This window comes from Methylobacterium haplocladii, from assembly GCF_007992175.1.
Classification (GTDB): Bacteria; Pseudomonadota; Alphaproteobacteria; order Rhizobiales; family Beijerinckiaceae; genus Methylobacterium; species Methylobacterium haplocladii.
Map to the genome: position 1 here is coordinate 113,461 of NZ_BJZT01000014.1, position 55,580 is coordinate 169,040.

Below are 55,580 nucleotides of genomic sequence, written 5' to 3' on the forward strand. Positions count from 1 at the left end.
TCGAACCGGCCCGCCTCGGAGGGCGCGCCGATGCGATGTTCGAGGCTATTCCGCCGCGTCGACGTAGAGTTTGCCGCCCTCGTCCAGAAACTCCTGCGACTTCGCGGCCATCCCGGCCTTGCGCTCGGCGTCGCTCATGGGCTGCGCCTGACCGATGACGATGCCGGCCTCCTCCATGGCGAGGACGTCGGCGCGCAGGTCCTGCGTGATCTTCATCGAGCAGAATTTGGGGCCGCACATCGAGCAGAAATGGGCGACCTTGTGGGCGTCCTTCGGCAGGGTCTCGTCGTGGTAGCTGCGGGCCGTGTCGGGATCGAGCGACAGGTTGAACTGGTCGTCCCAGCGGAAGTCGAAGCGGGCCTTCGAGAGGGCGTCGTCGCGCAGCTGCGCGGCCGGGTGGCCCTTGGCGAGGTCGGCGGCGTGGGCAGCGATCTTGTAGGTGATCACGCCGGTCTTCACGTCGTCGCGGTTCGGCAGGCCGAGATGCTCCTTCGGCGTGACGTAGCAGAGCATCGCCGTGCCGAACCAGCCGATCATCGCCGCGCCGATGCCCGACGTGATGTGGTCGTAGCCCGGCGCGATGTCGGTCGTCAGCGGGCCGAGGGTATAGAACGGCGCTTCGCCGCATTCGGCGAGCTGCTTCTCCATGTTGATCTTGATCTTGTGCATCGGCACGTGGCCGGGGCCCTCGATCATGACCTGGCAGCCCTTGTCCCAGGCGATCTTTGTCAACTCGCCCAGCGTCTCCAGCTCGGCGAACTGCGCCGCGTCGTTGGCGTCGGCGATCGAACCGGGGCGCAGGCCGTCGCCGAGCGAGAACGAGACGTCGTAGGCCCGCATGATGTCGCAGATCTCGTCGAAGCGCTCGTAGAGGAAGCTCTCGCGGTGCCCGGCGAGGCACCAGCGCGCCATGATCGAGCCGCCGCGCGAGACGATGCCGGTGGTGCGCCGCGCCGTCAGCGGCACGTGTGCCAGCCGCACGCCGGCATGGATCGTGAAGTAGTCGATACCCTGCTCGGCCTGCTCGATGAGCGTGTCCTTGAAGACCTCCCAGTCGAGCTTCAGCGGATCACCGCCGACCTTCTCCAGCGCCTGATAGATCGGCACGGTGCCGATCGGGACCGGCGAGTTGCGCACGATCCACGAGCGGATGTTGTGGATGTTGCGGCCGGTCGAGAGGTCCATGACCGTGTCCGCGCCCCAGCGGATCGACCAGACCAGCTTTTCGACCTCGTCCGCCGCGGAGGACGTGACGGCCGAGTTGCCGATATTCGCGTTGATCTTCACCAGGAAGTTGCGGCCGATCGCCATCGGCTCGAGTTCGAGATGGTTGATGTTGGCCGGGATGATCGCGCGGCCGCGGGCGATCTCTTCGCGCACGAATTCCGGCGTGATGTACGGGGGGACCGAGGCGCCGAAGCTCTCGCCGTCGGCGAGCGCAGCCTCGGCGCGGTCCAGCATCTGCTCGCGACACGCGTTCTCGCGATGCGAGACGTAGATCATTTCCTCGGTGACGATGCCCGCTCGGGCGAACTCGTACTGCGTGACGCGCTGGCCGGCCTCGGCCCGGCGGATCACCCGCTCGGCGGGGCAGGGGGCGACGAGCTTGTCCTCGGAAGCGAAGCCGTTGTCCTCGGGCTTCACGGCGCGCGGTGTCACGGTGGCGTAGCCGCGCTTCGCGATCCAGGCGTCGCGCACCGGCGGCAGGCCGGCTTCGAGGTCGATGCGGATGTCGGTCTCGGTGTAGGGGCCGGACGGATCGTAGACCCGCACCGAGGGCTCGTTCGGATCGCTCAGCACGATCTCGCGGAACGGCACCTGGATGTCGTCGCGGCCGGGAACGGCGGCGTAGACCTTCCGCGAACCCTGGATCGGGCCGGTGGTGACGCTGGCGGGCGTGCCGCTCGGAAGGTCTTTGGGACGGACGGGTGCGTTCATCGTGTGTCGCTCCTGGCGTTGGAGGCGACCCGCTTTACGGCGACGATACGGCAAGAGGGGCAGCGCGCTCTCCGCGCCGGCCGTCCGTTCCCGTCCCTCCGCCGGTACGAGCCGGATCAGGTTCAAGGGTCAGGGCGACGCGCCCAATCTCAGCCCCCATGCGGGGCCCCCCTCGGAACGGTTCCAGATTCGGGCGGCGGGCCAGGTTTGTCAATGCAGTGGAGGCGATCGGCCTACCAGAGCCGCATCAGCCGATAACCGGCCACCACGTCCTGCGGCGCGAAGCCGAAATTGGCCGTGATGGTCAGGCCGGCCCCGAAGATTGCGCGGGTGAAGGCCCCCGAGAGCAGGAACAGGCCGGTGATGACGAGGCCGGAATAGCGGCCGATCTGGTCGCCGGCCGCGCGGGCGCCGTCCGGGATCCACGGCCGAATGATGCCGTAGCCGTCGAGGCCGGGGATCGGCAGCAGGTTCAGGACGATGGCGGTGGCCTGATAGAGCGCCGAGACGGCGAGCACCGCGCGGATCGTGTCGGCATCCGCGCTCGCGAGCCGGTAGAGCAGCACGAGGAACACCAGAAAGACGAGGTTCATGGCCGGCCCGGCGAGCGAGACCGCCGACTGCCAGCCGGACGACCGCAGCAGGTCCCGGTTCACGAACACGGCGCCGCCAGGAAAGCCGATGCCGCCGAGGATCGTGAACAGCACCGGCAGCACGATCGAGGTCAGCGGATCGATGTAGAGGCGCGGATCGAGGGTGAGGTAGCCGGTGCCGGCGATCGCGTGGTCGCCGCCCTTCCAGGCCATGAAGGCATGGCCGAACTCGTGCAGGCAGAGCGAGAGCACCCAACCGGCCAGCACGAAGACGAAGGCGAGGCCCTTTTGTCCGCCGATGCCGAACTGGATCGCCAACCCCGCGCCCGCGAAGGTCAGCAGGATCATCAGAAAGTTGAAGCTCGGGATGGCGGCGTCGCTCGCCCCGCCGGATCGCGGCATCTGCACTACAGTCACCCGGCTCATGGCGGAAACGATGGGCGAGGGTTTGCCCGATCCGATACATCGTTGGAAAGGGCCATGACGCCTCCCCGCGGCTCCCGCCCCGGTGTAAGCACGCGCCGGTCGGCGAACTGACGGGGCCATGCGCATCATCGGATACGGTCTGCTCGCGATCCTCTGCCTCTACGGGGCTGCGGCCGGCGTCCTGGCCTTCTACCAGCGCCGCCTGATCTATCCGGGCGCCTTCGAGGCGATCCCGCATGACGACACCGTGCCGGCGGGAGCCGAAACCGTCGTCGTGACGACCTCCGACGGCGAGCGGCTGCACGGATTGTGGACGGCGCCGAGGCCCGGCTGCGGCGTGGTGCTCAGCTTCCACGGCAACGCCTCGTTTCCCGAACCCTACGCCGCGCGCTTCGGCGGCTCACCGTGGCGGGAGGCGGGCTGGGGCGTGCTCTCGATCGCCTATCGCGGCTATCCCGGCTCGACCGGATCGCCCAGCGAGGCCGGGCTGATCGAGGACGCGTCTTCCGCCTATCGCTTCGTCTCGGAGAAAGCGCCCGGCGCGCCGGTCCTGCTCCACGGCCACTCGCTGGGGGCTGCCATCGCCGTGGCTTTGGGCGCGCGCGAGCCGAATCTCGGCCTCTATCTCGAAGCCCCGTTCGATTCCATGAGCCACGTGGTCCGGGTGCATTTCCCTTACGTGCCCTCGGGCCTCTTTCTGCTCGATACCTACCGCTCGGACCTGCGCGTGGCGCGCGGCACGGCGCCGGTGCTGATCGTCCACGGCGACGACGACGACGTCGTCCCGGCCGAGCTCGCCCGCGAACTGGCCTCCGCTGCCGGGACGCGAGCGCGGATCGAGGTGATCCCCGGCGACCACGTGTCGATCCTCGGCAGTCGCGACGCCGAGGCCGAAGTCTTGTTCCGGGAGACGATGCCGGCGCCTTGCGTCGCTGGCCGATAGCCCGCCATTCCCCGGACTACCCGTCAGAGCGTCCAGGGTGTCCGGGGCCGGGGAGGGCCTGACGCCGTCGCCTGCATCGTCCGCGGCCGCGCTCGTCGGGACCGGTTCCCCAGTCCTGCCATGCTCCGCATCGCCGGCAGATCCAGATCGCCTGATAAGAATTCGGAATCGCCGAAGTGGAGCGCCGTCACGATCAGCCGGTAGAGCACGAGCGCGTTGAGCAGGTGCCAGAGGAAATGGGTGCCGCTGGCGAGAACGGCGCAGACGCTGCGGTCGATCGTGCGGAAGGTCAGCGAGAGCAGAAAGAGCGCGGCGATGCCGAGCAGCGACAGCCCGGCCCTCCGGCGCGCAGGCGTTGTCGAGCGCGTCAGCACGCCGCCGACTCCGAGCAGCGCCAGCACCGCCGGCACGTAATCGATCGAGCCGTTGGTGAGCGCCGCGCTCGATTGCCCGAGGACCCTATCCGCCATCGCCGCGAAGCCGAGGTTGAGTCCGGCAAACGCCAGCGTGATCGCCACTGCCGGAAAACTCGGCAGGCCGAGGAATCGGCGCATGGCGAGGAGCACGTAGGCGTAGATGAACAGCCCGATCGGGATCACGTCGGCGAGCATCGACCAGCGGTTGGCCAGGGTGTGGAACAGGAACGAGCCGATCCCGACCACGGCGACCAGCGCGGCCAACACCAGGGCCGCTGGATCGCGATGGTGAGCCCGACGCTCGCGCAGCACCGCCGCGCCGGCAGCCGCGATAAAAGCGCCGTTCGAGACCGCGTTCAGCGGCTCGGCCCAGAAGCCGCCGTCGAGGCGTTCGCAATAGGCCATCACCGGCGCGAACCAGGATGCATCCATCGTCCCAAGCCCTTCGCTGTGGCCGCCTTGCCAGCGCGGCGCGAAGGCCCGATGACGGTCGCCTCAACCGAAGTGGCTGGCACCGGACCCGATGCGGATCACCACCTGGAACGTCAACTCGATCAAGCAGCGGCTCGGCCACCTCCTCGCCTTCCTCGGCGAGGCGAAGCCCGACGTGGTCTGCCTGCAGGAGCTGAAATGCCAGGATGCCGGCTTTCCACGCGAGGAGATCGAGGCGGCGGGCTATGCCGTCGAGACCCTCGGGCAGAAAGCCTATAACGGCGTCGCGATGCTGGTGCGCCAGCCTCTCCGGATGACCCAGGTGCTGCGCGGGCTTCCGGGAGACCCGGAGGACGAGCAGGCCCGTTACCTCGAAGCGCTGGTGGTCGGCGAGGATGCGCTGCCGGTGCGCGTCGCCACGATCTACCTGCCGAACGGCAATCCGGCCCCGGGTCCGAAGTACGAGTACAAGCTCGCCTTCATGGAGCGACTGCGGCGACACGCGCGCCGGCTGATGGAGACCGAGGAGGCGCTGGTGCTCGCCGGTGACTACAACGTCATCCCGATGCCGGAGGACGCCTCCAACCCCGAGGCCTGGACCGAGGACGCGTTGTTCCTGCCGGCGACCCGCCGCGCCTTCCGCGCGCTGCTCGCCGAAGGCTTCACCGAGGCGGTGAGGGCCTGCGACCCGCGAGCCGAGCTCTACACGTTCTGGGATTATCAGGCCGGCTGCTGGCAGCGGAATGCCGGCATCCGCATCGACCACGTGCTGCTCTCGCCCCAGGCGGCCGACCGGCTGGTCTCGGCCTCGGTGCAGAAGCACCTGCGCGGCCTCGAAAAGCCCTCGGACCACGTGCCGGTGACGGTCGAGCTGACCGCGGCCGCTTGAAAGCGCGGCGCCGGGTACCAAGACTCACCGCAACGATCCCGAAGGACACGGATTTTCACGCCATGACGACGACGTTCCTGCGCGCGGCGCTCGCTCTCACCGCCCTCGCGGCCTCCGCCGGTTGTGCCCAGGCGCAAACCGCCGTGAAGATGGAAGGGCGCTGCGAGAAGCTGGTCATCGCCGGCCTCGACGTCACGCAGAACTGCAAGGAGAGCCTGACCAACATGGTCGTCGGCAACCGCACCAGCTTCGATTTCTCGGCCTGGGACGGTCAGACCTTGAGCTTCTCCGGCACCGGCTCCGTGCAGGAGGCGACCGAACTCACCGAGCAGCTTCAGCCGGTCAACCTCGTCACGCCCGGCCAGTCGAGCAAGGAGGGCATCGCCCGCTCCCCGGCGCCGGCCGTCGGGGCGTGCCGGTTCTCGACGCCCGCGCCCAACAAGTCGGCGATCACCTGTGAGGCGACATCCCAGGGGAAGACCTACGCCGGCACCTTCGTCACCGATGCGAAATCGGCCGACGGCGCGGCGAAGGACGCGCCGAAGCCCTGAGCCGCAGCGCACGCCAGGAGCGCGGACCGGCAGGCTGGTCAGACGCGCGTCCAACCCCATCTATCCGCTCGTAAACCCGACACCGTGCGTTCCGATACAGAGGGCTCCATGCTCACCGACATTCCCGCAACCGGCGCCAAGGCCGGAGCATCAGGCGGGGTGGTCAAGGACACGACGACGGCAGGCTTCCGGCAGGACGTCATCACCGAGTCGATGAACCAGCCCGTCCTCGTCGATTTCTGGTCCCCGCGCTCACCCGCGTGCAAGGCCCTGTCCGCTGTTCTCGAACGCATCGTCGCGGGTGCCGGCGGAAAGGTGAAGCTCGTCCGGCTCAACGTCGACGAGCATCCGGCCGTGTTCAGCCAGATCGGCCAGCAACTCGGGCTCGAAGGCGTGCCGGCGGTGATCGCGCTCGACCGTGGGCGTCCCGTCGACATGTTCAGCGGCGCGGTGCCGGAGGCGGAGGTGAAGGCCTTCGTGATGCGCCTGATCGGTCCGTCCGAGATCGACCAGCTGCTCCAAGAGGCCGACCGTCTCGCGGGCGAGGGCGACCACGCCCAGGCCTCCGAGATCTTCACGCACGTCATCCGCGAGGAGCCGGACAACGTCCGCGCCTATGCCGGCCTCGCCAAGGGTCAGCTCGATCTCGGCCAGCCGGCCAATGCCCGGCAGGTGCTCGAGATGGTGCCGGCCGAGAAGACCGCCGATCCGGCCCTGGCCGGCGTGCGTGCCGCCCTCGAACTCGCCGAGCAGGCCGAGAGCCTCGGAGACCTCACCGCGCTCCAGCAGAAGGTCGAAGCGAACGGCGACGACTATCAGGCGCGTTTCGATCTGGCCCTCGGCCTCAATGCCAACGGCCGGCGTGACGAGGCCGTCGACCAGCTCGTCGCCATCGCCCGACGCGACCGTACCTGGAACGAGGAGGCCGCGCGCAAGCAGCTGCTGCAGTTCTTCGAGGCCTGGGGCCTGATGGATCCGGCCGCGATCCGCGGGCGTCGCCAGCTCTCGACCCTGATCTTTTCGTGAGCCCCGTCGGGCGCACGTCCAATCGTCGCCTCCGGGAGGCGAATTCATGAGCCTGCATTCGGGCTACAAGTCTCCGGGCGATTGTCCGGCCATCATCCCCGTGTTTCCGCTGCCGGGGGCGCTTCTCCTCCCGCGCGGGCAGATGCCGCTCAACATCTTCGAGCCGCGCTACCTGACGATGGTCGACGATGCGCTGCGCACCGATCGGATCATCGGCATGATCCAGCCGGAGGCCGACGGCGGCGGACCGCCAATGGCACCGCGGCTCTACCGGGTCGGTTGTGCCGGCCGCATCACGCAATATGCCGAGACCGGCGACGGCCGCTGCCTGATCTCGCTGACCGGCGTCGCCCGCTTCCGCGTCGAGAGCGAGATCGCCGCTACCGGCTATCGCCGCTGCCAGGTTTCCTACGACGACTTTTTCTCGGATTTCGAGCCGCGGGCCGGCGAGGAGGCCGTCGATCGCGAGGCCGTGCTGAAAGCGCTCCGCGAATTCGTCGAGGCCAACGATCTGAAGGTCGACTGGGCCGGTATCGAGGAGGCGCCGAACGAGGCCCTCGTCAACGCGCTCTGCATGATGAGCCCCTTCGGCGTCCGCGAAAAGCAGGCGATGCTGGAAGCGCCCGATCTCAAGACCCGCGCCGAGGTGCTTGTCGCTGTGACCGAGATGGAACTGGTGCGCGGCGACGGGTCCGAGCCGACGCTGCAGTGATTTTCAGGATCCCGCGCGGCTGCCCGTCAGGGTATACGCGCCGGGCAGCCCCAACAACGAGACCCGTTCCATGGCCGACGACACCGACCCGACCGTCGAAGCGACCCGCGTCGATCCCAAGCTCCTCGAATTGCTGGTCTGTCCGCTGACCAAAGAATCGCTCGACTACGATGCCACGCGCCAGGAGCTGATCAGCCGATCCGCCAAGCTCGCCTATCCGATCCGCGACGGCATCCCGATCATGCTGCCGGAAGAGGCGCGTGCGCTGACGGATTGATCGGAGCGCGCCATCGTCACTGCAGGCGAAGCGACGGTGGCGATAACTCACGCCGCCGCGTTCTGGTCCGTTTCCGGAAGCGCAGTCCTCCCGATGTACCGCCGTCCGAAGATCGACCGTGCGAAGTCGTCGAGCGGCAGCATGATCGGCAAAACATATTCCTTGAAGGTCGGCTCGAAGATGGGCTGCCCGACGAAGCACAGGCCGATCCCGAGGAGGAAGCGCACGATGGCCGGTAGCGGCAGCGTCTCGAACGCACCCTCCGCCGCGAGGCGGCGCTGCTCCTCGGTGTAAAACGGCCGACAGGGGATGTGGTCCGGTTCGGGCAGCGTCGAGCGCAGGCAGGGTTTTGAGGCGGTGCGGCCCTTCCGGCCGAGGATCGCCAGGACGATGTCGGTGTCCAGGCGCAGGTCGGTCTCGGTCAGGCTGAATCCGATCCAGTGGGTGATGCCGCCTCGGCGGGAGGCCTCGTAGGCCGCCTTGTAGAGCTTGCCGATGGCCGGCGAGCCCCGGTGCGCTTTCAGGATCGCGGCTCGGCCGAGCTCCGCCACATGAGCGCGGGGCGGCATGTCGTCGATCCGGCATTGCAGCTCGAGGGGCAGGCCGAGCGGCAGCTTCTGAACGCGGGCGACGGCCGGGTTCGGCCGCAGCAGCCTGATCGTGCCGATGGCTTCGTCGCCCTTGTAGCAGACGAAGTTGTCGGTGGTGTCGAGCACGTCGAAACCGTTGATCTCGCGGAGCGCCGGCAGCAGGCCGGGCTCCAACTGCATGGCCTCCGAAAACACCTGCCAGCGCACCTGGGCGGCAGCGTCGAGTTCGGTCACCGTGCATGCCTTGACGACGCGGTAACCGGTGATGGGGTCGCTCGTCGACATCGCCCGGGTGCCTCGTGATCGGTGCTGGAGGTGGTGGCGGTTCGATCAGGTCGGGAACGCCGGTCCCCGCGCGCGGGGAGGGGTCGGAGGGTGGGGGCGGCTCAGGATCGGGCGTCGCGGTGCCGTCTGCCCACCCCCACCGACAGCTCCTCCCGGCAAGGAGGAGAGGAGCGACAGCTCCGACCGTCTCCTCGTCCGGGAGGCCGTGGCTAATGCGCCGTCGAGCGCGTTCGTGCGACCTCGTCGAGCATGCCGAGATAGGCGCCGCGGGTGGCCGCCGCCGTCATGACGATGGCGTCGCACTCGGTGGCGTCTTCGAGGCCGGCGAGGATGCGCTCGAGGTCGTCGACATGGCCGATATCCGCTTCGGCGTGCAGGTCGAGGAAGGTGACGGCGTCCGCGATCTTCGGAATGCTGCTCGTCGCCACCAGCGCTTTCGCCACCTTGCCGGCGCGTTCCACCGCGAGCCCTTCGAGGATGTAGGCGCTCCCGAGGAAGGCCGCCGGATGACGTCCGTTCGTCGCCGCCGTGATCCAGCTGTTGTAGGCGGTAATCCACTCGCCCGGCGGGTGCGCCGCGAGCGTCGCCTCGGGGTCCAGGCCCAGCGCGCGCAGGTCGTCGTCGACGAGGATATCGTGGCCGGCCTCCTCGTCGGCCTTCTGGAAGAACAGTTCGGCCAGCTCGGGATGCTCGCCGAGCTCCTTGAGACGACGACCGGCCGCTTCGAGGCAGGGCGCCGTCAGCGCGACGTAGTGCCGGGTCTGGACGAGGAAATCGACGTAGAGGGCCTTGTCGGCCGAACCGTCCTTGAAGGCCTTGATCGCCGGTTCCTGATCGAGGCCGGCGACGAGCCTGTCGAGCTCGTTGCGCAGGTCGGCGACGACCCCGCGCGGTGACAGATCGCCTGCAGCTTCACCCATTCCAACTCTCCTGGTTCTTGCGTCGGACAGAGCCTCCGAGGGGCAGGGCGCCCCTGCCGCTGCCGGCGCATCCGAACGAACCCGAGGCTAGGATGCGCACGGTGCGTGCGTCCAGGAAAATCTACCTGAGATGCGTGTATTTCTGCCTTTCAGTCGAATAAATGTAACCTAGAGTTATTTATGCCATGCCATTCCGGCAGCTCGACGCACACGAAAAAGGGCGCCGGTCTGCCCGGCGCCCTCCGATCGATTCGTACGTCCGAAAGCTGCGCTCAGCGGCCCTGCTGGATCGCGGACAGCTGCCAGGCCCCGCCGCGCTCGCGGGCGAAGGTCCAGAACTCCTTGGCCTCGGACGGACCGTTCTCGACGACACGCTGCGAGTTCCGTTCGATGGTGACGTCCTTCAGGGCGAACCGCATGGCAACGGTGGCGTACTCTACGTTGCCCTCGCGCCAAGCCTCCGACAGGTCCCCCTGCAGGAGCTTCACGTCGGAGATCCGGTTCACGACGCCGCGCTGGGCGTTGGCCCGCAGCTCCTCTTCGAAATAACCGACCATCTCCGGCGTCGCGACCCGGCGCAGGGCGCCGAGATCCTCGCGGCCATAGGCGGTCTGGACCTCGCCGAGGTTGCGCTCGAAGGCCTCGTAGTCTGCCGGCTGCACGGTGACCGGCTGCGCCGCCTGCGGAGGGGCGGAGCCGCCACCGCCATAGGGAGCCGCACCACCCACGCCCGCGCCATTGAGGTGCGAGCGGGCGTAGGGCGCGTTACCGGCCATGGCCGGCTGGCCGCCGCCCTGGCGGCGACGGAACAATCGCACCGCCAGCATCACCAGACCGACCAGCAAACCGACCTGCAGGAGCAGGCCGAGGAACGAGGCGATGCCGCCGAGGCCCCCGAAGAAGCCGCCGCCGACGAGCGCGCCGAGAAGCCCCGCGCCCAACAGACCCGCGAAGAAGCCGCCGCCGAAGCGACGGCCGGGGGCTGCCTGCATGCCGGGATTGGTCATGCCCGGGCTCGGCGCCGTCTGCGAGCGCTGGATCGGCGCCGTGGCGCCGGGAGACGTATTGGTGCTCGGCGGCGGGCTGTAGGTGCGCGAGCCGCGCGAACCAAAGCTGCCGCCACCGCCGCCGGGACGGGCCTCGACGACCGGCGCGGCGGTGACCGCCAGTGCTGCGGCAAGGGCGAGCATGGTCGCCATGCGCCTGCGACCGGTGGTGGGGGTTGCCATGGAGATCCTCTGAAAAAGTTCGAGTCGGGCGGAATTCGCCCACTCTTGATATGGAGACGTTCTCAATCGAGTTTTAGTCCCGACTGATTTCATGCCGACCGCCGATCGCGACCGGATCGGTCGATTCTAAGGAGCAGCGGGGAAGATCAGGCGAACGGTGGTTCCCTCGCCCTGCCGACTGTCCAGGGAGATCGTGCCGTTCTGGCGCTTCATCAAGCCGTGAACGATCGCGAGCCCGACGCCGCGGCCGGCCTCGCGGCTGGTGGCGAAGGGCGCCAGCGCACGGGTCAGCATCTCCGGCGACATGCCGTGTCCGCGATCCGAGATCGCGATGCCGACGGCACCGTCGGAGGGGCGCTGGAGGGTGCGGTCGCCGGGGGCGACGGCAAAGGTCGCGACGGTGATCGTGCCCGAATCCGTTATCGCCTCGGCGGAATTCGCCAGTATGTGCCGGAGCGCGAGTTCCACCTGCGTCGGATTGCACAGGGCGGGCGCCAGATCCTGCGTCGTACTGATCGTCAGGTCGATCCGTGGCGGCAGCGACGTGCGTAGCGACGCGCCAATCGATCCGATGAAGGCATCGAGGTCGACGGCGCGCACGTCCGGCGCGATCCGGCGCGAATGGGTCAGGAGATGGCGGGTCAGGATGGCGGCACGCTCCGCGGCCTCGGTCGAGCGGGTCACGGCGCGCTGAATGAAGGGCTCCTGCCGGTCGGCGAGGCGGCGCTTCAACCCGTCGACATAGCCGATCAGGATCTGCAGGAAGTTGTTGAACTCGTGCGCCACGCTGTTGGTGAGCAGCCCCAGCGCCTCGCGCTGCTGCGACAGGAAGAGCGCGCCCTCGGCGTCGACGCGCCGAGTGATGTCGACGACCTGGCCGAGCAGCGTCGCGGTGCCCGCGAGCGGCACCACCTGGATCGTCGCCCAGAACGAGGAACCGTTCTTGCGCAGGCAGAGCAGGTCGCCGGCGCCCCCCCGGCCGGCCGCCACCGCTTCCCGCAGGGCGCCCCAAGCGGCCGTATCGCCCTGCTTGCTCTGGAAAAGCTCGAGGCCGCCGGCGAGGAGTTCGGCATCGGCATGACCGGTAAGCGTGGCGAGCGCCGGATTCGCTGCGGTCAGAACGCCGTCGGCGATGACGAAGGCCGGGACCGGCGATGCGGCCAGAAGCGCGAGCGCATCCGGCGACAGAATGGCGGAGTGGTTGTCCGATGTGCCGTGCTCGTCGGGCGAAGGCATGGCCGTTGTTCCTGACTGCATCCCGTCACGCGTGCACGCCCGGAGCCGGCTCGCATCGCCGCGATCGATACCTGCATTCGCCGCAATGCCCAAGGCTGGGTTGCAAGCGCGGGTCGGCAGCCTACTGGCGCACCCACATCACCCGGACCATCCAAGCGATCTCGGCCACCGGCACGTTGCGGTCCTCGTGCTCGGGGTTGAGCGAGCCCAGTTCCACCGTACGTGCGGTGCGCCGACGCAGCTCCTTGGCCAGTACTTCGCCCGATGACAGCCGCACCACGACGCGGTCGCCCTTGCGCACGCTGGCGGTGGGCGAGACGATCAGCACGTCGCCGTCGCGATAGAGCGGCGCCATCGAATCGCCCTGCACCTCCAGGGCAAAGGCGCGATCCCCGCCGAGGTCGGGAAACTCGATCTCCTCCCAGCCCGGACCACCCGTGGGCATGCCCTCGTCGGTGAAGAGCCGGCCGGCGCCGGCCTGCGTCATGCCGATCAGCGGCACCATGGTGCAGAGCGGTCCGTCGCGCGAGACGATGAGGCGCAGGAAATCGTCGAGGCCGGCGCCAGTGGCCGCCAGGACCTTCGAGACCGACTCGGTCGACGGCCAGCGCTTGCGCCCATCCGGCCCGATCCGCTTGGAGCGGTTGAAGCTGGTGGCGTCGAGCCCGGCCCGCCGCGCCAGCCCCGAGGCCGAGTAGCCATAGCGCTCGGCCAGACGGTCGATCGCCATCCAAATCTGGTCGTGCGACAGCATGTGAGCTCGTGAGGTCGGGCCGACTAAGACCGCCGGCCTAGAGCTAGGAAAGTAGAACTACCCTGGATCGAAAGCAATGTGAATGCTGCTCGAACCGGGACCGATTCTCGCATGCGTTGCCGCGCTGCAAAAGATGCTCTTTTGGGCGATGGCACGCTTCGGTTGCGAGAGCCGGCCGTGAGGCTTAATCGCTCGAACGCTTGCGCTGCACGCGAGAGAGGCCCGAATGCTCGTCTACAAGATCTGCCCGCGTGCCCTGTGGCGCGAGGCGGAGGCCGCCGGCCGCTTCGACGGGGCGCCGATCGACCATGCCGACGGCTTCATTCACTTCTCGACCGCCGCGCAGGCCGTGGAGACGGCGGCGCGCCATTTTGCCGGCATCGACGATCTCCTGCTCGTCGCGATCGAGACCGAGGCGTTGGGGGACGCGTTGCGCTTCGAGCCCTCGCGCGGTGGCGACCTGTTCCCGCATCTCTACGGCGCGCTACCGCTGAGCGCGGTGCGGACCGTCCACGATCTGCCTCTGGGGGCCGACGGCCGGCACGTCTTCCCGGCGACCCTGACGGAAGGCCTCGGCGCATGATCGGCGCCCTGTTTCCCCTGGCGAAGCCCCTCCTGCACGGACTCGATGCCGAGACCGCGCACGACCTGACACTCCGCGCCCTGGCCTTGCTGCCGCCGCGCACGCCCCCGGCCTCCGATCCGCGTCTGGCGGTCCGGGTCTTCGGAAAGACCTTCCCCAATCCGGTCGGCCTCGCGGCCGGCTTCGATAAGGGCGCGCGGGTGCCCGACGCCGTGCTCGGCCTCGGCTTCGGCTTCGTGGAAGTCGGCGGCGTGGTGCCGAAACCCCAGCCCGGCAATCCGAAGCCCCGCGTGTTTCGCCTTACGGGCGACCGTGCCGTCATCAACCGCTTCGGCCTCAACAGCGAAGGCCTCGATGCCGTCGCCGACCGGCTGCGCGCCCGGCGGGGCAGGGGAGGCGTCGTCGGCGTCAACATCGGCGCAAACAAGGAAGCGCCCGACCGGCTCGCCGACTACGTCGCCTGCACACGGGCGCTGGCGCCGCTCGTCGACTTCATCACCGTCAACGTCTCCTCGCCCAACACGCCGGGCCTGCGCGACCTCCAGGGCGAGGCCTTCCTCGACGATCTCCTGGCCCGTGTGGTCGCCGCCCGCGACGAGGCCTCGGCCGGCACGGCGATCCTCCTGAAGATCGCCCCCGACATCACCCTCGACGCCCTCGACGCGATGGCGGCGACGGCCCTGCGGCGCGGCGTGCAGGCCCTCGTGGTCTCCAACACCACCATCGCCCGGCCCGCCACCCTCACCGAACGGCGCCTCGCGACCGAGACCGGAGGCCTCTCCGGCCGTCCGCTCTTCGCGCCCTCGACCCGGCTCCTGGCCGAGACCTTTTTACGCGTCGGCGGCCGGATACCGCTGATCGGCGTCGGCGGCATCGACTCGGCCGAGGCCGCCTGGACCAAGATCCGGGCCGGCGCGAGCCTGATCCAACTCTATTCGGCACTGGTCTACGAGGGGCCTGGGCTGGTCGAATCGATCAAGAGCGGGTTGGCGGCCCGGTTGCGGGCAGACAAACTGTCGGTGCTCGATACGGTCGTCGGGCGCGATGCGGCGGAACTGGCCAAGCTGGCCGGGTAGGCCGCCTCGGCTCGGTTCCGATCCGGACAGCGCCCTGACGTTCGCACGATCCTATCGGAGGTTTTGGATGCCTTTGCCCGACTGGATGACGCGCCTTCTCGATGTGGGCCCCGAAACCGAGCCTCCGGACGACCGGGACTTCGAGCGGGATCAGGCGGCGGTCGATGCGAAGCTCGCGCCCTATCGCGGCATCCGCTACCCGGCGATGCCGCCGGATCCGCGGGTCATCGACACCAGCCGGGTCCTCGCCCTCCGCAACCGGCTCCTCGACCCGTATGCCTATCGTTGGCGTCACGTGGAGGCGATCGACGAGATCATGGACGCCCTGTTCGAGCCGCTGATCCAGTCGCAGGGTGAGCGTTACGCTCTGGGCACGAATACGATCTTCCTGAACGCCCGAGGCGAGAGCCCCTCTCCGCGAAACAGAATGCCCTCCAACGACTTCAAGAAGTTCCACTACATCACCGTCCGCAGCCTGCGGCTCGGCGACTTCCTGACGTCCTACGAAGACGCCATGCGGCTCCTGAACAACGTCCTGCCGGATTGGGGCTTCACCGCTCGCGTCATGACCGGCGGAACCGAAATCCGCCTCGAACGCGGCGAGACGCATCGCGCCTGGATCGGCGGCGCCGGCATCGCCACGCTGATCGTTGCGGCGATGCTGGATCTGCTGGCGCAGTCTCCGCAAGAGGCGAAGCCTTGGAGAAGCGTCTAGCGATCGTGTTGCCGAGGAGCCCCGCATGGGCGGCCGGCACCGTGCTGGGGTCGGATGTCGGACGTGCTGCAAGCCGATCGCGCCAAGACCCGGTTCGGAACACGTTTTCACCTGCACTTGAAACCAACGATCGGGGGGTAATCGCTGCCGCTCGATCTCCCTTTCCGAGCCGTCATTCCCCGCTTCCTGCCGCCGTCCGCCACCGCTACAACATCCGCCCAGGGCCGAGCTTGGGCGGGGGACGGCAATGGCGGGAACGGGTCACACCGGCGGGGCGGCGGGGACCGGCCAGGGGCTCGAGCGCAGTCTCGAGAACCGTCACATCCAGATGATGGCGCTCGGCGGCGCCATCGGTACCGGGCTGTTCATGGGTTCGGGCAAGACCATCTCGGTCGCCGGACCCTCGATCCTGCTGGTCTACCTGATCATCGGCCTGATGCTGTTCTTCGTGATGCGGGCGCTCGGCGAGCTGCTGCTCTCGAATCTGGCCTACAAATCCTTTACGGATTTCGCCGACGATCTGCTCGGGCCGTGGGCCGGGTTCTTCACGGGCTGGACCTACTGGTTCTGCTGGATCGTCACGGCCATCGCCGAGGTCGTGGCCATCGCGGCCTACGCGAAATTCTTCTTTCCCGATCTGCCGAGCTGGATCCCGGCGCTGCTCTGCGTCGGGCTGCTGCTCGGACTCAACCTCATCAACGTGCGGGCCTTCGGCGAGCTCGAATTCTGGTTCGCGATGATCAAGATCGTCGCGATCATGGCGCTGATCTTCGTCGGCATCGCGCTCGTCGCCACCGGCTTCACCGCGCCCTCGGGTGCGAAGGCGGACCTCGCCAACATCACTCGGGACGGGCTGTTTCCGACGGGGCTGACGGGGTTCTTCGCTGGGTTCCAGATCGCGGTCTTCGCCTTCGTCGGGATCGAGCTCGTCGGCACCACGGCGGCCGAGACGCGCGACCCCGAGACGACCCTGCCGCGCGCCATCAACGCGATTCCAATCCGCATCCTGCTGTTCTATCTCGGCGCGCTCGCCGTGATCATGGCGGTGACGCCCTGGAAGACGCTGAGCGCCGACAAGAGCCCCTTCGTCGAGCTGTTCGTGCTGGCCGGGCTTCCGGCGGCGGCCGCCTTCGTCAACCTCGTGGTGATGTCCTCGGCGGCCTCCTCCGCCAACAGCGGCATCTTCTCGACGAGCCGGATGCTCTACGGCCTCGCGGGCAAGAACGACGCGCCGGCCGCCTTCGGCAAGCTGTCGTCGCAGCGCGTGCCCTCGAACGGGCTCTACTTCACCGGCCTCTGCCTGCTCGGCGGCGTCCTGCTGGTCTATCTCGTGCCCGATCTCGGCACCGCCTTCACGCTGGTCACCACGCTCTCGGCCGTGCTGTTCATGTTCGTGTGGGCGATCATCCTGTGCGCCTATCTCGCCTACCGCAGGAACCGACCCGAACTGCACGCCCGCTCGGCCTACCGGATGCCCGCCGGGATCGTCATGTCGTATGCCTGCCTCGCCTTCTTCGCCTTCATCCTCGTTCTGCTGACGCTGGAGGCCGATACGCGGATGGCGCTGATGGTCTCGCCGGTCTGGTTCGCGATCCTCGGCGGGGCCTGGGCGATCCAGCGCGGGCGCCGTCCGGTGGCGGCCTGAGCGCTTTCGGGCGGGAAATCGGCGTAATTCGACCACGCTGCCCGACGAATCTCCTCGATCGACGACGCAACCCGGCATAAGGCCGCGGGCGATCGACGGAGGAATGACGATGCGGGGCAAGGCGGCGCGGTTCGGCGGTCGGGTGCTGGCATCCGTCCTGTTGGCGGGATGCAGCATGGCCGCCCGATCCGAGACCGTCGACGACCGCGTCGAGGCGCTGCTCGCCAAGATGACGCTCGAGGAGAAGGCGGGACAGCTCAACCTCGTCTCGCTCGAGCCCGGATTCGACCCGGAGAGTGTCCGTCGCGGCGAGGTTGGCGCCGTCATCAACTTCTCCAACCAGAACCTCGCCTCCAACATCGACGGCTACGCCCGGACCTCGCGGCTCGGCATCCCGCTGCTGATCTCGCTGGACATCGTTCACGGCTACCGCACGGTGTTCCCGCTGCCGATCGGCATGGCGGCGAGCTTCGATCCCGATCTCGTGCGGCGTGCATCCGCTGCGGCTGCCCGCGAGACCCTGGCCGCGGGCATCAACTGGTCGTTCTCTCCGATGGCCGACGTGGCGCGCGACCTGCGCTGGGGCCGCGTCGTCGAGGGGCTCGGCGAGGATACCTGGCTCACCGGCCAGCTCGCCGCGGCCCAGGTCGAGGGGTTTCGCGACGGCGGCGTCGCCTCCACGCTCAAGCACTTCGCCGGCTACAGCGCCGTCTATGGCGGGCGCGACTACGACGTGACCTGGGTGTCGCCGACCGAACTCTACGATACGCACCTGCCGCCGTTCCGCGCCGGCATCCGCGCCGGGGCCGACTCGGTGATGACCGCGCTGACCGCGCTCAACGCCGTGCCGACCACCGCCGACGGTCATCTCATGACGCAGATCCTGCGCCGCGAGATGGGCTTCAAGGGCGTCGTCATCGCCGATTGGGAGGCCGTGGCCAGCCTGATCAAGCACGGGGTCGCCCGGGATGGCGCCGAGGCGACGCGCAAGGCCGTCGCCGCCGGCGTCGACATGGACATGACGAGCGGATTGTTCGTGAAGCATTTGCCGGAGGAGGTGCGCGCCGGCCGCATCTCGCAGGCCTCGGTCGACGAGTCCGTGCGCCGGGTCCTGCGCCTGAAATTCGGCCTCGGCCTGTTCGACCGGCCGGTGCTCGACCCCGCGACGGCGGAAGGGCGCCTGCTCACGCCGGAGACCCGTGCCGTCGCTCGGGAGACCGCCCGGGCCAGCTTCGTGCTGCTGAAGAACGACAGAAATCTGCTGCCGATCGACCCGAGAACCGTAAAACGCATCGCGCTGGTCGGCCCCTTCGCCGATGCGAAGTGGGATCAGGTCGGCCCGCACGAGGGCAACGGACAGGTCGACGACGTGATCTCGATCCGCACCGGGCTGACCGAGCGCGCGGCCAAGGCCGGGATCGCCCTCGACTACGCCGCCGGCTGCGACCGCATCTGTTCGGAGCGCGCCGATTTCCCGAAGGCGATCGAAGCGGCGAAGGCCGCCGACCTCGTGGTCGCGGTCATCGGTGAGGGCCGCGACCAGTCCGGCGAAGGTTCGTCGCGCGCCTATCTCGGCATGCGCGGGCTGCAGCAGGATCTCGTCCAGGAACTCGCCGCAACGGGCAAGCCGCTGCTGCTCCTCGTCTTCGGCGGCCGCCCGGTCGAGCTGCATGAGGCGATCGACCGGGCGCAGGCCGCGATGATGATCTGGATCCCCGGCACCGAGGGCGGCCCGGCGGTGGCCGAGACGCTGTTCGGCGATTTCGACCCGTCCGGCAAGATGCCGCTCAGCTGGCCGCGCACGGTCGGCCAGATGCCGCTCACCTACGACCGCCGCGCCGGAGGCCGCCCGCATATCGACGGCGCACGCTGGACGCTCGGCTACAACGACGAGACCATCTCGCCGCGCTTCCCCTTCGGCTATGGCCTCACCTACACGAGCTTCGCCTACGGCGACCCGGAGGTGGTGACGCCGAAGGTCGGCGTCGGCGACCGCTACGAGGCCGTACTGGAGGTGAGGACCTCCGTGACCAATACCGGCACGCGGCCCGGCCGCACGGTGGCACAGCTCTACCTCAACCAACCCGTCGCCAGCCGCAGCCGGCCGCTGCGCCTGCTCAAGGGCGCCGTGCCGATGGTGCTGGCGCCCGGCGAGACGGCCGTCGCGACCTTCCGCGTCCCCTCGCGCGATCTCGGCTTCCACGACACCGACGGCACGCTGGTGGTGGAGGCCGGCGATTACCGCGTCTTCGTCGGCGAGGATTCCGATGCGCCGAAGAGCGCCGGTTTTTCGGTCGAGACCGGCTGGCGCAGCGCGCCGGGCAACGTCGAGGCGAGCAGCCGTTAGGTCGCGGCCCGCGGGCAATGGAGAAGCCCATGAGCGCCTCCATACCTCTCCTATGACCGGTGTCGCCGACCCGAAGACCGACGCCAGCGCCGAGGGCGCCCGTGCTCGTGCCCACGGTCGCCCGAAGGATTCCTGTCGCTATGCCGCCGGCTCACCCGAGCGTCGTTCCTGGCTCGAAGGCTATGACGGTCTTCCCGCCGATCGCGCGCCGGATCAGCCGCCCGAAAACGGGTGAGCCTGCATCGGGCGGTCGCTCAACCCGGATCAGATCCGAGCCTGCAGCTCCTGCCGTTCCTCGCGCTGCTTGCTCAGGCGAAGGTCGGCCACGGCTTCCTGCCCCGCGGCCTCGGCCTCGCTGCGTTTGGAGAACATGGCCGTCGATCGCATCAGCGGCTGCTCGGCCCCGTACCGGTAGACCGACCAGCTCCAGGGCGAGGCGTCGTGGCCCGTCGGGTCGACCGAGATGCGGAAGCGCGTCGAAGTTACTGTCATGTCACGAATCTGCCGTGCCGTCTGGACTGGACCAAGGCCGGGCCATGCCGAAGGGTTCCACCGCCGGGCTCGCGGTAGCGGGTCGGTTTGAAATTCCCAAAAACGCTCCGTTCTGGGGGGCCTAACGATTGCGCCACACCCCAAGGAAGCTCGCAGGATCGCTTCCCCAAATTCAAACTGACCCACGACCGCTCCCACGCTTGTGGACAGCCTGTGGATATCCGTGTGCGTAATTCCGCTTCGACCACGCTTGACGCGGCCGATTCGCCAACGATAAAAAGAACAAATAGCGAACATATGGATCGGAGAACGGTCATGCGTGAAGAGCGACTGAGGACTATCGCGAGCCTGCGCGGGACACCGGCCCTGACCCTGAGCGCGTGGCGCGGCCGCTCGGGACGGCGCTACGTCGTCGGCATTCACGATCTGGTCGAGCCGGATCTGATGGAGATGGGCGATGCGGTGGTGATCGCAGTGCGCCGCGACGGCGCCGGGATCGCGCAGCCGGTGTCGGTGACCACCTCCGGCGACAGCCCGCGCGAGCGGCTGATGCAGGGCTGGCTGGCCCATGTCGCCCGGCGCGGCGCCACCGAGATGCACGTCCATCGTCTGGCAGACGGGGAGGACGAGCGCCGTGCCGTCGTCGCGGATCTCGACCTCCATCCGCTCACGCAGAACTGATCGGGCGGCGGCGCGGCCGGCCGCCGGCTCGGGCGTCCGCCCTTGCGCCGGCGGGATCCTGTCGCCAAAGACGGCCCGCCCGCGACGTCCGGGGCGGAGCCGAGGATTCATCGATGGCGCAGGGATCGGAGCCGAATACCGGACCGACGCCGGCGGCGGCAAAGCGCCGTTCGCGGGTCGGGCTGTTCCTGCCCTACATCCTGCTCCTGGCCTTGGCGCTGATCTGGTCGGCCGGCTGGTTCTGGGTCCGCGGCAAGGCCGCCTCGGAAATGGACGCTTGGCTCGCCCGCGAGGCGGCCGCCGGACGCAACTGGACCTGCGCCGACCGCTCGATCACAGGCTATCCGTTCCGCATCGAACTGCGCTGCGCCTCCCTGAAATTCGCGCGCTCGGACGGCGGCTTCAGCCTCGGGCCATTCACGGTGCTGGTGCAGGTCTACCAGCCGCGCCACGCCATCCTGCAGGCGACCGGCCCGTTCCATGTCGAGCAGGGCGATCTCACCGGCGACGTGACCTGGACCGCGCTGGAAGGCAGCTTCCACGGCGCCTCAGACGGCTTCGTGCGGGCCTCGCTGGTGGTCGACGGGCCGAAGGGCAGCGTGCGCGGGGGTGAGCCCGGCTCGATCGACTTCGCCGCGAAGCATCTCGAACTGCATGCACGGCCGACGCCCGGCCGCTTCGAGTCCGACGGCGCGGTCGACCTCAACCTGCGCCTGACCGACGGCCTCGTCCCGCAGCTCGATCCGCTGCTCGGCAACGCCGATCCGCTGGAGGCGTCCCTCGACGCGACGCTCGAACGGGCCACCGTGCTCCGCACCCGCGCCCTTGAGAAGGAGCTCGAAGCCTGGCGGCTGGCCGAGGGCCAGCTCGACATCACGGCGCTGTCGCTGGTGAAGGGCAACCGCCGGCTTCAGGCCAAGGGCGAGGTCGGGCTCGACGAGGCCCACCGGCCGGAGGGGCAGTTCGACGTCCGCGCCGCCGGGCTGGGCGACCTGATCGGCCAAGTCATGGGCAAGCGTTTCGGCAACGACAAGGGCGCACTGATCGGCAATCTCGTCGGCCAGTTCCTCGGCGGCATGAAGCGCCGCGAACCGGAGGCGGAGGCCGGCCCGGGTCAGGGCGACCCGTCGCTGCAGCCGATCCCGACCGTGAAGCTCGTCGGCGGCCGGCTGATGCTCGGCCCGTTCCCGATCCCGAACGTCGCCCTGCCGCCGCTTTACTGACTGCAACCAGGGTTGGCGATGTCTGCGCTCCGGCGTAGACAGAGCCCAGTCCACGGATCTCCGAACACAATCTCATGAGCCGAGAAGACCAGGCCGTCGCCGCCAGCAGCCGGCGCTCGCCAGAGCCGCCCATCCACGGCCCGGAGGGTTTCGAGGGAATGCGCCGCGCCGGCCGTCTGACGGCGGAGGCGCTCGACATCCTCGTGGAAGCGACGCAACCCGGCGTGACCACGGAATATCTCGACCGGCTCGCCTACACCTTCGCCATGGATCACAACGCCTATCCGGCGTCGTTGCTCTATCGCGGCTACCCGAAGTCGATCTGCACCTCGATCAACCACGTCGTCTGCCACGGCATTCCCAACGACAAGCCGCTGCGCGAGGGCGACATCGTCAATCTCGACATCTGCCTGATCCTCGACGGTTGGCACGGCGATTCCAGCCGGATGGCCTATGTCGGCGAGGTGGCGCGCAAGGCCCAGCGCCTGTGCGAGATCACCTACGAGTCGCTGATGCGCGGCATCCGGGCGATCCGGCCGGGCGGCTCGACCAACGACATCGGCCACGCCATCCAGTCCTACGCGGAAGCCGAGCGCTGCTCGGTGGTGCGCGATTTCTGCGGCCACGGGCTTGGCCGCGTCTATCATGACGCACCGACCATCCTGCACTACGTCGAGGCGAGCTACGACGTGCCGCTCAAGCCCGGCCAGTTCTTCACTGTCGAGCCGATGATCAATCTCGGTCGCCCCGCGGTGAAGGTGCTCTCCGACGGCTGGACCGCGGTGACCCGCGACCGCTCGCTCTCGGCCCAGTTCGAGCACACCGTCGCGGTGACCGAGACCGGTTTCGAGATCTTTACGCTGTCGCCGAAGGGGCTCGACCAGCCAGCCCCGCAGGGCTGATCCTTTCCGATGACGCGCCGGCTGCCGCCGCCCGATCTGCTGACTCCGGTGACGGCCGACGAGCCGCATTATCACGGCCATCGCGACCGCCTGCGCGCCCGCTTCCTGAACGCCGGCGCCGAGGCGCTCGCCGATTACGAACTCCTCGAACTCGTCCTGTTTCGCGCGATCCCACGGCGGGACGTGAAGCCGCTCGCCAAGACGCTGATCGAGCGCTTCGGATCGTTCGCCGAGGTGCTTTCGGCCGAAACCGACCAGCTCACCGCCATCGAGGGAATGACCTCCGGGGTCGTCGCCGACTTGAAACTCGTGGCCGTCGCCGGACAGCGCATCGCGCGCGGTGCGCTGAAGGACCGGCCACTGCTGTCGTCCTGGGCGGCGGTCTACGCGTATCTGCGGGCGGCGATGGCCCTCGCGGCGCGGGAGGAATTCCGCATCCTGTTCCTCGACAAGCGCAACCACCTCGTCCGCGACGAAGTTCTGGGCCGCGGCACCGTCGATCACACGCCGGTCTACATTCGCGAGATCGCACACCGCGCCCTCGAGCTCGGCGCCACCGCGATCATCCTCGCCCACAACCACCCGTCCGGCGACCCGACGCCCTCGGGCGCCGACATCCGGATGACCCGCGAGATCGTCGCCGTCCTCGACCCCCTCGGCATCGTCGTCCACGACCACGTCATCCTCGGCCGCGAGGGCCATGCCAGCTTCAAGGGCCTCAAGCTGATCTGACCGAAGGCCGAGCTCGGCCCTTCCCCTGGCCTGCCTCTTGCCTAGGTGAACGGCAGGACAGGGGAGAATTTGATGGCGCTGGCGAAAGCCTTCGACGAGATGACCGGGCCGGGCGATGCGCTCGCTGGGGCCGCCGTGCGCGACGCCTACGACGCCCTCAAGTCCTGGCTCGACACCACGCCGCCGGAGCATTTCAACACGCGCCGCAGCCAAGCCGAGATGCTGTTCCGGCGCATCGGCATCACCTTCGCCGTCTACGGCTCGAACGATTCCACCGAGCGGCTGATCCCCTTCGACATCATTCCACGGGTGCTCACGAAGCCCGAATGGAGCTTCCTGGAGCGCGGGCTGAAGCAGCGCGTCACGGCGCTCAACATGTTCCTGAACGACATCTACGGGGCGGAGGAGTGCATCAAGGCCGGCGTGATCCCGGCCGATCTCGTCTACCGCAACCAGCACTACCAGATGGAGATGCGCTCCTTCCGAGTGCCGCACGACCTCTACGTCCACATCGCCGGCATCGACATCGTCCGCACCGGCGAGAACGACTTCTTCGTGCTGGAGGACAACGCGCGCACGCCGTCGGGCGTCTCCTACATGCTGGAGAATCGTGAAGTCATGCTCCGGCTGTTCCCGGAGCTGTTCTCCCGCCACCGCGTCGCGCCGGTCGAGAACTATCCCGACGCGTTGCTGGCCACGCTCCGCAGCCTCGCCCCGCAATCAGCGACACGTGATCCGACCGTCGTGCTGCTCACCCCCGGCCGCTACAATTCGGCCTTCTACGAGCACTCGTTTTTGGCCGACAAGCTCGGCGTCGAGCTGGTGGAGGCGACGGACCTCTTCACCAAGGACGACGTCGTCTACATGCGCACCACCGAAGGGCCGCGCCGGGTCGACGTGATCTACCGCCGGCTCGACGACGCCTTCATCGATCCGCTGGTTTTCCGGCCCGACAGCGTGCTCGGCGTGCCCGGGCTGATGAACGCCTACGAGCGCGGCAACGTCACGTTGTCGAACGCGGTCGGCACCGGCATCGCCGACGACAAGGCCGTCTACAGCTACATGCCGGAGATCGTGAAGTTCTTCACCGGCGAGGAGCCGATCCTGCACAACGTGCCGACCTATCGCTGCCGCGAGAAGGAGGCGTTCTCCTACGTGATGGACAACCTCAAGGATCTCGTCGTGAAGGAGGTCAACGGCTCGGGCGGCTACGGCATGCTCGTCGGCCCGCATGCGACCCGGCGCGAGATCGAGGAATTCGGCAAGCGGCTGCGCCACGCACCCGACGGCTTCATCGCCCAGCCGACGCTCTCGCTCTCGACCTGCCCGACCTTCGTCGCCTCCGGCGTGGCGCCCCGCCATGTCGACCTGCGGCCCTTCGTGCTGGCCGGCGCCGACGAGATTCGCATCGTGCCCGGTGGCTTGACGCGGGTCGCCCTCAAGGAGGGCTCTCTCGTCGTCAATTCCAGCCAGGGCGGCGGGACCAAGGACACCTGGGTGCTCGACGCTTGAGCACTCCGTGTCCTTTCCAGGCATTCGCTCAGGACGCGTACGCCGTTCCTGAGCAAATTGCCGGCGACTGCACGTTTTGCGAGCAGAGGCCCGTGACAGAGGTGGCGGTCGCTGCCGTCCCTTGCGATGACCTCGCGCTCTTCCCCTTCGACACCGGCCCTGGCGGCCGAAACCGGCCGTGATCTGAGCCATGCTGTCTCGTACTGCCGACAACCTCTACTGGCTCTCGCGCTATGCGGAGCGTGCCGATTTCGTCGCGCGCATCCTCGACGCCGCGCATCGCCTCGCGGCGCTGCCGTCGAGCTACGGCGGGCGCGAGAGCAACGAGTGGGCCTCGGCGCTCGCCTCCACCGGGGACGCCGACGAGTTCAAGAAGCACTACGACGCGGTCAACGAGCACACGGTCTGCGACTTCCTCGCCTTCTCGCGGCACAATCCGTCCTCGATCCGCTCCTGCATCGAGACGGCCCGCGAGAATGCCCGCTCGATCCGCACCGCGCTCACCACCGAGATGTGGGACGCGATCAACGGCGCCTGGCTGGAGCTTCGCAACTACGAGGGCCGCGACCTCACCCGGGACGAGTTTTCGCATTTCCTCGACTGGGTGAAGCAGGTCTCGTTGGCCTTCGACGGCTCGGCCTACCGGACCATGCTGCGCAACGACGGCTACTGGTTCACCCGCCTCGGCACCGCGATCGAGCGGGCGGACAACACCGCCCGCATCCTCGACGTGAAGTACCAGATCCTGCTGCCGGCCTCCGAGCGGATCGGCGGCAGCCTCGACTACTTCCAGTGGACCACGATCCTGCGCGAGGTCTCGGCCTTCAACGCCTATCACTGGGTCTATCGCGAGAGCATCAAGCCGCTGCTCGTCGCGGATCTGCTCATCCTGAACCGGCAAATGCCCCGCTCGCTCACCAATTGCCTCGGCATGCTGGTGGAGCATCTCGACCTGATCGCCGATTCCTACGGCCGCCGCGGAGAGAGCCAGCGGCTCGCGAGCAACCTGCGCGCGCATCTGCTCGGGGCCGACATCGACCGGATCTTCGCCTCCGGCCTGCACGAGTTCATCGAGCACTTCATCGGCGAGAACAACAAGCTCGGGGCGGCGATCAGCGAGCAGTATCTGGTGTAGGCTCGGCGGCGATCCGACTCTCGCTCTTTCCTTCGACGCATCCGGGACCAAGGCATGCGCATCCGCGTCCTCCACGACACGATCTACACCTACGAGCAGCCCGCCCGCGGCCTGATCCAGGTCCTTCGGCTGACCCCGCGCGACCATGACGGCCAGCACGTGCGCGAGTGGCGCATCGAGCCCTCGGTCGACGGCCGGCTCACCGCCCGCGAGGACGGGTTCGGCAACATCGTCCATTGGTTCACCGCCGACGACGCGGCCGGCGCGCTGACCGTGCGCGTCACCGGCGAGGTCGAGACCTTCGACACCAGCGGCATCGTGCGCGGCGGCGTCGAGCGCCTGCCCGAACCGTTCTACCTGCGTGACACGCCGCTGACCGATCCGAGCGCCGAGATCCAGGCTTTCGCGGCCAAGGCGACGTCCGGCGGCGACCAGTCGCGGCTGTCGATCCTGCACCGGCTGCTCGAAGCGGTGCACGACCGCGTCGTGTTCGAACCGGGCCCGACCAGCGCCAGCACGACGGCAGCGGAATCCTTCGAGGCCGGCAAGGGCGTCTGTCAGGACCTGTCGCACATCTTCATCGCCGCCGCCCGCCATCTGGAGATCCCGACCCGCTACGTCTCCGGCTATTTCCGCCGCGACGACGGTGTCGAGGACCAGAGCGCCGGCCATGCCTGGGCCGAGGCGCTCCTGCCCGATCTCGGCTGGATCGGCTTCGACGCGGCCAACGGCATTTCGGCGACCGAGGCGCATGTGCGCGTCGCGATCGGCCTCGACTATCTCGGCGCGGCTCCGATCCGCGGCAGCCGCGTCGGCGGCGGCACCGAGAGGCTGGAGGTGCGGCTGAAGGTCGACGAGCCCCAGCGGGGACAGAGCCAGACCCAGAGTCAGGGCTCGCAGCGGCAATCGCAGGGCTGAGCGGCCGGGCCGGGTCGGTCCGCCACACCGTCTGAAACCGCCCATCCCGAAAGATCACCTTGCATGGCGGTGGCACGACATGTCATCGGGGCGCCCGCTTTCCCCGTGACGAGGCCGCTCTCGCGATGACCTACTGCGTCGGAGTCCTGGTCGAGGACGGCCTCCTCATGATCGCCGATACCCGCACCAATGCAGGCCTCGACGACATCTCGACCTATCGCAAGCTGCACCTGTTCAACGTGCCCGGCGAGCGCGTGATCATGCTGGCCTCGGCCGGCAACCTCTCGGTGACGCAGACCGTGGTCAGCATGCTCCGCGAGGGCGTTGACGACATCGAAGGTCAGCCGCCGGAAAAGCTGTCCGACGCGCCGACCATGTTCAAGGCGGCCCAGCTCGTCGGCCGCGCGATCCGGCAGGTGCGCAAGATCGAGCATGACGGCTTCGAGCAGGCCAAGATCCGCTTCGAAGTGTCCTTCCTGCTCGGCGGCCAGATCGGCACCGAGGAGATGCGGTTGTTCATGGTCTACTCGGCCGGCAACTTCATCGAATGCGGGCACGATTCGCCGTTCCTGCAGATCGGCGAGCACAAATACGGCAAGCCGATCCTCGACAGGGCCGTGACCTCGAAGCTCGACCTCTACGATGCGCTCAAGGTGGCGCTGGTCTCGATGGATTCGACGATGCGCTCGAATCTCGGCGTCGGCCTGCCGATCGACATCGCCGTCCTGCGCCGCGACGCGCTGACGCTCGAAGTCGATCACCGGATCGAGGCGGGCGAGCCCTATTTCCACGACCTGCGCGAGCGGTGGTCCGCGGCTTTGCGGGCCGCGCACCGTGCGATCCCGCGCCCGCCCTATGGGCCGCCTGCGGCCAAGTAGGCCGGCCGTCCACCCGGCCTTTGATCTCCGGCGGCTCCGGGAGCATACCGGTCGAAACGGGTGCAGCCGAACCGGGAGGACAGGGCGGATGGTGACACGGGGCTTTTCCGGGCGTCCGCCCGCGGCCGAGATCGCCGAGCGCCTGCCGCCTGGCCAGTACCTCACCGACGACTTTCCGGTGCTCCAGCTCGGCCCGACCCCGCGGGTCACCGAGGAAACCTGGAGCTTCACGCTTCGCGACGGCCCGCGACCTCTCAAGACCTGGACCTGGACCGAATTCGCCAAACTGCCGCGGACGCGCTGGAAGGGCGACATCCACTGCGTCACCAAGTGGTCGAAGTTCGACACGGCCTGGGAGGGCGTGAGTTTCGACGACATCCTGCAGGATGCCGGCGTCGAGGCCAGCACGGCCTTCACCCTGTTCGAGGGCTTCGACGATTACACCACCAACGTGCCGGTGGCCGATCTCACCGGCGGCAAGGCGATGGTCGCGACATCCTACGAGGGCAAGCCAATCCCGCCCGACCATGGCGGCCCGGCGCGCCTCCTCGTGCCGCATCTCTACTTCTGGAAGAGCCCGAAATGGGTGAAGGGCCTGCGCTTCACGCAGAAGGACGAAGGCGGCTTCTGGGAGCTGCGCGGCTACCACATGTACGGCGACCCCTGGCGCGAGCAGCGCTTCACCGGAGACTGAGCGCTTGGCCGCCGATAAGATTCCCTGGCAAACGGCCAGGATCGGCGCGATCGCATCGGTCACGCCACGGGTAAAAAGCTTCCGCTTCGAAGGGTTGGCTGGCCGGCATCGCGCCGGCCAACACGTCGAGGTGCGGCTCACCGCGCCGGACGGTTACAGCGCCCAGCGCAGCTACTCGATCGCCTCCGCCCCCGGCGACGCCGCCGGTCTCGAACTCATGATCGAGGGGCTCGAGCAGGGTGAGGTGTCGAGCTACTTCGCCGGGGTGGCGGAGGTCGGCGACGAAGTCGAGCTGCGCGGGCCGATCGGCGGATCGTTCGTCTGGTCGCCGGAGGACGAGGGCCCGGTGCTGCTTGTCGGCGGCGGCTCCGGCGTGGTGCCGCTGCTCGCGATGATCCGGGCGCGTTTCGCGGCACGCAGCGAGACGCCGATGCTGCTGATCTATTCGGTGCGCAACCTCGCCGAAGCCATCGCCCTCGACGAATTGCAGGTGCGCGCCCGCGACGCGCCCGGCTTCGACCTGACCCTCCTCACCACCCGAGAAGGCGCCACCGCCGGCCGCCGCATCGACCGCGTGATGATCGAGACGGCCCTCGACCATGTCGGCAAGCCACGCCACGTCTTCGTGTGCGGCAGCAACGGGTTCGTGGGATCGGTGTCGGATCTGCTGGTGGATGCAGCGGTGAAACCGGGGATCATCCGGACGGAGCGGTTCGGGGGGTGATATCGCACTGCCGTCTCCTCAATCCTCCTCCTTCTTTGCGAGCCGAAGGCGAAGCAATCCAGGGCCAACGCTCTGACGTTGCGGGTTCGGCCCTGGATTGCTTCGCTGCGCTCGCAAAGACGGAAGCGGACACAAGCGGTTCGTCCGAAGCCGTATCGGTCGGCTTCACGTGAGCAGCCTTTCGGCCGCATCCTCCGCCAGCGACAATGCCGAGGTCAGCCCGGGGCTCTCGATCCCGAACAGCTGGACCAGCCCCGGCAACCCATGCTCGGCCGGCCCGTCGATCATGAAATCCGCGGCCGGCTCGCCGGGGCCGGTGAGCTTGGGCCGGATGCCGGCATAGTCCGGCGTCAGACGCCCGTCGGGCAGGGCCGGCCAGTAGCGCCGGATCGCGGCTTCGAACTCGGCGGCCATCTCGGGCTCGACCGAATAATCCGCCGTCTCGACCCAGGCGACGTCGGGGCCGAAGCGCATGCGGCCGGCGAGGTCCAGCGTGAGGTGGATGCCGAGCCCGCCCTCGACCGGGGCCGGATAGATCAGCCGGGTGAAGGCCGGCTTGCCGGTGCAGCCGAAATAGCGGCCCTTGGCGAGCACCTGCCGCGGCACGCGCTCCGGCGGATAGCCGTCGATGGCGCGAGCCAGGGATTGCGCGCCGAGCCCGGCCGCATTGACGATCGCATCGACGTCGAGGGTGCCGCGGCCGTCGCCGCCGTAGCGGACCCGCCAGCGGCCGTTCTCGCGCCGAGCCGATTCGATCGGCGTGCGCAACGCCAGCGCGCCGCCGGCATCCTCGATCGTGCCGACCAGCGCCAGCATCAGCGCATGGCTGTCGACGATCCCGGTGGCCGGCGAATCCAGCGCCGCGACGCAGGCGAGGTTCGGCTCCAGCCGCCGCGCTTCGTCACCCTCCAGCAGCCGAAGGCCCTCGACGCCGTTGGCGAGGCCCTTGGCGTGGATCGCTTCGAGTCCGGTGCGCTCGCTCTCGGACGTCGCGACGATGAGCTTGCCGCAGGCCCGGTGCGGGACGCCGTGGCGCGCGCAGAAGGCGTAGAGGAGCCGGCGTCCCGCGACGCAATGGCGGGCGCGCAACGAGCCGGCCGGATAGTACATCCCGCCATGGATCACCTCCGAGCCGCGCGACGACACGCCGGTGCCGAAGGCGCTCTCGGCCTCGGCTACGATCACGTCGTGCCCGCGCAGGGCTAGCGCCCGCCCGATGGCGAGACCGACGACGCCGGCACCGACGACGAGCGTGTCCATGGAGTCAGGCTCGCATCATTGTGGTCCGCAAACCGCAGGAAACTTTGCCGAACGATGCGGGCTCAAGGTGAGAAGATCAGCGTCAGGTAGACGAAGAACAGCACCAGATGCACGGCGCCCTCCAGCACCGTGGTGCGGGTGCCGGAGAACGTCAGCGTGTTGAGGATCAGCGTCACCGCGAGCAGCGTCATCTCGGTGGGGGCGAGGCCCAGGATGACGGTCTGGTTCGTCAGCAGCCCCACGGCGAGGATCGCCGGCACGGTGAGCCCCACCGTCGAGGTGGCGGCACCGAGGCACAGGTTGATCGCGCGCTGCAATTCGTTGCGCGAGACGGCCTTCAGCGCGCTGATGCCTTCCGGCGTGAACACGATGCCGGCGATCAGCACGCCGCCCAATGCCTGGGGTGCGCCGAGCGCTGCGATGCCGTGGTCGAGCACGGTGGCGAGGCTCTTCGAGAGCAGCACGATCGGCAGGATGTTGGCGAGCAGCAGGCCGATATGGATGAGCAGGGCCTTGGCAGAGGCGTCGCCCGTGCCGGATTCGGTCTGGGCATCGCCCTCTTCGACCCCGGCTTCCAGGAAGAAGCTCTGGTGCCGGTTGGTCTGGATCAGCAGGAATACGCCGTAGAGCGCGATCGTGAAGACCGAGAACGAGATCGCCTGGAACGGCGTCAGCGTGCCGTTGGTGGTCGAGGTGGTGAAGTTCGGGATGATCAGCGCGATCACGGTCAGCGGGATGATCACCGAGAGGAAGGCGGCGGCGCCCTTCAGGTTGTAGCGCTGCTGGTGGTGCCGGAGGCCGCCAATGAGCAGGCCGAGGCCGACGACGCCGTTCAGCACGATCATCAGCACGGCGAACATCGTGTCGCGGCCGAGCGTCGGCGCGTCCTTGGCCGAGAGCATCACCGCGGAGACCAGCACGACCTCGATCACGACGATCGACAGCGTCAGGATCAGGGTGCCGAGCGGCTCCCCGAGGCGATGGGCCAGGTCCTCCGCCTCATGCACCACGCCGAAGGCCGACCACATGATGACGAGGAAGAGCCACAGGAACAGCCCGATCGCCCAGAGCGGCGATGACAGGTCCCCGAGCCAGCCAGCGCCGAACACGGCGAACGCCGCGACGCTCGCCCAGGCGATCACCAAGCGCACCACCGATCCCATCCGCTCCGTTCCTTAAAGACCCGTGGTCTCGTGCCATGCAGGTTCCGGCGGGACAAGCCGATGACGCGCCGAGCGATTTTCGAGCGGCGACCGTCCACGGCGGCAGGTGCCGCACCGCACGAGCGCCATGCGTTGCAGGGCGTGGCCTTTGCGAGCGCTTAAGGGTACGAACCCCTCTTGCTTCTCGTTCGAGACCGGCTCGCGGCCGGAGGAACGCCGACGCGATCAGCGCCGTGTTCCCCCACGATCCCGCCCCCCGCTCTCCAAGGTCGATTGCCCGTGCCGTTTCCGACGCTTCCAGCCCCGCTCGCGCGGACGCTTGCCGCACGTGGCTACGAAGAGCCGACGCCCGTCCAGGAGGCCGTGCTCGATGCGGCGTCCCAGGGCCGCGACCTCCTCGTCTCCGCCCAGACCGGCTCGGGCAAGACCGTCGCCTTCGGCATCGCGGTCGCCGAGCGCCTGCTCACCGAGGAGGGCACGCTGCCCCCGCCCGGCGCCCCGCTCGCGCTGGTGATCGCGCCGACGCGCGAGCTGGCGCTGCAGGTCGAGCGCGAGATCACCTGGCTATACGCCGAGACCGGCGCTCGCGTCGTCTCCTGCGTCGGCGGCATGGATCCGCGCCGCGAGGCCCGTGCGCTGGATGCCGGCGTCCACATCGTCGTCGGCACGCCGGGGCGTCTGCGCGACCATATCGAGCGCGGCCGCCTCAAGACCGAGACGCTCGAAGCCGTCGTGCTCGACGAGGCCGACGAGATGCTCGATCTCGGCTTTCGCGACGACCTCGAGTTCATCCTGTCCTCGGCGCCGACCACGCGGCGCACGCTGCTGTTCTCGGCTACCCTGCCGAAGCTGATCACGGCGCTCGCCGAGCGCTACCAGCGGAATGCCCTGCGCCTCGCGGTCGCCGGCGCCTCGCGCGGCCATGCCGACATCTCGTATCGCGCCGTGCGCGTTCTCCCGCGCGAGATCGAGCATGCCGTCGTCAACGTGCTGCGCTACGTCGATGCCCCCACGGCCATCGTCTTCTGCAACACCCGCGAGGGCGTGCGGCACTTGCAGGCCTCGCTGATCGAGCGCGGCTTCACCGCCGTGGCGCTCTCCGGCGAACTCGGCCAGGGCGAGCGCAACGCCGCGCTCCAGGCCCTGCGCGATGGCCGGGCTCGCACCTGCGTCGCCACCGATGTCGCCGCCCGCGGCATCGACCTGCCGGGGCTCGACCTCGTCATCCACGCCGACCTGCCGCACGATGCCGAGGTGATGCAGCATCGCAGCGGCCGCACCGGCCGCGCAGGCCGCAAGGGCACCAGCGTGCTCCTGGTCCCGGCCTCGCGCCGCCGCCGCGCCGAACAAATGCTGCAGCTTGCCGGCGTGAACTTCGAGTGGAGCGGCCCGCCCACCGCCGAGGAGGTTCGCGCCCTCGACCGCGACCGCATGCTCGACGACCCCTCCTTCGCCGAAGAACCGAACGAGGAGGATCGCGAATGGGCGGACGCCCTGCTCGCCAAGCTCCCACCGGAAAAGCTGGCTGCCGCCCTGGCCCGTGCCTACCGCGCCCGCATTCCGGCCCCCGAGGACGTCAGCGACCCGAACTTCTCGACCGATTCCCGGCAGAGCCAGCGCAAGACCGGCGCAGGCGAGCGCGGTCCGGCGCCGGTCGGTGCGCCCCGCGTCGGCGACGACGGCCCCTCGGTCTGGTTCCGGCTCAACATCGGCCGGCGCGATTCCGCCGATCCGCGCCGCCTCCTGCCGATGCTCTCGCGTCGCGGCGGCATCGGGCGCGGCGATATCGGGGCCATCCGGATCTTCGATCGCGAGACCAAGTTCGAGATCCGCGCCGCCGCAGCCGCCGACTTCGCAGCCGCCTTCGCCGAGCGCGGGCCGCCGGACGTCGCCATCGAAATGCTGCAGGGGGAGGGCGCCGCACCGCCCAAGCAGCATAGCCCTCGCGCCGCCAAACACCGCCGCGAAGTCGGCAAGCCGCCGAAGCGCCAGCGCGGCTGAGCGCCTCTCCTCGTCACTGCGAGCGCAACCAACCGACCCAGGTCCATCCACCCAATCGCGGATGTGACCCTGGCTTGCTTCGTGGTGCGGCAGTGAACGGAGGCAGGACCGCGACGTCCGACGAGATCCCGGCTCAGTCGCTTTTACTCGTCAGCGCCGAAGAGCCCGCCGATCGCCTTGACGCCGGCGCGGAACTGGCGTGCGCCGGGAATTTCGGACTCGTCCGAGGCTGCGGCTGTGGGTGCCCGCGCGGCAGCCGGTTCGGCGTCGGCGACCGTCTTGGTCGGAGGGGCCTTTCGCGCAGCCGTCTTCTGCACCGGCGGCTTGGCGGCGACGGGCTTGCGCGGCGGTTGAGCCGAGGCCGTCGCGGTGGCGGTCGGCTCCGCCACCGGCTCGCGGGCTGGGCTCGGCGCAACGGACGCGACGGCATTCGCCTGGACCGGCTTGGCCTTCACGGTCTCGGCGCGGGCCGGGGCGATGGTCGCGACGGTGCGGGTCGGCGGGGCGACGGTCGGCGCCGTGCGCGTTTCCGGCAACGTCGCCGCATTCTGGATCGGCGGCGGCGTCGGGCCGGTGCGCAGAGCCGGTGCCTGGGCCTCGCCGACGGCCGCCTGTGCGGCAGGTGCGGGCTCGGCGATCGGCGTCGGGACGGCGGCCTGCTCGACAGGGAGCGGCTGCGGCTCGGCCACGATGGGCCGGGGAAGATTGAGGGTGGCGGCCTTCGTCGCGGCGGCAGCGGGCTCGCCGTTGACGAGGGCCGGCATTCCGTCCTTCAGGTCGGGCATGGAGGCCGCGGCCTGCATCGGCCGCGGGGTGCGGGCGCGGGGATCGGCCAGCGTCGAGAAGAACGAGAAGGCGCCGACGGAGAAGGCGAGAAGCCCCGCTCCGCCGAGACCGCCGATCAGCACGGCGCGGGTCGGCAGCCGGAGGCGAGGCCTCGCGCTCGGCTGCGAGGGGGAGGTCGCGTTGCGGACCTCGGACGGATCGATGTTTACCGCCATCGGGTCGGACTCTCGAACGTTGTACGATGGCAACGACACGACCCCGACATTGCGGCCACAAGATGTCTGCAAAGCCCAGCGCAGTCGTCGCGCACAAGCATTCGCAGAGAAACTGATTTAGATCAGCGCGATTAACGAAGGGTCACCGGCCAGCACTTGGGTGATCCCGCGATGAAGCGCGGCGAGACTCGTCTCGGCCACCTCCGGGCGAACGCTCGACTCCGCATCGCTCCGGCCGCCCGTCGATCCGAGCGGCCTGCATGCCGGCGAGCCGGTCATCCTTAAGAGAATCATCAGTGCATCCCGTGGGCGCGCCACATGGACATCGCCGCGGTGATCGGCGAGTTTGCAGCGCGAGCCGAAACAGCAAAGATTCAAGTGCGTTATCCGATGGTCCCTTGCCGAAATATCCCGAGCCGGGGGCCGGCGCAGACAGACGCGGCGGCGACCTGAGCGGCGCGCCGATGACCATGATGCCGAAGGCTACGCAGTTCGATGCGCCGTCCGCCGCGCGGGTCGGGACGCCCGGCCGCGCCTCGATCTGGGCGACGCTGCCGACGCGCACGCGGCTGATCCTGGTGGTGCTCGCCATCGACCTGATCGCGGCTTTCGTCTCCTGCGGCGTGATGGTTCTGAACGCGCGCTCGGCGGTGAAGGTCGAGATGAACGCGACCCGCGCCACCGTGGAGCCGCTCGTCGCCGATACCATCCGCATGGCCCGCAGCCCGACGCCCGACAGCCTGCTCCACACCCTCGACCTGCGCTTCCAGACCCTGCGGCACGTGCGGGTCGCGGTCTTCGATGCGAAGGGCGAGCGCACCGGCTTCGTGCTGCCGGACAAGCGCCGGGATCGGCACGTGGCGCCGTCGTGGTTCGTCGCGCTGATCGCGCCGCCGCCGGAGCAGCACGACCTGCCGATCGTCGTGAACGGGGAGCGCATCGGCAAGGCGGTCGTCACCGAGGAGCCCCTCGACGAGATCGACGAGGTCTGGGGCTATGCGGCCTCGCTGTCGCTGGCGAGCCTGCTCCTCAACCTCGCAGTGCTCGCCGCCCTCACCATCGCCTTCGGCCGGGTGCTGCGCCCCCTCGAGGGCCTGGCCGAGGGCCTGACCCAGCTCGAGCGCCACGACTATACCGCCCATCTCGATCCGCCGGCCTCCCGCGAACTCGCGGCGATCGCCGAGCGCTTCAACAGCGTCGCCGGCGCGCTGCGCGAGGCCCGGGACGCCAACGGCCGGCTGAACCGCCAACTCCTTACGGCGCAGGACGACGAGGGCCGGCGCATCGCGCTGGAGTTGCACGACGAGTTCGGACCCTGCCTGTTCGCGCTCGAGGCCAACGCCGCCTCGGTCGCACGCATCGCGGAAGGGGAGAGCGTGCCGGACCGCGGCAAGCTCGCGGCGCGGGCGGCGGAGATCGGCAGCATCGTCGGGCAGGTCCAGGCCCGCAACCGCGAGCTCCTGAACCGGTTGCGTCCGCACGCGCTCGGCCAGGTGCCGCTCGCCGAATGCCTCAACCTGCTGCTCGCCGATTTCGGGCGACGTCACCCCGGCACGCTGTTCACGGGCAGCTTCGAGGAACTGGCGCGGGATTACGGCGACCTCGTCGACCTCACCGTGTTTCGCTGCATCCAGGAAAGCATGACCAACGCCGTCCGGCACGGCGCGGCCAAGCATGTCCGCGCCGAGGCGCGCGAGAGCTCCGGTCCCGGCCCCGCAATCCTGCATGTCGTCGTGCGCGACGACGGGGCGGGAATCGCGCCGGATCACGGCACCGGCCTCGGCCTCTCAGGCATGCGGGAGCGGGTCGAAGCACTCGACGGCAGCTTCGCGCTTGACAACGCCTCTTCGGGAGCGGTTGTGCGGATCGCGATCCCCATCGTCCCCGAGAGAGGCGCGGAGGCACAGTCCGCCGACCCGCCATCCCCGCCCTCGTCCTGAACGCGCGCACGCCATGAACGCCCTGACCCGCCCCGACCCGAGCCGAAGCCGCGCCGTCCTGCCGGTTCTCGTCATCGACGACCATCCGATCGTGCTGCAGGGATGCCGGCGCGTGCTGGAGGATGCCGGCATCGAGACCGTCGCCGAGGCGACGGGCGTCGTCGCCGGCTACCGCGCCTTCTTCCGGCTGCGGCCGCCGGTGGTGATCTGCGATCTCACGTTCCAGGGCAGCGGCCTCGCCGGCCTCGGCCTGATCCGGCGCATGCGCGCCGTCGAGCCGGCGACGCGCATCCTGGTCTTCTCGATGCACAACGACCCCGTCATCGTCTCACGGGCGCTGGAGGCCGGCGCGCTCGGCTACGTGCTGAAGGACCACGGCTCGAACGAGCTGTTCCAGGCTTTCGAGCAGGTCCGCAAAGGCGACGTCTACCTCGACCGCCGGCTCGCCACCGAGGTCGCCATGCTGCGCGCCGACCCGCGCCGCACGCCCGAGACGCAGCTGACGCCGCGCGAGCAGCAGATCCTGGCCCGGCTGGCCCAGGGCAAGTCCTACGGGACCATCGCCTCGGAACTGTCGGTCAGCTACAAGACCGTGACCAATGCCTGCTCTCAGATGCGGCAGAAGCTCGGCGTGCGCACCCTGGCCGAGTTGATCCATGTCGCCGTGACGCAGGCCCAGCGTCAGGGCTGAGCCCTTCCGTACGACGCTACGCCGGTGTTGCGGAGCGGCCCGTTCGAACCCGGACACGGGAAACTGATTTCAGGATCAAATCGTCGGCTTAGCAATGGTTTAAGCCCGGGTGCCTACTCTTGCCCCATCGGCGTCGCTGTGCCGGACGGTGCGAGAGGAGAGAGCGCCCGATGAGACGCAGACTCATCGCCGCCGGCCGAAGCCGGATGCGTCGCCTCAAGCGGCGTGCGAGCCTCCGGCGCATACGCAGCATGGCCGTTTCGCTGCGGGCGAAGTTCTTCACCGCCTGCCTGCTCATGGCGTTCACCACCGGTCTCCTCGGCGCTTACGCCCAGTGGACGCAGCGTGGCATCGGCGCCTTCGCGACCCGTACCTACGACCAGACCTTCATCGCCATGGGCAATCTGCGCTCGGCGCAGAACGGCCTGCTCAAGCTTCGCGCGTCTCTGGAGCGGGAAGAGGTTCGCATGCGGGATCGCCCTGCGGCGATGCGGTCTCCCAACGAATCGCTGGTCCTCGCAGCGGCACTGCCCAGCATGCTGGCGCATCTCTCGGTTGCGCATGAGCGCGGCGTCAGCGCAGCGGCGCGGGCGTCGGCAGACCGGCTCCGCGACCGGCTTCTCACCCTGCGCGATATCCTGCGGCAGCGCGGAACGCCGGCGATGTTCCAGGCGCTCGATACGCTCGAGAGCGACTTCGACGGTGCGGTGGAGATCCACGCTGCCGACGCCTCCCGGGATCGGCGTGAGATCGAGCGTCTGACGGAAGCCTCCAACCGGCAGACCCTGATCGCCGTCGGGCTGTCGGCATTCGCGGCGATCCTGATCTCGTATCTGCTGGCTCGCGCGGTGCTCCCGCCGATCCGCACCGCCGTGTCCGCCGCCCGCGCCATCTCCTCGGGGCGGCTCGACACCGAGATCCAGACCCGCGGTCGCGACGAGGTCGCCGTACTGTTGCGGGCGCTGGCGCGGATGCAGGCGAGCCTCGTGGAGAAGATCGGGCATATCAACCGCCTCGCCGCCGCGGCTACGGGGCAGGCGGAGCTGCTGCGGCTTCAGAACGGCCGGTTCGAGGGCGCCCTCGACAACATGATCCAGGGCCTGAGCATGTTCGACGCGAACGGCCGGCTCGCGGTCTACAATCGCCGCTTCGAGGAGATGTTCGGTCCGCCGGTCGACGGCGCGCGGCCGGGATCGCTCGTCGTCTCCGGCGTGCCGGCCGTCCATGTCGTGCCCGGCACGCACAATCTGGAGATGCCGGACGGCCGCGTCATCGCGCTCTCCCATCAGCCCATGGCCGATGGCGGCTGGGTCGACACCTTCGAGGACGTCACCGAGCGACTGCACGCGGAGGCGAGCCTGGAGCGCATGGCCCGCTACGACGGCCTGACCAAGCTGCCGAACCGCACGTTCTTCCGCGAACGCCTGGAGGAGGCGCTGGACAAGGCGCGCGAGCGCGGTCCGGTGGTGCTGTGCCTCGATCTCGACGGCTTCAAGGCGGTCAACGACACCCTCGGCCACATGATCGGCGACGACCTCCTGCGCGTGGTCGCGCAACGCCTCCTCGATTGCGTGCGCGCCACCGACGTCGTCGGACGTCTCGGCGGAGACGAGTTCGCGATCATCCAGGCCGAGGCGGGCGGCGCGGCCGAATCCGAGGGGCTCGCTAAGCGGATCATCGAAGCGCTGAGCACCGTCTTCGAGATCGAGCACTTCCAGGTTGCGATCAGCGTCAGCATCGGCATCGCCCGCGAGGACGGCGCGCCCGGCGAGACGCTGGCCGAGCGCGCCACCGCGCTCCTCAAGAACGCCGACGTGGCGCTGTATCGGGCCAAGGTCGAGGGACGCTCCACCTTCCGCTTCTTCGCGGCCGAGATGGATCGCAAGCTCCAGATCCGGCGCCTGCTCGAACTCGACCTGCGCACCGCGCTGGAGAAGGGCCAGTTCGAGCTGGTCTTCCAGCCGCTCGTCGATGCCGGCCGGGGCGGCGTCTGCTGCTTCGAGGCGCTTCTGCGCTGGAATCACCCGGTGCGGGGCGTCGTCTCACCGGACGAATTCATCCCCCTCGCCGAGGAGACCGGGCTGATCAAGGCGATCGGGCGATGGGTGCTGCAGAGCGCCTGCACCGAGGCGGCGGCTTGGCCCGACGCCGTCAGCGTCGCCGTGAACCTCTCGCCGGTCCAGTTCAACAATCCGTTCCTCGCGGCGGAGGTGGTGCGTGCGCTCGACGTCTCCGGCCTCGATCCGCGCCGGCTCGAACTCGAGATCACCGAATCCGTGCTGATCATGGAGGACGCTTTGGTGCTGACCACGCTCCACCAGATCCGCGATCTCGGCGTGCGCATCGCGCTCGACGATTTCGGCACGGGCTACTCGTCGCTGAGCTACCTGCGCCGCTTCCCCTTCGACAAGATCAAGATCGACCGCTCCTTCGTCAGCGACCTCGCTGCGGAGGACAACATCGCGATCGTGCGGGCGATCATGGGCCTCGGTCAGGCGCTCAAGATGTCCGTGGTGGCCGAGGGTGTCGAGACGGTGGAGCAGCAGGCCGTCCTCGTCGGCGAGGGCTGCACGGAGCTGCAGGGCTACTACTTCAGCGCGCCATGCGCAGCCGGCCACGTCCACGGCCTGATCGACAGGCTGCGCACCGTGCTGCCGCGCTGCGCCTAAGTCTCTCCTTCGCGGTCCGTCAGTTCCACCACCACGATCTCCGGCGTCACCCCGATGCGGATCGGCGCGATGCTCATGCCGAGGCCGCCCGAGACCACGAGATCGCCCTGCTCGCGGACATGGCCGTAGCCGAAGCGGTCGCCGTAGCGCGAAGGTACCACAGGCGCCCAGCCGAACAGGCGGATCTGGCCGCCATGGGTATGGCCGCTGAGCGTCAGCGTGATGCGGGCCGGAACGTCCGGAAAGATGTCCGGCTCGTGGGCGAGGAGGATGGCAGGCGCGTTCTTGGGGATCTTCGCCAACGTCGCGGACAAGTCGTCGACGCCGATCCTGGGATGCCCGTAGCGCTTTCCCCGCGGCACGAAGGCGATCTGGTCGCCGAGGCCAGCGAGCCAGACCGGGTGCCCGCCGACATCGAGGGGCAGGGCGTCGTTCTCCAGCACGCGGATGCCGGCGCGCGTCAGGGCCTCGCCGGCGACGGTCGGCCCGTGGCCGCGCACCAGCGCTGCCTCGTCCTCCCACCAATCGTGGTTGCCGAGGATGGCGTAGGTCCCGAGCGGCGCCGTGAGCCGGCCCAGCACCGGCGCCCATTCCGCCGCATCGACGTAGCGCGTGACCGTCCTCATGCCGGCAACGTAGTCGCCAAGCAGCACGATGACATCGCCCTTCAGCGCGTTCGCGGCCGCGACGATCCCCCCGATGCGGGCGACCGACATCCAGGGTTCGCAAGCATGGATGTCGGAGAGTGCGACGATGCGAAGGGAGGTCCCGCTCGGCCATGGTCCGCGCGGGCGGATGCGGTAGGTCGTGACGGCGAGCCGCATCGCTTCGACGCCGACGGCATAGGCCGCCGTGGCGCCACCGGTCAGGGCCGTCGCGCCGAGCCCGACGAGGATGCTGCGCCGGGTGACGCCGAGGAGGGATCCGCGCGCGGCGCGTGGCGGTACTCCGGCGTCGCCCATACGTGTCTCCAGCAGCGGTGACGCGGTGCGTATTGCCTCGCATCGGAGCTGTCGAGACCGAGGTTCGGTCCCATCGTGCTCGAACGCACGCGACGCGGACGTTCGCGATCGCGCGCCACCCGCTGGCGGCCCGAACCGGTTGCCTGCGCCAGCGGGGGCGATGACGGATCGATCGAAGACCGGTTCAGTCCTCTTCGTTCCCCGCGAACAATCCGAACTGCGTGCTCGGATCGCGCCTCGGCTCGGCCAACCCGAGATGCCGGAAGGCGTGAGCGGTGAGGACGCGCCCGCGTGGCGTCCGCTGCACGAAGCCTTTCTGGATCAGGTAGGGCTCGATGATGTCCTCAATGGCGTCGCGCGGCTCGGACAGGGCGGCTGCGATGGTCTCGATCCCCACGGGGCCGCCGCCGAACGAGGCCGCGATCATCGTCAGGTACTTGCGGTCCATCACGTCGAGCCCGGCCGGATCGACGTCGAGGAGTTTCAGCGCCCGGTCGGCGACGGCACGGCTGACGCTGCCGGATTCGGCGACGACCGCGAAGTCGCGGACCCGGCGCAGCAGTCGGCCGGCGATGCGGGGCGTGCCGCGCGCCCGCTTGGCGATCTCGTTGGCGCCCTCCGCCGACATCGGCAGGCCGAGCACCCGGGCGCCGCGGGCGACGATCAGCTCCAGTTCGTCGATGTCGTAGAATTCCAGCCGGATCGGGATGCCGAAGCGGTCGCGCAGGGGCGTGGTCAGCAGGCCCGCTCGGGTCGTCGCACCGACGAGGGTGAATTTCGGCAATTCGATCTTCACCGAGCGGGCGGCCGGCCCTTCGCCGATGATCAGGTCGAGCTGGTAATCCTCCATCGCCGGGTAGAGGATTTCCTCCACCGCCGGGTTGAGCCGGTGGATCTCGTCGATGAAGAGGACGTCGTTCTCTTCCAGGTTGGTGAGCTGCGCCGCGAGGTCACCGGCCTTCGCGATCACCGGGCCGGAGGTCGAGCGGAAGTTCACGCCGAGTTCGCGCGCCACGATCTGCGCCAGGGTCGTCTTGCCCAGCCCCGGCGGCCCGACGAACAGCACGTGGTCGAGGGCGTCCTTGCGTGCCTTGGCCGAGTCGATCGCGAGCTTGAGCTGCGCCCGGCCTGCCCGCTGGCCGATGAACTCGGTCAGGCTCAGAGGCCGGATCGACTGGTCGGCGTCGTCCGGCCGCTTCTCGGGCGTCAGGAGCGGGTTCGGCGTCGGATCGATCTGGATCTCCTCCAGCGGAGGCCCGGATGCCCGGCGTGGAGGGGACCTGCGCTTGCTCAACGGGACTCGCTCGGCGGATTTTTTGGGTACTGCGAAGTTCGAGAAGACGCGCAGTACGATGACGGCGTCGCCGGATGTCGCATACCGATCCCGATGGCGCTACCGTTCGCATGGCTGCTTGTCGCCGGCAACGAGGCTCGGTGTCGGCCAGCTAGTTCCAAGAGTTCGACGATCTCGCCCTTGACGACTTCGAGGGCGTGTCGCCCGATAAGTCTCTTAGCGAACGCTGGAAACTGATCGCCGGCAGGCTCGCGCGGATGCGAATGGGCGCACGGTGGGAACATGCCCAGATCGGATGAATTATCGCGGGTCTTCTAGAGACTGGTTTCCCGGCGCGTGGCTCTTCCTGCTCGACGTTCAGGGAGACGTTCGTCTTGAAAAGCCATCGGTTTCATTCGGCCATGCTGCCGGATGCGATGGTCGCCTTCGCCGATCTCGAACCCAATCAGGCGTGACCTCGGCCGAAGATCCCGTCGTTCTGTTCGAAATGCTCTGGGCCGGTACGGAAGCCCGCAATCGGGTCGAGGGTGCCTGATGCGGTCTGCGGGTGCTCGACGGTCTCGATGCGGTCCTCGAGCTTCCCGCCGCCGGGGCGGCGCTGCCGCTGGCGGGTATCCATCGACACGGCCTCGCGGTCTGACGTGCGGGTCGCGCCTCCTTCAGGCGCCGACTCGCACGCCATTTCCTGAGCCTTACTCAGGCGCAATCTGCTCCAGGCCGCCGACATGCTTCTGCGCGTAGAGCGGCAGGCCGATCTGGCCGATCAGGTCGAGCTGGGTCTCGAGGAAGTCGATATGACCCTCCTCGTCCGTCGCCAGTGCCTCGAATAGGATCTTCGTCACGCGGTCGTTGATCGAGTCGCAATACTGGGCGGCTTCCAGGTAGAGGGCGCGCGCCTCGGTCTCGGCCGCAAGATCGCACTCGATGATCTCCTGGACGTTCTGGCCGATCCGCAGGGGATCGAGCTCCTGGAGATTGGGGAAGCCGTCGAGGAACAAGATCCGATCGACGAAGCGATCGGCGTGCTGCATCTCCTCGATCGACTCCTTGCGCCAGAACTTGGCGAGGTCGACATAGCCCCAGTCGTTGAGCATGCGGAAATGGAGCCAGTACTGGCTCACCGCGGTCAGCTCGCTGCGCAAGCCCCTGTTGAGATACTCGATGACCTTGGCATCGCCCTTCATTCGCTACTCTCCTCTTGTGTCCGAGAGCCGTAGCGAACCGACGATGTGTCCTAGGCTGCGACCTCTTCGAGGTCTTCTGTAGTTTGGAATTGTACCAAACTGCAAGGGGTCGAGCAGCTCGTCGCGCATGAGGCATGCGCATCGCCGCCGGTTTCCATGAGCGCATTCTGCATGATGGAGCGGATGGTACGGGCGCAGCGCCCGCATTTCGCGCTGCATCCGAGACACGCATAGACCTGGGCCGGCGTGCGCGGGCAACCGGGACCGGGGGTGATACAGCCACGAACCTGGCCGTCCGAGAGGATGTTGCAGGAACAGACGATCATGCGTTCTGCTGCGGGCTCATCGAGTTGGGCGCGATCGGATGGCGCTCGATCGAAATCGCCATGTCACGCCCTTGGAGCGATTTCATGGCGGTCCCGGCCTTTCGCCTCTGTGGCAACCGCAGTTTAGAATACTTAAAAAGTTTAGCCTTATCAGAAGTTTAGAGTGCGGCGCCCGGCTTTGCAATGGCGTGGCCGGCCCGATCGCCGACGGCCGATGCGCCCCCGCACTTCAGTGCGCCATCAGCACCGCGATCTCCGCATGCGACAGGATATGGCTGGTCGGCCCTCCGAAGATCATCTGGCGCAAGCGGCTTTGGGTGTAGGCGCCCTTGATCAGCAGATCGCAGCCGAAGGTCGCAGCCTCGTCGAGATACATCTCTCCAGGCGTGTGCCGGCCGGCGGGCAAGGCCTTGTGGAAGGCCTCAATGCCCTCGCAGCCAAGCGCCCGCGCCACGTCCTCGGCACTCGGCCCCGGCACCATGCCGCCCTCGGCGCTCAGCACCAGGATGCGCCGGGCGCGGCGCAGGAACGGCATGGCGAAGGCGACGGCGCGGGCGGTCTCGGTGGAGCCGTTCCAGGCGACGAGGATCGCTTCGCCCAGCGAGGAAGGCGGTCGCGGCGGCGCCAGCAGGATCGGGCGGCCGCTCTCGAACAGGGCCGTCTCGACGGTGGTCATGCGTGGCGACGCATCGTCGAAGCCCGGCCGACCGACGATCGTCGCGGAAAAGAGCCGGGCATATTGGCCGAGGAAGGCATCGCCGGGCGGCACGTCCGGCCGCCACCGGAAGCGCGGACCGGCGGTCATCGCCGCCTCCGGGGCGCAGGTGCCGACGGCGTCGCGGCGCGGCAGGCCGGCGGCTTCCATGAACGCGATGAAGCGTTGCCCCGCGGCCTCGGCCTCGGCGCGGTCGGCCTCCTCGTCGCGCAGCCAGGTCATGCCGCCGACCATGTCGACGGGCACGTATTCCGCGAGTGCCGGGCGCAGCGACACGCCTTCGATCAGGCTGCCGAAGCGCTGGGCGACGAGCAGCGCCGTCTCGAATACCGAGGGCAGCGCCTCGTGCAGGGCGACCGGAACGAGCAGAGTCTTCAAAGCACCGAACCCTCCGAGAGCTTTCGACGAGGCTAGATCCGTTTCGTCCGCGGGGGAACGTGCGGCACCGCCGCTTCAAGCGCTTTCTCGGATCCCAGCCGTTCCCGTGGGCCGGGGTCGAGCAACCGCCGTGCCCGCCGGGTCAGCGGCCGCTCGACGAGGCGATAGACGGCGAGGGACACGAGCACGGCGAGGCCGATCATCAGCCCGAGGCTCGGCCACGCTCCGAGGACGGGGCCGAGTCCGCTCCGGACGAGCGCCTCCCGCGTCCCGCGCAGGACGAAGGGGTGGACGAGGTAGAGCGCGTAGGAGGCATCGCCGAGGGCGGCGGCCGCCCGCACGGAAAGGGATGGGCTATCGTCTCCGCTCGAAGCCGGATCGTGCCCGAGCGCCGCGGCGGCCACCAGCAGGGCCGACGGGATGCCGTAGACGAACGGATGCAGCGCGAGGCTCGGCTCCGGCACCAGCATCAACAGCGTAAGCCCGCCGGCACAGAGCATGGCGCGCACTGGCAAGCCGATGCGAAACCCCTCGGCCCGCGCGAGGCCGAGCGCCGCGCCGAAGGCGAATTCGAGGATGATCGGGCTCGTCCAGAAGGCCAGCGGCATCGGCATGTCCGGAAAGGCCGCGCGCGACAGGACGAGCAGGCCGAGCGCCGCCACGAGCCAGGCGACCGCCGCCCGGCGTCCCCAGCCGATGCCGATTGCGAACACGGCGTAGAAGAACATCTCGCAATTCAGCGTCCAGCCGAGACCGTAGAGCGGCAGCGCCGTGCCGTCGGGGCGCAGCATCGGCCAGAACAGGAACGAGGCGGCGATGGAGGCCGGGTCGAGGCCGCTCGCTCCGGCCTCGCCGGTGAGCAGTCCGGGCACGGCCAGGGCGACGGCGAGATAGGCCGCACTCAAAAGCCAGTAGAGCGGCACCAGCCGCGCCACCCGATGCGCCAGGAAGCGTCGTCGCCCGCCCGGCCGGCCGTAGAGCGAGGCCGATGCGTAGACGATGATGAAGCCGGAGATCACGAAGAACACGTCGACGCCGACGGGCCAGGGCAGCAGCGTGCTCGGGCGGAAGGCGAGGTTCGTCCGGATCGCGAGGGCGGCCGTCTCGAATTGCGCGTGGTGCACCACCACGAGCAGGGCGGCGAAGGCCCGCAAGGCCTGGACGAGAACGAGCTTCACGCGGGCGGCCCTGGATGCGGGCTCAGTGCCTCTCACGAAACTCCCGCCGTGCCGTCGGCGCCGGAGCGAGGTGTCCGGGTCGTCGGACGTTTCATGAGGTGCACTCAGGTCCGGCCGGTATCTAGACCGGGCTCCAGCCGGTCAAGGTCCGGACGCTACGGGCGCCGCCGTCCAGCCGGCGATGGCCGTGCTGTCGACCGCGCGGCGCGCATCGACGACGGATCCGCGCTCAGTACACCGCCTCGAATGCCGGCATTCCGAGATTTTCCCTGTTCGGGAAATGAATTTTTCAGTAATATCTGCTGTGTCGGGTGAAGCACAGTTGGTCGTGATGTGCATTTTAAATAGAAATGAATAGAAAATTTTGGTCGTTTTGACGCACTCGATCAAAAACTTGTATGGAATAGGTTAGCGGATCGCCGCGAGAAATTACAATCGCCGTGACGTGCCGGCATCCAGTTTGGGAGGTGATTCTGAATACGGCGGAACGCAGGAAAATCGAGGCCGTCATTGAACTCTGCCGCGAAGCCAGAGAACGACTGCAACCCAACGCGCCGTTCCGCCTGCGTGTTCTGCTCGACATGACATTACTGGAACTCGGCAAGGAGCTCGCGCGTCTCAACGGCGACCGGGCAGTCTGAAGCGCCCGGATCGCCGCCGGACGAAGCCTATGCCTCGGTGCAACCGATCAAGGCTGAGGCCCTGAGGGTCGTGCCGTCGGTCTCGACGACGGAGTGAAATTCCCCCGTCTTCGGATCGCGGATCCGCAGCTCGCCCTGCTCGATCCCGAAATGCGCGCCATGCAGATGCAGCTCGCCGGCTTCGACCCGCTCGCGCACGAATCCGAACGTCAGCAGGTTTTCGAGGCTCTGCGCGATCGAGGCGTATTCGAGCCGTGTGAGGTAGCCGGGCTTGTCGACCGCATCGCCCTTCGCTTCGAGGCTCCTGGAGGCCGGCTCCACCAGCGAGACCCATTGGCCGATGAAATTGCCCTGCGAGAGTGGCTTGGCATCGGTGGCGTAGGCCTTGATGCCGCCGCAGGTAGCATGGCCGAGCACGACGATGTGCTTCACCTTCAGGCCCTGAACCGCGAACTCGATGGCCGAGGACGTGCCGTGATAGCCGCCGCCCTCTTCGTAGGGGGGCACGATGTTGGCCACGTTGCGGATCGTGAAGATCTCGCCCGGGCCGACATCGAAGATGACTTCGGGCGCGACGCGGCTGTCGCAGCAACCGATCAGCAGAACCTCGGGGCTCTGGCCCTCGGCCAGCTTTGCGTACTTCTTCTTCTCCTGGGGGAGGCGCTCGCCCAGGAAACTGCGATAGCCTTCTGTCAGGACATCGGGAAACATCTGTCGTTCGCTCCGCTCGTTCGGGATTGTCAGGACTTGCAACGGTCGGAAGCCGGTCAGGCTCCCTGCCACGTGAGTGTTTCCGGGGTCTCCGGCAACTCGCCGCGTGCGATCCGGCACGCGAGATCGGCGAGACCGACCGGCTCGATGCGGGCGTCGGTCGCCATGAGCTCGTCGAGCGACCACCAGCGCGTGCCGATCACCGGGTTGTCCTCGGTCTCCGCCAGCATGTGCGTGTCGATCCGGTCGTCGGGGAGACGCACCAGGAAGTAGCGCTCGCGGGCATCGCGCGACTTGTCGAACAGGTGGAACGGCCCGTCGCAGAGCGCGACCTGCGGCCCGATGACGGCGTCGTGTACGCCGATCTCCTCGCCGAGTTCGCGTCGGCACGCGTCCTCGTGCGTCTCGCCGGGTTCCAGCCCACCGCCGGGCATGAACCAGAAGTTCTTCGCGTCCGGGTTCGCCGGGGCCGGCCGCACGGCTTCGTACTCGATCAGCAGCAGCCGGTCGGCCGGATCGAAGACCAGGGCGCGGGCGATGTGGCGGATCGTCAGGGGTTCAGCGCTCATGCCCGAGCCCTATCAGGAAAGCCGGGCCTTCGCCCAGATTGCGAGCGACCGGACGACTGGTGGCGCGCAGACGAAAACGTTCCCGACCGCCCGAGCCGGGTCGCGGCCGGTTGCAGGTGGCAGAAATCCGGCCGGAGTTTTCCACCCTCAGGCGATCGTCACAACGATCTTGCCGACATGCGTGCCTTCCCCGAGCGCGGCCAGCGCCTGTTTCGCCGCGTCGAACGCGAACGTCCGGTCGACCACCGGCCTGATACCGTGGAGCGCGATCACCCGGTTCAGGTCCTCGAACATCTCGCGCGAGCCCACCATCACGCCGCGTACCGAACAGCTCGCACCGAGAATGGCAAGGGGGTCGATCGGCTCGCCCTGGGCCAGTAGGCCGATGAGGCCGACATGGCCGCCGGGGCGGGTCGAGGCGATGGAGCGGGGCAAGGTGCCGGTGCCGCCGATCTCGACGACGTGGTCGACGCCGACACCCCCGGTCAAGCGGCGGACCTCCTTCTCCCAGTCGGGACAAGCGCGGTAATTGATGGTCTCGTCGGCTCCGAGCGCCTTTGCCGTCTCGAGCTTCCGGTCGCTCGACGAGGTTGCGATCACCCGGGCGCCGGCGGCATGCGCCAGCTGGATCGCGAAGATCGAAACGCCGCCGGTGCCGAGCGTCAGCACGGTCTCGCCGGCTTTCAGCGGCTTCGCGCCGTAGAGCGCGTTCCAGGCAGTGACGGCGGCGCAGGGGAGGGTGGCGCCCTCTTCGAAGGACAGGTGCTCGGGCAGGACCACGAGGCCCTCCTCGGAGAAGACCTGGAACTCGGCGAGCACGCCATCGATGGCGCCGCCAAGGGAGGTCTCCCAGGCATCCGAGACCTGCGCGCCGCCGAGCCAGCTCTGCGAAAAGATGCCGGCGACCCGCTCGCCGCCCTTGAAGCGCCGCACGCCGGGTCCGATCGCGACGATCTCGCCGGCGCCGTCCGACAGCGGCACAAGCCGGTCGAGATTCACCGCGAACGGGTACCGGCCGTTGGCGATGAGCAGGTCGCGGTAATTCAGCGAGGCCGCGTGCATCCGCACCAGCACCTGCCCGCGACCCGGCTCCGGCTGCGGACGCTCGACGCGCTGCCAGCTGTCGAGGCCGTCGGCGGAAGACATCTCGTAGGCGCGCATGTGGAGCTCCTCTTTCGCGCCTTGGTTTTGGGGCGCCGGCGCCGGAAGGCAACCCGACGCCCGGCTCAAGGCGGCACGGCTCGGGAACACCCCACGGCCAAGCCTTGACTAAATGATCGCACTACAACTAATCGTTATAGCACATGCTATAACTTTGGAATTTGCGACCGTGCCGCCCTGTTTCGCCATCCCTTCGAAGCATCTTTGGGTGCTCTCCTGCGCAGCGCTCATGATTGTTGCGGCTGCCTCGGCCCGCGCGACGGACGCCGCCCATGGCGTCGACACCGAGCACCTGTTCGGTTTCACCGAGGGCTCCGACATCGGCGGGCCGGGCGAGACCGAACTCGAATCCGAGACCACGGCGCGGCTCGGCAAGCGCGGCGGTCGATACCGGGCGGCGGATTCCGCCCTCGTGCTGAAGCTGCCCTTGAGCGACCGCTTCCGGATCGCGCCGGGCGTCAGCTTCGCCGCCTACGACATCGGCGGTGTGCCGGGCTTCGGCGATCGCGAGATCATGGCCCTGGCCGGCGCCTTCCTCGAGGCGCGGACCCGAATTTTGGTGCGCGACGCGGCGCCGTTCGGGCTGACGCTCAACACGATCGTCAGCGCGAACCGGGTCGACGCCACCACGGGGCTCGGCACGCGGGGTCTCGGTGCGGAAGTCGGCCTGCTGATCGATCGCGAGATCGTGCCCGGTCGGGTCGTGGCCGGCCTCAACCTCGTCTACGCGCTCGGCCAGTCACGGCTCGACGGCATCGACGGCCTGCAGCGCGCCTCGGGCCTGGAGGTCTCGGGCGCGGTCGCCGCGCGGTTCGCGCCGGGCCTGTTCCTGGGGATCGAGGCCCGCTACGCCCGCGCCTATACCGGCATGGCCCTCGACGGCTTTGCCGGAGACGCCGTCTATCTCGGCCCGACATTCTACAAGGAACTCACGGACACGACCTGGATCTCGCTCGCCTGGGGCACGCAGGTCGCGGGCAGCGAAGCGGGTCTGGGCGAGGATCGCGACCTCTCGAATTTCGACCGCCATCAGGCGCGCCTCCGGATCGGCACGCATTTCTGACGCCGCGTGGCTCAGGGCCTGATCTCGATGGGCGTGTCGACATCGACCCGGGCGTAGATCGAATCCATCTCGGCGTTGCTGACGCCGACGCAGCCGCTGGTCCAGTCCGTCAGGCGGTGCAGGCTCCCGAGCCAGCCGAACCCGTTCATGATCCCGTGGATCATGATGTCGCCGCCGGGCTCGTAACCGCCTGCCGCCGCCGCGGCCCGATCCGCCGCCTCCGGGTAGGAGACCTTGAGGGAGAGATGCGCGACGCTCGCCGGGTTCTTGTACTCGACCCGGTAGCGCCCCTCGGGCGTGCGCCCATCGCCCTCGCGCTGCTTGTGTCCGGTGGGCGTGAAGCCGAGGGACACCGGATAGGTCGCCAGCACCCGCCCATCGCGCAGCAGGGTGAGGCGGCGTGCGGCTTTTTCCACGAGGACGACGTCGGCGCGCTCGGGCTCGGGGGCGGGGGCCGGCTCGGTGCGGAAGAGCTGGAGGGCGTCGGCCACGACGACGGCGGACGCGGCCAGGATGATCAGGCCGAGTACGGCGCCGATGCTCGTCCACATCCGCATTCTTCGTCTCCGACTGAGCGCGTTCCCCTCTCCCCTCTGCGGGAGAGGGTGCGGCGGCTCACGAAACCCGCGCGAGCGCCTGCTCCAGATCCGCGATCAGATCCTCGACGTTCTCCAGCCCGACCGAGAGTCGCACCGCTTCCGGCCCGACCATGGCCGCGGCCTTCTCGTGCTGCTGCAGCTGGCGGTGGGTGGTGCTGGACGGGTGGATGGCCAGGGACTTGATCTCGCCGATATTGGTGAGGTGCGAGATCAACTCCAGGCTCTCGATCACCGTGCGGGCCGCGGTCTCGCCGCCCTTGAGGGCGAAAGTGAAGATCGAGCCAGGACCCTGCGGCACGTAGCGCTTGGCCATGGCCTCGCCCTCCTGGCCGGGCAGCGCCGGATAGCTCACCCAGGCCACGGCCGGGTGGCTCTTGAGGAAGGCGGCGACGGTCCGCGCGTTGGAGCAGTGGCGCTCCATGCGCAGCGGCAGCGTTTCGATACCGGTGAGTGTGAGGAAGGCGTTCATCGGCGAGAGGCCGGGGCCGAGGTCGCGCAGGCCGAACAGCTTGCAGGCGGAGGCGAAGCAGGTCTCCGGAAACTTTTCGGAGAGCACGATGCCCTCGTAATCCGGCCAGGGATCGTTGATCAGGTTGTAGCGCGAGCCCTGAGCCGCCCAGTCGAACCTGCCCGCGTCGACGATCATGCCGCCGATGGTGAGACCCGAACCGCCCAGGAACTTCGAGGTCGAGTGGATGACGATGTCGGCGCCGTATTCGATCGGCCGGATCAGCGCCGGCGAGGCCAGGGTGTTGTCGACGACGAGCGGCAGCTTGTGGCGGCGGGCGACGTCGGCGATGCCGGCGAGGTCGACGACCGTGGCGCAGGGGTTGACGATCGACTCGCAGAAGATCGCCTTGGTCTGCGGCGTGATCTGCGCCTCGAAGGCCTCCGGCGTCAGGTCGTCGGTGAATTGCGGCTTGAGATCGTAACGGCCTTCCAGCCGGCGCATCAGGCCCAGCGAGCCGCCGAACAGCCGCTTCGAGGAGACGTAGGCGTCGCCCGAGCGCATCAGCGTCATCATCGCCATCAGCACGGCCGACTGGCCGGACGCGACCGCGACCCCGGCCTTGCCGCCTTCGAGCCCGGTGACACGCCGCTCGAGCGCTGCCACCGTCGGGTTCGAGCCGCGCGAATACGAGAAGCCGGTCCGGCGCATCGCGAAGATGTCGGCCGCCTGCTCCGTCGATTCGAATACGAAGCCGTTCGTGAAATAGATCGGCTGCGCCCGCGCCCCCGTGGCGGGATCGGGCGAGGCGCCGGCGTGGACGGCCAGCGTGGCGAGGCGGTGTTTTTCGGTGGACATCGTTCGACAGTGTCGCGAAACGGCACCCGCCTCAAGGAGGCGCGGCGCTCAGGCTGCCCTGACGACCGCGCGCAGCGTGCGCACCAGGGCCGAGGGCTGGTAGGGTTTGGAGATGAAGCGTGCCCCGTCGGGCATGTCGTGCGGGCCGGGAAAGCCCATACCGGAGACCACGAGGACCGGGATCTCGGGCCAGCGCCGCGAGACCAGCCGGGCCAGAGCGAAGCCGTCCATCGAGCCTTGCGGCATGTCGACGTCGGTCATCAGCACGCCGACGTCGGTACGGCCTTCGAGCAGCGTCAGCGCCTTGTCGGCATGGGGGGCTTCGAGAACGGTGAAGCCGGCCTCGGCCAGCGTATCGGCCGCCTCCATCAGGAGGAGCCCATCGTCTTCGACGAGGAGGACGACGGGATGCTCGGACGGCTCGTCTGTCATCAGCGACGGTAACGCTTCTCATACTACGGCTGCCTGCGCCCTAAAGGCGGCCCGCTTCGCGGTCAAGGACGGCCGGATACGCGTTTGTGCGCTGCAGCGTGCCGCCGTGCGCTATCGCCTTGATTTATCGAGGACCGCCGACGGGATCATGCGGAGCAACAAAACGTGATGGCGCCGCTGCACGGTGGACGAGTCGCGCGAATCGCGTCGGGTCCGCGCCTGTCATTGGCGCGGCATCGCTAGGGTGCGCGCGCGACGACGGAGGCGGGTGGACGCCGGGGCCGAGAACTCAAGCCGGTGCCTGTTCAACCACCTTCGTCATCCCGGGTCGGCCTGCGGCAGCCCGGGGACGGGGTGCCTGTCCCACACGGACCGGAGCGCCGGCTGACCGACGCTTCGGTCATGCGGCCGCGGCCGCCACCACCACGACATTCGCGGCCGGGGCCTGCATGGTCAGCACCACGCCGTTTTCCGGAAACTGCAGCTTGGCCGTGCCGCCGAAGCTGTGGACGAGGCTGCGCTCGATCAGGCGGGTGCCGAAGCCGACACGGGTCGGGGGCGTCACCGCCGGACCGCCGATCTCCTCCCAGCGGAAGGACAGGCGCTCCTCTCCCTCGATCGTCTCGATGCTCCAGCCGATGGCGACGTGGCCCTCCGGCTTGGAGAGCGCGCCGTACTTGGTCGCATTGGTGCCGAGCTCGTGCAGGATGAGGGCGAGCGTCAGGCCGGGGCGCGGGCCGAGCGTCACGTCCGGGCCGCTGACGACGAAGCGGCCGGGCTCGCCGTCGCCGTGCAGCGCCACGGCGGTGTCGACGAGGCCGCGCAGGTCCGCACTCGACCAGGCGCCCTGCATCAGCACGTCGTGAGCATGCGCGAGCGCCAGCAACCGTGCGCCGAGCGCCTCGCCGGCCTCGTCCAGCGAGCTCGCGTTGCGCAGGGTCTGCGTCGCCACGGCCTGGACCATGGCGAGGGTGTTCTTCACCCGATGCGCCATCTCGTGCATCAGCACGGTCTGGCGCGCCTCGGTCTGCTTGAGATCGGTGATGTCGCGCGAGACCGCCAGGATGCGCTCGGGGCGGCCGTCGTCGCCGTTCATCGGCGCGAGCACGATGTCCCACCACAGGGTCTCGGCCTGCGCATCGGTCTGCAGGGCGGCCTGGAAGCGGCAGGTGCGGCCGGCGCGGGCCTGTTCGAGGGCGGCGAGCACCGCCTCGCGGCTCTCCGGCAATTGCCAGACGTCGATCCAGGGCTGGCCCACGACATGGGCGAAGCTGGTGCCGCCGAAGACCGGGATCGCCACCTCGTTCATCGAGATCAGGCGGCCGTCGATGTCCAGCACCGTGATGCAATCCGTGGTGGAGGCCAGGATGCGGCGGTTGAACTCTTCGCTGGCGCGGAGCTGGGCGTTCACCTCTTCGGCCGCGGCGCTACGGGCCTCCTCGGCCTCCGCGCCGTTGCGGCGGGCTGCGATGGGCCGGGCCGGGCCGGCTTCGTCCGCGCGGCGTCGCTCGGCGTTCACGTAAATCCCGTCCGTGCAGGGAGGGCGCTCGGCGAGCAGCTTGCGCAGATAGGCATTCTCGGCCTCGAGAATGGCCTTTCGGCTGACGCGGGAATGTCCCGCTGAAAACATCGTGGTCTCAAGCACCGCAGCCCCCTGGACCGGCAGGCCGCCCCTCGATGGAGCCGCACAACCGCCGCGCGTCATGCGCCGACGGGCGGGTGGGGATCTGCTCTCCTAGCTTCGGCGGGGGCGACGGCTTGTTGTCCGTTTCTCGCCCCGTCGCGCTACCTAAGGCATCCCGCGATTCGGTGCATACGTGACCATATCACGATGCTTTGGACCGGCAAGTGAGAGTTGAAGTTTTCGTAAATGTTCAAACGGCTTATTTGCAGCGGCGCACACTGCGACAATTTTATCCAATTCCCGCTCGACTCTAGAGACGCGTGCTGCAACGCAACCTCAGAGAATCGAACGGCCTCGAAGACTCAGCGGTTGCGCCCGAGCAGGACCAGCCAGCCAATTCCCACCACCGAGACCGCCAGCGCGATCAGGACGAAGACCGGCGTGCCGAGATCGATCAGCCGCGGCGCGAGCTGCATGGCGAAGGCCGCGACGACGAGGCCCACGGCGACGCGCGCCGCGCCGCGCTCGATCCCGCGCACGAGCTTGTCCATCCCCTTCAGCTCGATCTCGACGGTGACGCGGCCCTGCTTGAGCCGCACCAGCAGCAGGTGGATCAGCGTCGGCAGCTCGGAGGCCGCGCCGTAGAGGCCGGAGCCCAGCGCCTCCGCCTTCTTCATCAGCGCCTTGGCCGAAAAGACGCTGCGCATGGAGGCGCGCACGGTGGGGCCGGCGGCCGAGAACAGGTCGAAGTTCGGATCGAGTTGGCGCATCACGCCGTCCGCCGTGACGAGACCTTTAAAAAGAATTGCTAAATCGGTCGGCATCGCGAGGTCGTTCTCGCGGGCCATGGTCATGAAGTCGGTGAGCACGAGCCCGAGATTGAGCGGGATCGAGGAATGCGCCTGCACGAAGTTCTGGGCGCTCTGCTCCAACTTCGTTAGATCGGGCGTGGTCGCGCCGGTCCAATCCAGCAGCGTCGCCATCAGGCCGTCGACGTCCTGCTTCAGCATGGCGCCGATCAGCACGAGCAATTGCTGCCGCCGCTTCTGCGAGAGCCGGCCGACGATGCCGAAATCGATGAAGCCGATGCGGTTGCCCGGCAGGATCAGCAGGTTGCCGGGGTGCGGATCGGCATGGAATACGCCCTCGATCAGCGCCATGCGCAGGAAGGCGTCGCAGCCCTTCTGGGCTAAAGCCTTCTTGTCGGCGCCCATGGCGCGCAGGCCCGCCGCGTCGTT

General features: G+C 68.6%; 54 protein-coding genes, 1 pseudogene and 1 riboswitch (1 of these 56 running past the window's edge). Of the genes and pseudogenes, 28 read left to right on the forward strand and 27 right to left on the reverse strand.

The annotated features are described in order from the left end of the window. Positions 1–45: 45 nt before the first annotated feature. Together thiC and MHA02_RS07890 are read right to left on the reverse strand one after the other, a co-directional pair. Positions 46–1,938 carry a phosphomethylpyrimidine synthase ThiC gene (gene thiC, locus MHA02_RS07885; protein ID WP_147078090.1) on the reverse strand — a complete coding sequence of 631 codons (1,893 nt, stop codon included), beginning with the start codon at positions 1,936–1,938 and terminating at the stop codon, positions 46–48. 76 nt (positions 1,939–2,014) lie between these two features. Beyond that, a riboswitch (TPP riboswitch) is annotated at positions 2,015–2,121 on the reverse strand. A gap of 50 nt (positions 2,122–2,171) precedes the next feature. Then, on the reverse strand, positions 2,172–2,957 hold the full coding sequence (locus MHA02_RS07890) for a site-2 protease family protein (protein WP_147078091.1): 786 nt from the start codon (positions 2,955–2,957) through the stop codon (positions 2,172–2,174). Between the two features lie 118 nt (positions 2,958–3,075). Here MHA02_RS07890 and MHA02_RS07895 point away from each other — a divergent pair, with 118 nt between their 5' ends. After that, positions 3,076–3,900: an alpha/beta hydrolase gene (locus MHA02_RS07895; protein ID WP_147078092.1), complete on the forward strand. Its 825-nt coding sequence runs from the start codon at positions 3,076–3,078 to the stop codon at positions 3,898–3,900. 173 nt (positions 3,901–4,073) lie between these two features. Here the strand turns inward: MHA02_RS07895 and MHA02_RS07900 are convergent. After that, positions 4,074–4,748 (reverse strand): annotated as a pseudogene (locus tag MHA02_RS07900) (ceramidase domain-containing protein); the annotation flags it as partial. Between the two features lie 91 nt (positions 4,749–4,839). Here MHA02_RS07900 and xth point away from each other — a divergent pair. From xth to MHA02_RS07925, 5 genes are all read left to right on the forward strand, one after another. Next, positions 4,840–5,637 carry an exodeoxyribonuclease III gene (gene xth / locus MHA02_RS07905; RefSeq protein ID WP_147078094.1) on the forward strand — a complete coding sequence of 266 codons (798 nt, stop codon included), beginning with the start codon at positions 4,840–4,842 and terminating at the stop codon, positions 5,635–5,637. A 62-nt stretch (positions 5,638–5,699) separates the two neighbouring features. Continuing rightward, positions 5,700–6,188, forward strand: coding sequence for a hypothetical protein (locus tag MHA02_RS07910; protein WP_147078095.1), 489 nt, complete (start codon positions 5,700–5,702; stop codon positions 6,186–6,188). A gap of 108 nt (positions 6,189–6,296) precedes the next feature. After that, a complete protein-coding gene (locus MHA02_RS07915) occupies positions 6,297–7,214 on the forward strand; it encodes a thioredoxin family protein (RefSeq protein ID WP_147078149.1) in 918 nt (305 codons plus the stop codon). Between the two features lie 46 nt (positions 7,215–7,260). Then, positions 7,261–7,926, forward strand: a complete 666-nt coding sequence (locus tag MHA02_RS07920) for an LON peptidase substrate-binding domain-containing protein (RefSeq protein ID WP_147078096.1) — start codon at positions 7,261–7,263, stop codon at positions 7,924–7,926. A gap of 70 nt (positions 7,927–7,996) precedes the next feature. Further along, positions 7,997–8,203 (forward strand): Trm112 family protein, encoded by a 207-nt coding sequence (locus MHA02_RS07925; RefSeq protein WP_147078097.1) that lies wholly within the window; start codon positions 7,997–7,999, stop codon positions 8,201–8,203. A 47-nt stretch (positions 8,204–8,250) separates the two neighbouring features. On the opposite strand, the gene MHA02_RS07930 is transcribed toward MHA02_RS07925, so the two are convergent. The 5 genes from MHA02_RS07930 to MHA02_RS07950 all read right to left on the reverse strand — a co-directional run bounded on the left by MHA02_RS07930 (position 8,251) and on the right by MHA02_RS07950 (position 13,217). Further along, positions 8,251–9,078: a GNAT family N-acetyltransferase gene (locus MHA02_RS07930; RefSeq protein WP_147078098.1), complete on the reverse strand. Its 828-nt coding sequence runs from the start codon at positions 9,076–9,078 to the stop codon at positions 8,251–8,253. A 209-nt stretch (positions 9,079–9,287) separates the two neighbouring features. After that, positions 9,288–9,998, reverse strand: a complete 711-nt coding sequence (locus tag MHA02_RS07935; protein WP_147078099.1) for an iron-containing redox enzyme family protein — start codon at positions 9,996–9,998, stop codon at positions 9,288–9,290. A 272-nt stretch (positions 9,999–10,270) separates the two neighbouring features. Continuing rightward, positions 10,271–11,227, reverse strand: a complete 957-nt coding sequence (locus MHA02_RS07940) for a TIM44-like domain-containing protein (protein WP_147078100.1) — start codon at positions 11,225–11,227, stop codon at positions 10,271–10,273. Between the two features lie 126 nt (positions 11,228–11,353). Beyond that, on the reverse strand, positions 11,354–12,463 hold the full coding sequence (locus MHA02_RS07945; RefSeq protein WP_147078101.1) for an ATP-binding protein: 1,110 nt from the start codon (positions 12,461–12,463) through the stop codon (positions 11,354–11,356). A gap of 121 nt (positions 12,464–12,584) precedes the next feature. Next, entirely contained in the window at positions 12,585–13,217 is a 633-nt protein-coding gene (locus MHA02_RS07950) for a S24 family peptidase (protein ID WP_147078102.1), read from the reverse strand. Between the two features lie 226 nt (positions 13,218–13,443). On the opposite strand from MHA02_RS07950, the gene MHA02_RS07955 reads away from it, so the two are divergent. The 6 genes from MHA02_RS07955 to MHA02_RS07980 all read left to right on the forward strand — a co-directional run bounded on the left by MHA02_RS07955 (position 13,444) and on the right by MHA02_RS07980 (position 19,818). Beyond that, positions 13,444–13,800, forward strand: a complete 357-nt coding sequence (locus MHA02_RS07955; RefSeq protein ID WP_147078103.1) for a DUF952 domain-containing protein — start codon at positions 13,444–13,446, stop codon at positions 13,798–13,800. Next, positions 13,797–14,876, forward strand: coding sequence for a quinone-dependent dihydroorotate dehydrogenase (locus MHA02_RS07960; protein ID WP_147078104.1), 1,080 nt, complete (start codon positions 13,797–13,799; stop codon positions 14,874–14,876). The genes MHA02_RS07955 and MHA02_RS07960 overlap by 4 nt, the downstream gene beginning before the upstream one ends. A 67-nt stretch (positions 14,877–14,943) precedes the next feature. Further along, the gene (locus MHA02_RS07965; RefSeq protein WP_147078105.1) at positions 14,944–15,591 is read left to right on the forward strand and encodes a hypothetical protein; all 648 of its coding nucleotides are present in this window, start codon (positions 14,944–14,946) and stop codon (positions 15,589–15,591) included. A gap of 247 nt (positions 15,592–15,838) precedes the next feature. Further along, positions 15,839–17,236 (forward strand): D-serine/D-alanine/glycine transporter, encoded by a 1,398-nt coding sequence (cycA, locus tag MHA02_RS07970; RefSeq protein WP_147078106.1) that lies wholly within the window; start codon positions 15,839–15,841, stop codon positions 17,234–17,236. Positions 17,237–17,345: 109 nt separating this feature from the next. Further along, positions 17,346–19,583 carry a glycoside hydrolase family 3 N-terminal domain-containing protein gene (locus MHA02_RS07975; RefSeq protein WP_147078107.1) on the forward strand — a complete coding sequence of 746 codons (2,238 nt, stop codon included), beginning with the start codon at positions 17,346–17,348 and terminating at the stop codon, positions 19,581–19,583. A 52-nt stretch (positions 19,584–19,635) separates the two neighbouring features. Further along, positions 19,636–19,818 (forward strand): ribosome modulation factor, encoded by a 183-nt coding sequence (locus MHA02_RS07980; RefSeq protein ID WP_147078108.1) that lies wholly within the window; start codon positions 19,636–19,638, stop codon positions 19,816–19,818. 29 nt (positions 19,819–19,847) lie between these two features. Here the strand turns inward: MHA02_RS07980 and MHA02_RS07985 are convergent, their stop codons facing one another. Continuing rightward, on the reverse strand, positions 19,848–20,075 hold the full coding sequence (locus tag MHA02_RS07985; protein ID WP_147078109.1) for a hypothetical protein: 228 nt from the start codon (positions 20,073–20,075) through the stop codon (positions 19,848–19,850). Positions 20,076–20,390: 315 nt separating this feature from the next. Between MHA02_RS07985 and MHA02_RS07990 the strand changes: the two genes are divergently transcribed. The 10 genes from MHA02_RS07990 to MHA02_RS08035 all read left to right on the forward strand — a co-directional run bounded on the left by MHA02_RS07990 (position 20,391) and on the right by MHA02_RS08035 (position 29,474). Further along, entirely contained in the window at positions 20,391–20,756 is a 366-nt protein-coding gene (locus MHA02_RS07990) for a hypothetical protein (protein WP_238180283.1), read from the forward strand. A 113-nt stretch (positions 20,757–20,869) separates the two neighbouring features. After that, positions 20,870–21,979: a DUF2125 domain-containing protein gene (locus MHA02_RS07995; protein ID WP_147078110.1), complete on the forward strand. Its 1,110-nt coding sequence runs from the start codon at positions 20,870–20,872 to the stop codon at positions 21,977–21,979. A gap of 74 nt (positions 21,980–22,053) precedes the next feature. Beyond that, on the forward strand, positions 22,054–22,881 hold the full coding sequence (gene map / locus MHA02_RS08000) for a type I methionyl aminopeptidase (RefSeq protein ID WP_147078111.1): 828 nt from the start codon (positions 22,054–22,056) through the stop codon (positions 22,879–22,881). Positions 22,882–22,890: 9 nt separating this feature from the next. Further along, positions 22,891–23,613: a RadC family protein gene (gene radC / locus MHA02_RS08005; protein WP_147078112.1), complete on the forward strand. Its 723-nt coding sequence runs from the start codon at positions 22,891–22,893 to the stop codon at positions 23,611–23,613. A 72-nt stretch (positions 23,614–23,685) separates the two neighbouring features. Beyond that, on the forward strand, positions 23,686–25,125 hold the full coding sequence (locus MHA02_RS08010; protein WP_147078113.1) for a circularly permuted type 2 ATP-grasp protein: 1,440 nt from the start codon (positions 23,686–23,688) through the stop codon (positions 25,123–25,125). Positions 25,126–25,315: 190 nt separating this feature from the next. Then, positions 25,316–26,260 carry an alpha-E domain-containing protein gene (locus tag MHA02_RS08015; RefSeq protein ID WP_147078114.1) on the forward strand — a complete coding sequence of 315 codons (945 nt, stop codon included), beginning with the start codon at positions 25,316–25,318 and terminating at the stop codon, positions 26,258–26,260. A 54-nt stretch (positions 26,261–26,314) separates the two neighbouring features. Further along, entirely contained in the window at positions 26,315–27,178 is an 864-nt protein-coding gene (locus MHA02_RS08020) for a transglutaminase family protein (protein WP_147078115.1), read from the forward strand. 125 nt (positions 27,179–27,303) lie between these two features. Further along, positions 27,304–28,056 (forward strand): proteasome-type protease, encoded by a 753-nt coding sequence (locus MHA02_RS08025; protein WP_147078116.1) that lies wholly within the window; start codon positions 27,304–27,306, stop codon positions 28,054–28,056. Between the two features lie 88 nt (positions 28,057–28,144). Continuing rightward, positions 28,145–28,750: a sulfite oxidase-like oxidoreductase gene (locus MHA02_RS08030; RefSeq protein WP_147078117.1), complete on the forward strand. Its 606-nt coding sequence runs from the start codon at positions 28,145–28,147 to the stop codon at positions 28,748–28,750. A 4-nt stretch (positions 28,751–28,754) separates the two neighbouring features. Beyond that, positions 28,755–29,474 (forward strand): FAD-binding oxidoreductase, encoded by a 720-nt coding sequence (locus MHA02_RS08035; protein ID WP_147078118.1) that lies wholly within the window; start codon positions 28,755–28,757, stop codon positions 29,472–29,474. A gap of 165 nt (positions 29,475–29,639) precedes the next feature. Here MHA02_RS08035 and MHA02_RS08040 read toward each other — a convergent pair whose 3' ends face one another. Beyond that, positions 29,640–30,734 carry an NAD(P)/FAD-dependent oxidoreductase gene (locus MHA02_RS08040; RefSeq protein WP_147078119.1) on the reverse strand — a complete coding sequence of 365 codons (1,095 nt, stop codon included), beginning with the start codon at positions 30,732–30,734 and terminating at the stop codon, positions 29,640–29,642. A 62-nt stretch (positions 30,735–30,796) separates the two neighbouring features. Next, the gene (locus tag MHA02_RS08045; protein ID WP_147078120.1) at positions 30,797–31,897 is read right to left on the reverse strand and encodes a calcium:cation antiporter; all 1,101 of its coding nucleotides are present in this window, start codon (positions 31,895–31,897) and stop codon (positions 30,797–30,799) included. 279 nt (positions 31,898–32,176) lie between these two features. On the opposite strand from MHA02_RS08045, the gene MHA02_RS08050 reads away from it, so the two are divergent. Further along, on the forward strand, positions 32,177–33,898 hold the full coding sequence (locus MHA02_RS08050) for a DEAD/DEAH box helicase (protein WP_147078121.1): 1,722 nt from the start codon (positions 32,177–32,179) through the stop codon (positions 33,896–33,898). Between the two features lie 143 nt (positions 33,899–34,041). Here MHA02_RS08050 and MHA02_RS08055 read toward each other — a convergent pair whose 3' ends face one another. Continuing rightward, positions 34,042–34,899 (reverse strand): hypothetical protein, encoded by an 858-nt coding sequence (locus MHA02_RS08055; protein WP_147078122.1) that lies wholly within the window; start codon positions 34,897–34,899, stop codon positions 34,042–34,044. Between the two features lie 470 nt (positions 34,900–35,369). On the opposite strand from MHA02_RS08055, the gene MHA02_RS08060 reads away from it, so the two are divergent. The 3 genes from MHA02_RS08060 to MHA02_RS08070 all read left to right on the forward strand — a co-directional run bounded on the left by MHA02_RS08060 (position 35,370) and on the right by MHA02_RS08070 (position 40,199). Further along, positions 35,370–36,839 carry an ATP-binding protein gene (locus MHA02_RS08060; RefSeq protein WP_147078151.1) on the forward strand — a complete coding sequence of 490 codons (1,470 nt, stop codon included), beginning with the start codon at positions 35,370–35,372 and terminating at the stop codon, positions 36,837–36,839. Positions 36,840–36,852: 13 nt separating this feature from the next. Continuing rightward, entirely contained in the window at positions 36,853–37,530 is a 678-nt protein-coding gene (locus MHA02_RS08065; RefSeq protein WP_147078123.1) for a response regulator, read from the forward strand. A 170-nt stretch (positions 37,531–37,700) separates the two neighbouring features. Continuing rightward, the gene (locus MHA02_RS08070; protein ID WP_147078124.1) at positions 37,701–40,199 is read left to right on the forward strand and encodes a putative bifunctional diguanylate cyclase/phosphodiesterase; all 2,499 of its coding nucleotides are present in this window, start codon (positions 37,701–37,703) and stop codon (positions 40,197–40,199) included. On the opposite strand, the gene MHA02_RS08075 is transcribed toward MHA02_RS08070, so the two are convergent. The 7 genes from MHA02_RS08075 to MHA02_RS08100 form a co-directional block, all read right to left on the reverse strand. Then, positions 40,196–41,161, reverse strand: coding sequence for a metallophosphoesterase (locus MHA02_RS08075; RefSeq protein WP_147078125.1), 966 nt, complete (start codon positions 41,159–41,161; stop codon positions 40,196–40,198). The genes MHA02_RS08070 and MHA02_RS08075 overlap by 4 nt on opposite strands. Positions 41,162–41,345: 184 nt before the next feature. Next, positions 41,346–42,401 (reverse strand): Holliday junction branch migration DNA helicase RuvB, encoded by a 1,056-nt coding sequence (gene ruvB / locus MHA02_RS08080; RefSeq protein ID WP_210245059.1) that lies wholly within the window; start codon positions 42,399–42,401, stop codon positions 41,346–41,348. A gap of 499 nt (positions 42,402–42,900) precedes the next feature. Next, positions 42,901–43,074 (reverse strand): hypothetical protein, encoded by a 174-nt coding sequence (locus tag MHA02_RS22085; RefSeq protein ID WP_170249113.1) that lies wholly within the window; start codon positions 43,072–43,074, stop codon positions 42,901–42,903. Between the two features lie 73 nt (positions 43,075–43,147). After that, the gene (bfr, locus tag MHA02_RS08085; protein WP_147078126.1) at positions 43,148–43,639 is read right to left on the reverse strand and encodes a bacterioferritin; all 492 of its coding nucleotides are present in this window, start codon (positions 43,637–43,639) and stop codon (positions 43,148–43,150) included. 50 nt (positions 43,640–43,689) lie between these two features. Next, a complete protein-coding gene (locus MHA02_RS22645) occupies positions 43,690–43,965 on the reverse strand; it encodes a (2Fe-2S)-binding protein (protein WP_147078127.1) in 276 nt (91 codons plus the stop codon). Positions 43,966–44,194: 229 nt separating this feature from the next. Beyond that, entirely contained in the window at positions 44,195–45,058 is an 864-nt protein-coding gene (locus tag MHA02_RS08095; RefSeq protein WP_147078128.1) for a universal stress protein, read from the reverse strand. A gap of 32 nt (positions 45,059–45,090) precedes the next feature. After that, complete coding sequence (locus tag MHA02_RS08100) at positions 45,091–46,236, reverse strand: acyltransferase family protein (protein ID WP_147078129.1); 1,146 nt, start codon at positions 46,234–46,236, stop codon at positions 45,091–45,093. Positions 46,237–46,703: 467 nt separating this feature from the next. Between MHA02_RS08100 and MHA02_RS22090 the strand changes: the two genes are divergently transcribed. Continuing rightward, positions 46,704–46,877 (forward strand): hypothetical protein, encoded by a 174-nt coding sequence (locus MHA02_RS22090; RefSeq protein ID WP_170249115.1) that lies wholly within the window; start codon positions 46,704–46,706, stop codon positions 46,875–46,877. A gap of 27 nt (positions 46,878–46,904) precedes the next feature. Here the strand turns inward: MHA02_RS22090 and MHA02_RS08105 are convergent, their stop codons facing one another. The 3 genes from MHA02_RS08105 to MHA02_RS08115 form a co-directional block, all read right to left on the reverse strand. After that, positions 46,905–47,588: a carbonic anhydrase gene (locus MHA02_RS08105; RefSeq protein WP_147078130.1), complete on the reverse strand. Its 684-nt coding sequence runs from the start codon at positions 47,586–47,588 to the stop codon at positions 46,905–46,907. A gap of 56 nt (positions 47,589–47,644) precedes the next feature. Beyond that, complete coding sequence (locus MHA02_RS08110; RefSeq protein WP_147078131.1) at positions 47,645–48,157, reverse strand: NUDIX hydrolase; 513 nt, start codon at positions 48,155–48,157, stop codon at positions 47,645–47,647. Positions 48,158–48,304: 147 nt separating this feature from the next. Then, positions 48,305–49,318 carry a zinc-dependent alcohol dehydrogenase family protein gene (locus tag MHA02_RS08115; protein WP_147078132.1) on the reverse strand — a complete coding sequence of 338 codons (1,014 nt, stop codon included), beginning with the start codon at positions 49,316–49,318 and terminating at the stop codon, positions 48,305–48,307. A 229-nt stretch (positions 49,319–49,547) separates the two neighbouring features. Here MHA02_RS08115 and MHA02_RS08120 point away from each other — a divergent pair, with 229 nt between their 5' ends. Next, entirely contained in the window at positions 49,548–50,381 is an 834-nt protein-coding gene (locus MHA02_RS08120; protein ID WP_147078133.1) for a DUF6662 family protein, read from the forward strand. Between the two features lie 11 nt (positions 50,382–50,392). Here the strand turns inward: MHA02_RS08120 and MHA02_RS08125 are convergent, their stop codons facing one another. From MHA02_RS08125 to MHA02_RS08145, 5 genes are all read right to left on the reverse strand, one after another. Continuing rightward, entirely contained in the window at positions 50,393–50,938 is a 546-nt protein-coding gene (locus MHA02_RS08125) for a L,D-transpeptidase family protein (protein WP_147078134.1), read from the reverse strand. Positions 50,939–50,996: 58 nt separating this feature from the next. Beyond that, positions 50,997–52,286, reverse strand: a complete 1,290-nt coding sequence (locus tag MHA02_RS08130) for an O-acetylhomoserine aminocarboxypropyltransferase/cysteine synthase family protein (protein WP_147078135.1) — start codon at positions 52,284–52,286, stop codon at positions 50,997–50,999. 48 nt (positions 52,287–52,334) lie between these two features. After that, positions 52,335–52,718, reverse strand: a complete 384-nt coding sequence (locus tag MHA02_RS08135) for a response regulator (RefSeq protein WP_147078136.1) — start codon at positions 52,716–52,718, stop codon at positions 52,335–52,337. Positions 52,719–53,118: 400 nt separating this feature from the next. After that, complete coding sequence (locus MHA02_RS08140) at positions 53,119–54,348, reverse strand: sensor histidine kinase (RefSeq protein ID WP_147078137.1); 1,230 nt, start codon at positions 54,346–54,348, stop codon at positions 53,119–53,121. Positions 54,349–54,704: 356 nt separating this feature from the next. After that, positions 54,705–55,580: the 3' portion of an ABC1 kinase family protein gene (locus MHA02_RS08145; protein ID WP_147078138.1), read on the reverse strand. 756 nt of this gene lie beyond the right edge of the window; only the last 876 of its 1,632 coding nucleotides appear in the window; the start codon falls outside the window, past its right edge; it ends in the stop codon at positions 54,705–54,707.

What these genes read in the sequence shown, in the direction of transcription:
- thiC (WP_147078090.1), bottom strand. Translation starts at nt 1,938, where the DNA reads ATGAACGCACCCGTCCGTCCCAAAGACCTTCCGAGCGGCACGCCCGCC.
- MHA02_RS07890 (WP_147078091.1), bottom strand. Translation starts at nt 2,957, where the DNA reads ATGAGCCGGGTGACTGTAGTGCAGATGCCGCGATCCGGCGGGGCGAGC.
- MHA02_RS07895 (WP_147078092.1), top strand. Translation starts at nt 3,076, where the DNA reads ATGCGCATCATCGGATACGGTCTGCTCGCGATCCTCTGCCTCTACGGG.
- xth (WP_147078094.1), top strand. Translation starts at nt 4,840, where the DNA reads ATGCGGATCACCACCTGGAACGTCAACTCGATCAAGCAGCGGCTCGGC.
- MHA02_RS07910 (WP_147078095.1), top strand. Translation starts at nt 5,700, where the DNA reads ATGACGACGACGTTCCTGCGCGCGGCGCTCGCTCTCACCGCCCTCGCG.
- MHA02_RS07915 (WP_147078149.1), top strand. Translation starts at nt 6,297, where the DNA reads ATGCTCACCGACATTCCCGCAACCGGCGCCAAGGCCGGAGCATCAGGC.
- MHA02_RS07920 (WP_147078096.1), top strand. Translation starts at nt 7,261, where the DNA reads ATGAGCCTGCATTCGGGCTACAAGTCTCCGGGCGATTGTCCGGCCATC.
- MHA02_RS07925 (WP_147078097.1), top strand. Translation starts at nt 7,997, where the DNA reads ATGGCCGACGACACCGACCCGACCGTCGAAGCGACCCGCGTCGATCCC.
- MHA02_RS07930 (WP_147078098.1), bottom strand. Translation starts at nt 9,078, where the DNA reads ATGTCGACGAGCGACCCCATCACCGGTTACCGCGTCGTCAAGGCATGC.
- MHA02_RS07935 (WP_147078099.1), bottom strand. Translation starts at nt 9,998, where the DNA reads ATGGGTGAAGCTGCAGGCGATCTGTCACCGCGCGGGGTCGTCGCCGAC.
- MHA02_RS07940 (WP_147078100.1), bottom strand. Translation starts at nt 11,227, where the DNA reads ATGGCAACCCCCACCACCGGTCGCAGGCGCATGGCGACCATGCTCGCC.
- MHA02_RS07945 (WP_147078101.1), bottom strand. Translation starts at nt 12,463, where the DNA reads ATGCCTTCGCCCGACGAGCACGGCACATCGGACAACCACTCCGCCATT.
- MHA02_RS07950 (WP_147078102.1), bottom strand. Translation starts at nt 13,217, where the DNA reads ATGCTGTCGCACGACCAGATTTGGATGGCGATCGACCGTCTGGCCGAG.
- MHA02_RS07955 (WP_147078103.1), top strand. Translation starts at nt 13,444, where the DNA reads ATGCTCGTCTACAAGATCTGCCCGCGTGCCCTGTGGCGCGAGGCGGAG.
- MHA02_RS07960 (WP_147078104.1), top strand. Translation starts at nt 13,797, where the DNA reads ATGATCGGCGCCCTGTTTCCCCTGGCGAAGCCCCTCCTGCACGGACTC.
- MHA02_RS07965 (WP_147078105.1), top strand. Translation starts at nt 14,944, where the DNA reads ATGCCTTTGCCCGACTGGATGACGCGCCTTCTCGATGTGGGCCCCGAA.
- cycA (WP_147078106.1), top strand. Translation starts at nt 15,839, where the DNA reads ATGGCGGGAACGGGTCACACCGGCGGGGCGGCGGGGACCGGCCAGGGG.
- MHA02_RS07975 (WP_147078107.1), top strand. Translation starts at nt 17,346, where the DNA reads ATGCGGGGCAAGGCGGCGCGGTTCGGCGGTCGGGTGCTGGCATCCGTC.
- MHA02_RS07980 (WP_147078108.1), top strand. Translation starts at nt 19,636, where the DNA reads ATGACCGGTGTCGCCGACCCGAAGACCGACGCCAGCGCCGAGGGCGCC.
- MHA02_RS07985 (WP_147078109.1), bottom strand. Translation starts at nt 20,075, where the DNA reads ATGACAGTAACTTCGACGCGCTTCCGCATCTCGGTCGACCCGACGGGC.
- MHA02_RS07990 (WP_238180283.1), top strand. Translation starts at nt 20,391, where the DNA reads ATGCGTGAAGAGCGACTGAGGACTATCGCGAGCCTGCGCGGGACACCG.
- MHA02_RS07995 (WP_147078110.1), top strand. Translation starts at nt 20,870, where the DNA reads ATGGCGCAGGGATCGGAGCCGAATACCGGACCGACGCCGGCGGCGGCA.
- map (WP_147078111.1), top strand. Translation starts at nt 22,054, where the DNA reads ATGAGCCGAGAAGACCAGGCCGTCGCCGCCAGCAGCCGGCGCTCGCCA.
- radC (WP_147078112.1), top strand. Translation starts at nt 22,891, where the DNA reads ATGACGCGCCGGCTGCCGCCGCCCGATCTGCTGACTCCGGTGACGGCC.
- MHA02_RS08010 (WP_147078113.1), top strand. Translation starts at nt 23,686, where the DNA reads ATGGCGCTGGCGAAAGCCTTCGACGAGATGACCGGGCCGGGCGATGCG.
- MHA02_RS08015 (WP_147078114.1), top strand. Translation starts at nt 25,316, where the DNA reads ATGCTGTCTCGTACTGCCGACAACCTCTACTGGCTCTCGCGCTATGCG.
- MHA02_RS08020 (WP_147078115.1), top strand. Translation starts at nt 26,315, where the DNA reads ATGCGCATCCGCGTCCTCCACGACACGATCTACACCTACGAGCAGCCC.
- MHA02_RS08025 (WP_147078116.1), top strand. Translation starts at nt 27,304, where the DNA reads ATGACCTACTGCGTCGGAGTCCTGGTCGAGGACGGCCTCCTCATGATC.
- MHA02_RS08030 (WP_147078117.1), top strand. Translation starts at nt 28,145, where the DNA reads ATGGTGACACGGGGCTTTTCCGGGCGTCCGCCCGCGGCCGAGATCGCC.
- MHA02_RS08040 (WP_147078119.1), bottom strand. Translation starts at nt 30,734, where the DNA reads ATGGACACGCTCGTCGTCGGTGCCGGCGTCGTCGGTCTCGCCATCGGG.
- MHA02_RS08045 (WP_147078120.1), bottom strand. Translation starts at nt 31,897, where the DNA reads ATGGGATCGGTGGTGCGCTTGGTGATCGCCTGGGCGAGCGTCGCGGCG.
- MHA02_RS08055 (WP_147078122.1), bottom strand. Translation starts at nt 34,899, where the DNA reads ATGGCGGTAAACATCGATCCGTCCGAGGTCCGCAACGCGACCTCCCCC.
- MHA02_RS08060 (WP_147078151.1), top strand. Translation starts at nt 35,370, where the DNA reads ATGATGCCGAAGGCTACGCAGTTCGATGCGCCGTCCGCCGCGCGGGTC.
- MHA02_RS08065 (WP_147078123.1), top strand. Translation starts at nt 36,853, where the DNA reads ATGAACGCCCTGACCCGCCCCGACCCGAGCCGAAGCCGCGCCGTCCTG.
- MHA02_RS08070 (WP_147078124.1), top strand. Translation starts at nt 37,701, where the DNA reads ATGAGACGCAGACTCATCGCCGCCGGCCGAAGCCGGATGCGTCGCCTC.
- MHA02_RS08075 (WP_147078125.1), bottom strand. Translation starts at nt 41,161, where the DNA reads ATGGGCGACGCCGGAGTACCGCCACGCGCCGCGCGCGGATCCCTCCTC.
- MHA02_RS22085 (WP_170249113.1), bottom strand. Translation starts at nt 43,074, where the DNA reads ATGGATACCCGCCAGCGGCAGCGCCGCCCCGGCGGCGGGAAGCTCGAG.
- bfr (WP_147078126.1), bottom strand. Translation starts at nt 43,639, where the DNA reads ATGAAGGGCGATGCCAAGGTCATCGAGTATCTCAACAGGGGCTTGCGC.
- MHA02_RS22645 (WP_147078127.1), bottom strand. Translation starts at nt 43,965, where the DNA reads ATGATCGTCTGTTCCTGCAACATCCTCTCGGACGGCCAGGTTCGTGGC.
- MHA02_RS08105 (WP_147078130.1), bottom strand. Translation starts at nt 47,588, where the DNA reads ATGTTTCCCGATGTCCTGACAGAAGGCTATCGCAGTTTCCTGGGCGAG.
- MHA02_RS08110 (WP_147078131.1), bottom strand. Translation starts at nt 48,157, where the DNA reads ATGAGCGCTGAACCCCTGACGATCCGCCACATCGCCCGCGCCCTGGTC.
- MHA02_RS08115 (WP_147078132.1), bottom strand. Translation starts at nt 49,318, where the DNA reads ATGCGCGCCTACGAGATGTCTTCCGCCGACGGCCTCGACAGCTGGCAG.
- MHA02_RS08120 (WP_147078133.1), top strand. Translation starts at nt 49,548, where the DNA reads ATGATTGTTGCGGCTGCCTCGGCCCGCGCGACGGACGCCGCCCATGGC.
- MHA02_RS08125 (WP_147078134.1), bottom strand. Translation starts at nt 50,938, where the DNA reads ATGCGGATGTGGACGAGCATCGGCGCCGTACTCGGCCTGATCATCCTG.
- MHA02_RS08130 (WP_147078135.1), bottom strand. Translation starts at nt 52,286, where the DNA reads ATGTCCACCGAAAAACACCGCCTCGCCACGCTGGCCGTCCACGCCGGC.
- MHA02_RS08135 (WP_147078136.1), bottom strand. Translation starts at nt 52,718, where the DNA reads ATGACAGACGAGCCGTCCGAGCATCCCGTCGTCCTCCTCGTCGAAGAC.
- MHA02_RS08140 (WP_147078137.1), bottom strand. Translation starts at nt 54,348, where the DNA reads ATGTTTTCAGCGGGACATTCCCGCGTCAGCCGAAAGGCCATTCTCGAG.